We start from the raw sequence: 50836 nt of genomic DNA, 5'->3' as shown, positions 1-50836 counted from the left end.
TTGTCGAGGCGCCCGCTCGGTGAGTTTCTCCAACCTGTGTGGTGTGTTGCGCTGCACCTGACCTGCTCAGATTGAGGTTGGAAAACGCTCAGTGAGGCTTTTCCAACCTCCGTCTGACGTCGTGTGGCCGGAGGCTGGTCGGCGCTCAGCGATGCAGGTTGCTCAGGATGTAGTCAACGACTGTTGCCTTCTCGGTGGAGGTCAGGGTGTCCCACCGCTTGTGGGTGGCCTGGCTTATGGTGCCTGACCAGGGGGCCTCCGTCTCGTGTAGGAGTTCGATCTGGGTTGATGTGCACCGTGGGCATGGAGGAGTTCCGGCGAAGGTGAACGGCGAGTGGTTGCTGTCCGGATCGAAGACGCTGCCGACCATGGTGCGGATGAGTTGGCCTGCGGCTATCTCTGTCATGTCGAGGGTTCGCCCGTTCTCGCTGACCAGGACCTGGATTTCCGCGTATGCCGGGTTGGTGGGTGCATCGAGGAAGACGGCCTCTGGGGTCGGGGAGATGCCGAGGAAGCTGCCGTAGCTGAACGACAGATCAGCCTCCGGGCAGGGTGAACTGATGGTCGCAGGAGCGGCAGCGGTAGTGCCATTCGGTGCAATGCATAACGTCATCATGCCGTTGCGAGGTGTAGGACCAGGACGGCCTTGACGATGGCGGTGATGCCGGTGGTGCTGCAGCGAAGCTTGCGCAGGAGCCGCCATGACTTGAGTGTGGCGTTGGCTTGTTCGCCGACGGCTCGGATCCTGACGCGGGAGGAGTTCACGGCGCGCTTTCCGGCTGAGAGCGTGGTCCATCGTCCGCGGTAGGGCACCCGAATCGTGCCACGTGCGCCCTGGTATCCCTTGTCGGCCCAGGTCTGCACGCCGGCGTCGGTGAGCGCGTCGATGATCCCGTGGGTCCGGGCCGCTTTGATGTCGTGGACGGCTCCGGGCAGCGCGGGCGATGCCCAAAGCAACCGTCCGAACGGGTCGGCGATCACCTGGACGTTCATACCGTGTCGCCGGTGCTTACCGGAGTAGTACGGGCGGTCGGCCGCGATGCGGTCGATGGAAAGCAGCGTGCCGTCCAGGATGACGAACGCCTTCGCCTTTGCGCTCTAGACGACTTCGGTGAGTGTGGGGGCCTGGGCGGCGAGGATGTCCACGGCCTCGCGGACGTAGCGGTAAACGGTGGCGATGCCGACCGTCAACGAGGCAGCGAGCTGGGCATAGGTGTCCCCGCAACGCAGATGTGGCAACGCGAGCAGAGCTTGGCGGCCCGCGGTCAGGCGTCGCCATCGGCTGCCGATCTGGCTCCGATGCGTGGACAACTTGCGGGCGAGGCACCGCAGGGTCGAGCTGGACAGATCGATGCCTGATGGGTAGACAGGCATTGGAGCTCCTGGCCGACATGGTTGATCTTGGTCGACAACCCGTCTATCAGGAGCTTCACCACTTCGTACAGCCCAGCTCAACAGTTATCCTGTCGCGCCATCAGGTTGGAAAAGGCTCAGTTGTGGACCTGCCGACTGATCGGCGATCTGATGTTCAAGGTGTCCCGCCCAGGCAACCTGGTCCCTCGTATGGTTCGCGGCTGTCAGGAGATGCTCGCGAGGACCTCTTCGGCGACCTTGACCGCCTGCTCACTGCCCCTCACACCTCCTGCGAGCGATGAAAGACCCTTGATGCGGACAGCTACTGCGATTCGTCGTCCGCCACTCCGCTCCGCGTACCCGGTGAACCACGAGGTGGCAGAGTCGCTCTGAGCGTACGTGAGCCATCCCGTCTCTCCGCTGATCTTGGATTCCGTCTCCCCTGGGCCGTGGGACACCACGTCGCTCGCCGCGGTCTGGAGTGCCGACTGCAGCGCATCGGCAGTGCGGCGGGAGATCGCCTGTTCAACACGACCGTCAGAGGCCTTGGGCTGTTGGGTGCTGCCATCGGCATTCGTCACTCGCTCCACCAACTGCGGGGTCACAAGTCTGCCCCCACTGGCAATCGCCGCCGCGACCCTCGCCATCTCCAGCGGAGTTGCCGCGACATCTCCACCCCCGATCCCTGTCAGAGCCGCCAGGGAAGGCGACAGGCTGCCTTTGGGGTAACTGCTCTCGGAGACCTGTAGCGGCATCCTTAATGTGCCGCCATTGAAGCCGAACTTCTCTGCCGCTGATCCGAGTTGGGCCGGACCGAGGTCGCGGGCCATCTTGGTGAACACATTGGCGCAGGAGTAGCTCAGCGCCACCCTGATTGAAGCGTTCTCGCACTGGGGGGACGCACCGGTCACGCGTGTCGTCGAGCCGGCAAGCAGGTAGCTGAGAGGGCTGACGCTGGCAACATCCACTGTCGTGTAGAGCCCCAACTCCAGGGCAGCGGCTGCGACAACGATACTGAATGTCATGCCCGGGGCGTCGGCCTGCAGTAGAGCTCGATTGAGCATAGGCGAACGCGCGTCCGCGTGGGCTGCCTTCCACGCCTTCGCGTCCTCGGGCCGTGTGCCGCTGAAAGCCGCAGGGTCGTATGAGGGCGTACTGACCACGGCCAGGAGCTTCCCGGACTCCGCGTCGAGTGCCGCAGCCGCGCCCTGCCGGTCACCCAGCGCAGCGAAAGCGGCTTTCTGGGCTGCGGGGTCGATCGTCGTCACGACGTCACCCGCTGTGGCGCCGGGCGCTCCGCCAGCCAGGACATCGTCGTACACAGCTTCCAGCCCTGAGCTGCCGTACATCATCGCCCGGTAGCCCGTGACGGGCGCGTAGAGGGTGCCGTCGGCATAGGTGCGCTCGTATGGAACCTTCGAATTGCCCGTGGGCTTCGAACCTGTGACGGCCTTCCCTCCGACGAAGATGTCGCCCAGTCCGCGGCGTGACGACGGGGAAGTGGGCTTGGCCGAGGACCTGTCGGCAGAGTCGATGTGTGAGCCCTGGCTGCACCCGGTCGCCAAAGCGGCCAGCGCGGCGAGAATCCCCGAGACGCGGAGCGCTCCTCTGATGGTTGGGTGCATGACGGACAGCCTACGGAAGGCTGCGGAGCCAGCGGCTTGATATGCGCTTATTTCCCGGCCCATTACTGCCCATGTCGTGCCAGGATCTACGTAATGCGCCCCGAGCGGGGGCCGGGGCGGGGCGGCACTGATGGAAGAGTTTCTGCAAGGCATTCCGCAGCCTGATGGCCTGTGGAACTTCGTCCTCAACGCCACCTTCGGTCCAGGCATCGCACTCACGGCGTACCTCCTCTACGGCCTCGTGACCGCATGGTTGGGCACCATCAGGTCGACCATGACGCTCGCTCGCTGGCTGGGCGGGGCAGCGCGTGACGTCCGCGTCCGGCTGGTGGAGATGTCCTCGACGCAAATCACCGCGGCAGTGGTCCTGTCGGCCCTGCTGGTGCTGGTGCTGTGCGGCTGGCTGGTCGGCGTCCTCGTCATCGGGAACCTGATCTCCTTCGCCTACAAGCAGAACGGCCACGACTTCCTGGAACTCCAGGCACAGGACGCGGCGTCGCTCGTGGACTGGTTACAGTGGACCACGTTCACCAAGGCATACCTCATCGCGGCGCTGGCCGTGCTGCTCATCGCCGTCGCCCGTCGGGGGGATCCGAACCTGCGCTTCCTAGCGTTCCTGATCGGCATACCAACGATGCCATGGGGGTTTTCGATCGCCCTGCTCTCGGGGTTCGAAATCATCCTGGGCTTCTTCGCCTGGATGGGGACCGGCACTTACTCGGTCGGGGCGGGGTTTGCCTGGCACCTGGTCTTCGCCGGGATCATCGCCGCCTACCTCGGATCCTGCGTTCTTGCCCTTCGTGCTGCCAAAGTCCTGGGCCGCTTATGGCTCGCACGGCAGTGAGCGTTTGCAGCATTGCCTCTCCAGGGTGAGGACGGCCTTGGTCATGAGGTCATGCAGTTGGGGCTGATGCGGAATCTGCGGAAGATCTGCCAGGACTTCAGTCGTGCCATGCCTCGTTCGACGGGCGCTCGTACCTGGGCGAGGGCGCGGTTGAGGGTGCGCTGGTGGGGGTGAGTTCACCGCCGGGTGGGCGTCTGAGGCCGGTGGTGACCCAGGGGCCGGCGCCCGTGTAGGCACGGTCAGCGAGGATCGGGACGCCTTATCGCTCGCAGATCCGGACGATACGATGGCTGCGGGCTGCGGTCAGATCGTGGGTGCGGCCCGGCAGTGCGGGCGAGATCCACAGCACCTCACCGGCGGCATCGGTGACGACCTGCACGTTCACGCCGTGCCGACGGTGCTTGGCCGAGTAGTCACCCCGGCTGCCGCCGACACAGTCGCTCTCGGCGAGGGTCCCGTCCAGCAGGACGAAGTCCGGGTCTTTGTAGCTCAGGGTGGGTCCTGTTCGTCCAGATCGTAGTCCGGGAGGTCGGCCGGGCGCACCACGACCGGACGCTGCTCCCCCAGCGGCCGCCCGCCCGGCCGGCTGGGCCAGGTCTCCACCGGCAGATCGAGGAGCGCTCTGACCACTGCCACCTGGAGGACCGCCGGGCGGTCCGGTTCGTCGCAGCGGCGGAACGCCTCGGCGAGCGGGGCGCTCAGCCGCACCGGTAGTTCGCCGAGGCGGGTGCCTTCGGCGCCCTCGGCCACCGGTCGGACGTCGCCCGCCGCGTCCACGATGGCGATCCGCCAGTCGTAGCTGTCCCGCTCCCGGCCGCGGCGGTCGATCTCCAGCAGCACCGAGGGGTACGAGACCGCCTCGTGGGCGGGCGGACCGCCGACGCCCGGGGTCCGCACTCCGGACGGGCCGGGGTCCGTCCTGCGGTCGTTGAGCCGGGCGAGCCATTCGCGGCCCAGCTCGTTGCGGAAGCCACGCGACAGGTCCCGTTCGCTCGCGGCGACGGCCGCCGCCCAGTTCCACAGCCGGCGCTCGGCGCCGTGCGCCGCCTCGTACGGGCGCTCCGCCGTCGCCGCGCGCACGCAATAGCGCAGGATGGTCTCCAACTCGCTCTGACCGCGCCGCAGGTCGTACAGGAACCCGAGGCCGTCGCGCCAGGAGCGCGGGGCGACCGGGAGGAAATCGCGGGACTGGCCGCGCAGTTCGTTGACGGTCGCCAGCAGGCTCCAGGTGCTGACCGGCGGCGGGAGCTCGGCGAGCAGCCCGAGCAGCTCGGTGCGCATCCCGGCTGAGAGGGCGCGCCCGGCAGTGGCGCCCAACAGGTTGTGGGCGTCGGTCCAGGTCGTGACGTTGGTGTTGGCGAGCCGGTGGCGGTCGGCGTGGTGCCGGTCGTGGGCGTGGACCACTCGCTGGAAGAGGTCGTCGGCTTCGGCCCCTACCGGGCCCTGCGGCAGTGGCAGGCCGCGCAACTGCACGACGGATATGGCCAGTCCGCCGTCCTGGCCGCCGCGCCGGGCCTTGAGCACGCCGATCACCTCGCCGCGCGCGAGGTCGACGACCGGGCCGCCGGAGGCGCCCGACGGGATCTCGTCCTCGTTGCCGAGGCGGAGCTTGCCGTCCTTGCCCAGTTCGCCGCGGATGGTGCACCGGCCGCTGACGTCCTCGACCTCGCCGTCGACCTCCATGCAGCCGAAGAAAGCGACTTCCTTTCGGGTGAAGACCTTGGAGGTGCGTTCGGTGAGCCAGACGCAGGCGTGCGGCACGGGTTCCAGCAGCCGGATCAGCGCCAGGTCGGGGGCCGGCCACAGCCCCGGGCCGGGATTCGCCGTCGGTTCGGCCCATTCGACGCGGCCGCGGACCGTGCGGCCGTCGAAGGTGATGCCGACCTCGCGCCCACCGTCAGCCACAGCGCCTCCCTCGCCCCGGAGCGCCACATGGGCGCAGGTGAGCACCCAGTTGGGGGCGACGAAGAAGCCGCTGCCCCATGGGCGGACGGCGACGTCCCCGGCGGACGGACCCCCGGACCCGTCCGGGGCATACCCGGACGGAGGGGCATGAACACGTACGGTGGCGGCTCTCACCAGGGGCGCCAGGGTCTCGAACGGATCCGAGTCCTCGTCCTGTTGCACGTCTGCCCACAGTCCGGCGCGGCGGTCGCTGAGTGTGCCCAAAGGCGGATGCTCAGGTTGCTCAGCGGCCAGTCGGTGGTCAGTCGGAACTTCCCGTGTTGAGTTCACCAACGATGTCGTCGTACCGTCGATTAGGGCAGTGGCAACAGCTTGGTACTCCACGTCGAGCCCTGCGAGCACTGTGGCCGCGACCCGGGCGAAGGGCAAGCTGGCTTCCGGTAGGCTCCAGTTGCCGACTGCGGCGGCGGAGGGGATGAGCGCCCGGAAATTGAGAGTGCCGCCAAACCTCTGAGCAACCTTTCCGGAAATCCTGCTAATTACATTCAGTACGTGCAGCGACTCACGCCGCGTCAGGGTACTTAGCAGCTTTTCGCGGACGCCGGGACGGAAGTCGTACAGCGTTAAGTCCGGGTCGTCGTCGGGGCCGGTGTCCTCCTGACTCGGTGCGAGTAGGCCGGAGAGGAAAAATTCCGCGAGATGGGCAGCTGTAGAGCGAGGCATCATCGCGTTTTGAACCAGGCGCATCACAGGCAGCACTAGCGGAGCAGCCGCCAGGTAGCTGGCCAGCTCAAACGCTCCGATTGATGCCTCACCTCGAAATCGTTCGACGAACGTCCCTGCATCGATCTCCTGCGGCCGCACGCTCTCAGATTCCTCAGCGACATGTTGCTCGCTCTCCGCCAGAGGGGAGACATGGAGGGCCATTAGAGGTGTCCAGCCCGGGGCACTTCCCGCTATGAGCTTGGCCCAGGGGCCGATCCAATCCGGTCCCAATTCAAGCACGGGGATCCAACCACCCCGCTGGTTTCCTTTGACGGTCCCGTGGGTGGGCGTCTGAGAGCGGTACCGTGGGAGCGCTCGGCCCGAAGGATCCGACCGAGCTAGTACCGGTGCTGGCACCAGACTTGTGCGGTGCCAGAGGCTGCGCGGCAACACCTGGAGCACCGCCACGGGGCGGGTACGGGACCACTGGTCAAGCACCGCACGGAATTCGGGGCTGTGCCACGTATCTCCGACACCGTCCGTGAGCAACAGGAGCAACGTTCTACCGCTAGGATCATTCAAGTGTTCCGCGGATACGGTCCTCTGGGCCCCGGTGCGGAAGACGTGGTGGAAGGGCGACAAGTGCGGTACGGAGCCGCTGGTCTCCAGCGACCAGGTGCGCTTCATACGGAAGGCACCGTGGCTTTCGAGCAACTCCTTCAGTTCACAGGCAAGCCGACGCCAGATCACCATCGAGGGCCCGGCGTCCACCACAAGGTCAACGGAGAATCGACGCTCGGTGCGTGGGTGCCATGCCGGCATCAGTAGTGATGTCTCGCCTGTCGCCGCCGCCGTTGCGACCTCATCCAACACCGGTGGACCAGGTGCCCGAACGCGCCCTTTCAGCGGACGCAGAGCCCGTGAGATTGCCAGCAAGTCGGTCAGTGCGCCCTCGCGGTGGACCCTTACGACAGCGGCGGGGATGCCGGTGACGTTATGGCTTGAATGACCCAGCACCCCAGCCTGGCGAGTAGACGCCGCCGCGTGCAGTGGAATGTCGGACCGAACGGGGGTGGGTTTGGAAGGGACCTCGCCGGGTCGGCCGGACTCTGTGAAAACCTGCGGCAGGCTATCGCCATCCGCATTGTCCTGGGGGAGGCTCCGGCCGATGAAACGGGCGACCCACAACGCGTCTGCCAGATCCTGAGCGGTCGGTGGGCTGTCCCCAGCCAGAAGTCGGTTCATGCTCCGTGCTAGCTCGTCGCCCACGAGTCAGCCTTCGTTGAGGGGACGCAATAGGTGATTAATAATCAGATCTCGCTCCTCGGGGTCGTCCCAGATACCCTGTGCCGCTCGCACCGCGTTGAGCAGCTGGTCATTGGCGAGTTCCGCGCCGTCCTCGTCCTGCTTGCGTAGAAACTCCGTAATGAGAGCGTCTCGGATCGCCGATGAGGGCCCCTCGACCGCTGGCAGATGCGCTGCCAACAGACGGCCCAACTTGGCGCGGTCTGGCTGCCGGATCTCTAGACGAACACATCGACGTAGGAATGCGGGCGGGAACTCGCGCTCCCCGTTGCTGGTCAGTACCACAACGGGGAAGTCGTGGCAGCGGACCCGGCCTCGTCGCAGCTCCGCCCAGCCTTCGTCGTCAGCGGTCATCACCTCGGCTGTGGCTTCGTGCAGGCGGGCGAGCTCGGGGACTATGAACTCGCCCTCCTCGAAAACGTGAAGCAGGTCGTTCGGAAAATCGACATCACTCTTGTCGATCTCGTCGATCAGCAGGACACGCGGAGTGCGCCACGGGAGAAGAGCAGTACCGAGGGGGCCAAGACGGAGATAGCGCCCAATGTCAGGCGGCTGCAATCCGGTATCCGTATGACCGCCATGGTTTCCATGACGGTGTGCCAGCCGCTCACGTAGTCCGACGTCTTGTAGCCGTCCGATCGCATCGTACTGGTATTGGCCGTCTTGGAGGGTGGTACGGCTAGTGACGGACCAGCGAAGCACGGTGCCTAGTTTGAGTTCCTGGGCGATGCTGTAGGCCAGGGTCGACTTTCCGACTCCTGGACGACCGGTTATCAGCAGAGGCCGGCGCAGGAGCAGTGCCATGTTGACCAGGTGGATTTCCTCACGGTCCGCCTGGTAAAGGGAGGCCTGGAGGTGACGACCTAATCGGCGGCGCTCGGCGGCAGCCGACGCCGGCCTGGGCAAATCCAGGAGTTCGGCGTCTTCCACTCCGTCGGAGAATGATCGCCATGGCGGGGCGCTGGGCAACCGATCAATGCCGTCATGTGGTTCGGCGGCACAGCGGTACACCCACCAGTCCGGCACTGATCCCATCGCCGTTGTCGCGGAGAGGGAGTCGCGGCCGTTCTCGACAAAACCGTCCGCGGTCATCTCTGTCGCCTTCCATCGCTTGGTGGCCTCACGGTCGATCCACATCCGGCGTCGGAGCGGCGAGTGCGGTCTCCCGGTAGATGCAATCGGGATCGTCCCAGAGCAAAGTCAGGTGGTTGTGCATGTCCGCAAGATCGTCGCGGGGAGCGGTACGCCGCCACAACCGCAGGCGAGTGGGCAGATCAACGAGTCGTTCCGGAGCGAGCTCAGTCACTCGCTGGGCCAGTTCGCAGGGATCACCGTCGTCCCGTCGCCACATCATGCAGGGCACTCCTTCGCAAATAGCTTCCTGAAGGCTGAGAGAGTGTCTGGGATTCTTGTGGTCATAGGCGAACGCCAGCCCGAGTCCGTTGCTGTCGGGATGGTTGTCGAGCCACGTTCTGACCTCCCCGTCCCTGCCTTGGAGGTACAGCACGTCTCCGTGCGGTTCGAGCGACGCGTCGGGGCCCAGTGCGAGCCACCCAATGATGTGGTCGGGCCCGCGTTGCTGGCTGCTCTTCTGGAAAGTCTTCCAGCGGCGGACCCAGTCCCGATGCCAGGACGGTCGCTCAAGTCGGTCCAGCGAGCGTACAACCACGGGGTATTTGTGACCGAGTAGATATTCCTGGCCGTCGGACAGCCAACGCTCCACCGGATGTCCGAGTAGAGACCAAGGCAGGAGAAACTCCACCTGAACGCAGTCGGCGTCGTCCAGACGGGCAGCAAGGTCAGACCATTCTACGAGACAAGATCGGCCGAGCTGCTGCAGGTTCCGCAGTGTGAAGGGCTGCGGCGCTTCCCTCCTGCGTGGTCGACACAGACCGGAATCCGTCCGGTCAAAGAGCGCCCCGTCGAGGTGGTACTCCTGCTTGCCCGGCGCTGTCTCGCGCAGCCGTATCTGGAGTACCCGGCGGTTCACTGACGGTGTCACACGCCGACCACGGTCGGCCAATCGTGTGCGCAGGCGAGGTGCTAGCCCCATTTCATGTGCAGCCACCTCAATGTGACCACGCAACAGTGCCGCGTCGTCGCTGTGAAGGGTGCCAGCCAATTCCGCCAAGAACCGCAAGACCAAGGGGGGTCCCGGCTCGGAGGGAATCCCCTTGGCGATGTTGTCGTTGCTCCCCCGCGTGCTGCGTGCGTCGCTCAGACGTCGCACCATCTCCGGTACGGTCTCGGTGCCACGCAGCCCGGTGGGCTCACCATGTAGGAGCGCGCAGTGCAGCGCTTCACCCGCCTGCGACACCGACACCCTGGACCTCATCGTTTCCATCACCGCGACGATCGCCCGCAATCGGGGTCCCGGCAGTCGTCCTGCTGGTGCCAGTTCGTCGACAAGATCATCCAGTTGGGCCATGGCGGCCTCCTCGCCGCGCAAGAACCGCAAGGTATCCGCCAGTGCACGAAGTGCCGCATCGGGCGTTCTGTGCTGGTCTACCTTATGCACCAGTGCCAGGATTTGATTCCGCGGGTGCGGGTGGTGAGGTACCGCGAAGGGAGTGCCTTGGCTACCGAGTCGCTTTCCCATAGCACCGACGACCTGCTGGAAAAAGTATGGATCGTGCAGGTCGAAGAAGGCACCGCATGCCTTGCATAGCCGGTCGATGTCCCATGCGCTCCAACTGTGTGGCTCCGGCGCGGGGTGGCCCCGCATCCCTGTTTCCCCCGGCGTCACCGCGGACGGCCAACTATCGCTTGCAGGTCAGCGGTGGCCGCGTCATCGGGACGCAGTGCGGCGACCGCATCACAGAATGCGGCCACTGCCGCCCGTGAGTCGCGATGCGACCTGCATCGCTCGACTATCTCCATCAGATGATCACGCGGATGCGCCTTGTACCCAGCTGTAAAGCCGGCCTCCGGAGCCAAGGTGCTTCTCATCATGCTCACCACCATGAGCCGGAATCCTGCATCGTCCATGTCGGAGACGCGCTCGGCTGCGGCAACCACGGCCAACGTGTCGGGGAAGACATAGGGACTCGCTTTTTCGTCACCTCCGACCGGAGGGGGCGCAAAGAGGGAACTACGGGCGGCGCTGTTGGCCGTTGGTTCAGCGGGAACGCCGAATACGGTGCTGTCCTCGATTGGCCGACGGACGCCGTCAGATAAGCCGGTATCTAAGGAAGTCAGCAGGAGCAGACGCCGGAGGGTCGTGTAGGTACGGTGTTCATAGGTATCCGGCCGGGCGATGCTGGAATGATCTCCGGGAAGGACTCCGGCGTCAGGGAAGACACTACGTGCCGACGCGGTTGGAACAATGTTGTCACTCTCGCCGGCGTATACCGAAAAGGGAATTGGGCAGGTACGGGCAGTCACGTGGTCAGCATTGACAATATCGCGCAGCACAGTGCGCTGGGTGTCAGTAATTTTCTCGTCGAGCGGCCGCAGTTGGCGTTCTTGCGCATTGCGTCGCATCATGCGCCGACGCATCGTCAGGGCAATCTGAGCGCCGTTGTTGGGACTCGCCAACATCACAACCCGGCGGATGCGCGTCAGATCCGCTCCCCGGCCTTCGGCGAGCATCCGTGTCAGGTAGCGCTGGATGATGAGGCCACCTTGACTGTGGGAGACGAGCAGCAGGCGCCCGAAGACCTGCGCTTCGGTGTCCAGGAACTCCTTCAAACTGTCGGCGAGCACGTCGAACGTTGGGAGACTTCGACGGGGATCGAACGACCATAGGCCCGTGGCGTAGTTGAAGGGCAGCGTCTCGACGAAGTCGAGGCCAGCGTCCCCGGAGATCAGTGATTGAAGTGAATCCCACATTGCCGCCGACGAGTTAAATCCGTGGACGCACACCAGACCCAGCTGTCGCTCCCCCGTCGCTTCACTCACTGGTGCCCGCCCCTTTCGTGAGCATGCTCCGCTGCTGCCAAGCTACAGAGGCGGGCCGCTGGCCGGGGCGGAATGGCAAATACATCGGACGGACATCCGGCTCGTAGCTGCGACAGAGCGATGGCTGCGTACAGACAGTTGCGATGTCGTCTTGAGCCGTCGCCTCCCCCAGGGACTACGGACGGTTCATCTGAGACACCGTTCCGACCTGCACTTTTGGTGTTCGGACCGGTTGTGACCTGGGCGGATGGCCAGCTCCCGGCGTAGAGCGTCGCGTTGTCGAGAAGCCACCGGATGGCGTCGTCGAGCTGCTGCAGCCGACGGTTCCGCTCACCGGTCAGCCGCTCACGCATGACGCCCGTGCTCTCGGGATCGTCAGTCGGCGGAAGCACGAACTGCTACAGCAGGCGGCAGGCGTTGATCCGCAGCATGGTCGCGCCGGGGGCGCCCTAGTACTCCAGCCGTAGTTCGTGATCTCGATCGTGAGGGGCGCCGAGGAGGCAGCTGGCAGCGTCGATCATCCGGGCGAGACCGACCACGCCGTCGCGGGCGTCCGTTCCTTCTCCGCCTACCCGAGTCCACCGAGACGGAGGGCGTTTCTTATCTCGCTGAGCTTCGCGGTCGTCGCCCGGGTCCACTCCTTCGCCTGCTCACCGAGACGGATGGCGTTCTCAATCTCGCTGAGTTTCGCGGAGGACAGAACGCCCGCTCGCTCGATCAGGTCGTCCCGGGACACGGTGGTCAGCCACGTGCAAGGGGTGAAGCCCGGACGCGGCAACGCGAACCGCAGCACGCCATCAAAGGCCAGTCCTTCCATGGCGCCTACTGCCACTTCGACGCCCAGACCGGTGATGTCAACACCCGCCCGAGGGACGACCTGCATCACCCAGATCCCGGACGCGTCGTCTCCCGCCAGCAGCACGACCGGCCGCCGCTCGTCGAACTCCACCCACCAGACTTCGCCACGTTGCACATGTCCTCCTGGCACAGGAACGGCGGGCGGACGCTGCGCGACCCCGACGCGCTGTGGAGACGGGTGCGGCCACCCGTTGATCATCGGTGTGTGAAGACAAACGATCACGCGGTGGCCGCAGGTCACAGCGTAGACCCTGCCCGCTGGCAGGAGGCGTTCGAGGGCCTGATGAGCCGGATAGCGGGACGGTTCACACGGGTCGAACCCCGGTTCCGGGTCAGGAAGTTGGTGCTCGGACTGCTGTCGGACCTGCCGCGCAAGAACTGCTGGACCATCGCCGAATGGGCCGGGGAGAGGACCCCGGACGGCATGCAGCACCTGCTCGGCCGGGCCAAGTGGGACGCCGACCGGGTCCGCGACGATGTGTGTGACTACGTGGTGGACCACCTGCACGACGACGAGGCGGTACTGGTGGTCGACGAGACCGGGGACGTGAAGAAGGGCACCGACACGGTCGGCGTCCAGCGCCAGTACACCGGTACCGCGGGCAGGATCGAAAATGCCCAGGTCGCCGTCTACCTGGTCTACGCCGGCCGGCGCGGGCACGCGGCAGTGGACCGGGAACTGTACGTCCCGCGTTCATGGACCTCTGACCCTGACCGCTGCCGGGATGCCGGACTCGACCAGGACACCGCCTTCGCCACCAAGCCGGAACTGGCCACTCGTATGGTTGCCCGGTTCCTGGACGCCGGCCACCAGGCCGCATGGGTCGCCGGCGACGAGGTCTACGGCGGCAACCCCAGGCTGCGAACCGCACTGGAGGAACGCGGCACCGGCTACGTCCTCGCGGTGGCCTGCTCGCACGAAGTCACCACCGCGGCGGGGAGGTTCCGTGCGGACACCCTGACCAAGAGGTGCCCAAACGGGCTTGGCAGAAGCTCTCCGCAGGGGCCGGGGCCAAGGGCCACCGTCTCTACGACTGGGCAGTCATCGACCTCGCCGACCCCCGACCCGGGAGTCGTCAGCTGCTGATCCGCCGTAACCACAGCACCGGCGAACTCGCCTACTACCGCTGCTACTCGCCCGCACCCGTGCCGCTGACCGTGCTGGTCAGAGTCGCTGGATCAAGATGGCGGGTGGAGGAGTTCTTCCAGTCGGGCAAGGGCCTGGCCGCACTCGACGAGCACCAGGTCCGCCGCTATGCCTCCTGGTCCCGCTGGGTCACCCTCGCCATGCTCGCGCACGCCTTCCTCGCCGTCGTACGCGCAGACGAGCACACCCGCCCCGCACCCGATGCCCTCATTCCGCTCACCTGCAACGAGATCCAGCGCCTGTTCATCACACTCGTTGTCCGACCCGTCCACGATGCCGCCCACCGGCTCGGTTGGTCCGACTGGCGGCGCCGCCACCAGGCCCGATGCCAGGCCAGCCACTACCGTCGACAAGCCACTCAGGCATGAAGATCACGATCTACGGCTGGAGTACTAGCCGGCGCGCAGTTCCCGCCCGACCTTGTGCAATGGTTCGCAGGAGTCGACTCCGCAGTTCACCACGCTGAGAACTGCTGGCTGAGCATCCATCTCAACTCCTGACTCCAGGTGTAGCGGTCAAACTCTAGGCGACCGTCCTGGCCAGGAACGTGATTGTGAAGCTGGATAACCTCTTAAACCTGCCCACTCCGCTTGCTCCGGGTCCTCGGACGTCCGTGGACCCTTGGAAGTGCCGGTATGACTGCGCGCTTCGGTTGGCGAGTTGAGCGTCTGCTGGGCCGGTCCGCGTAGGCATGCTGGAGCCGGCTCACCGCGCGTTTACGCCTCAGAGCAACCGCTCGGCCGTCGCTGCCCGTACTCGCAACGTGTCAGCCTCCTTGTGCTGCCCCTGAGCGGCCAGGATCCGGGCCCGATACTCCATCGCATACCCGTCGCCCAGCTCCTCGGCGCGTAGGAACGCCTGCATGGCCTGCGCCAGGTCACCACCGTCCCGGAAGGCCACGCCCAGCGCAGTGATCGGGAACGCCTCGTCCTGCGCGAGGATCACCGGCGCCCAGCGCTCGACGCCGACCGCGTCGCCACGGTCGAGCGCCTGCCGGACGAGGCCCAGCATGGCGTCCGGATCACCGAACGCCGCAGCCTTCTCCCAGGCCACCTGCGCGCGGTTCGCGTCACCGGCCGCCGCGTGCAGCATGCCCAGGTTGTAGCCGGCAACCACGTTCCCGGCTGCCCATGCCCGGTTCCACCAGTGCAGCGCGCCGACCGGGTCGCCCTGCAGATGCAGGGCCGCCGCCAGGCTCCCCATGGCCACGTCGTCGCCCAGCTCCGCCGCAACCCTCAGGTCGGCCAGCTCCTCGTCCGATGGCATCTCAGCGCTGCCGACCGGCAGCCGGCTCGACACCAACTCCTCGACGGGCTCCGACCGCCGACGCAACCACCAGGCCATCAGAAGCCACCCTGGTTGAACAGCCGTACCGATCCCCGGCACGCGGGCAAGCGAACATCTATCATCCGTCGATCATGCCAGCCGCGACTCCGCAGCCTCAGCTACCTGGTCGCGCTCGTACTGGTAGTCGGTATACAGCGCGACCAGGTCAGCGGTGACCGGCACAGAGTGGTGACGGCGGGACTTGGCCAGGGCGCGGTTGGGGTTGTCCATGCGGCGATGGACATGCACGTGCGGACCTTCCACACCACAGCCCACAGCGCGCGAGGAGGCCAGCAGATGCATGTCGCTGCGGTGCAGGCCCAGCGCCTCACCGATCCGCAGCCCCGTACACGCCAGCAGCGCGATCAGGAAACGGTCCCGGGCACTCGGAGCCGCAGCGATCATGCGGCGGATCTGCTCATCGCTGAGGTCCTTTTAGCCTGGCTCGGTGACCTTGAAGCGGAACGCGGCAGCCTCGACGTGGCGCCGCTGTGCCAACTCGCCGGTATCAAAGCCGGGCGGAGTGAAGCGCAGCAGTTTCGGCTGGGACAGCAGCCCAGCCGTGTCGGCCGGCATCCAGCCGTGCACAGCACCGCCACAGCCGCTCCCCCGTGAACCCCGCCCGCCGCAACGCCTCATCGGTGACCGTACGGTTCCGGACCGGCAACGCCTCCATTCCCAGGGACAGCGCGGAGGCGATCTGGAACGCCTGGACGGGGCGCGGCGCCAGCGCGGCAACCGCGCGATGGATCAGCACGTCGGCGGTCCGGGCGGCCTCCCCGCAGTGCAACCACAGGATCAACCCCGTGTCGTCCTTGGGCCGGACGGCGTAAGACACCACGCCGAAGACAGCTCCGGTGTCCTCCACGGCCACCTCGGTGTTGAGCCGGTCCAGTGCTGCCCACCACTGCGCATCGACCGGCGAGCGGCCCTCCAGCGCCTGGTGGAGCATCGCGGGAGTGGTCGCAGGCTGGCCGGGCAGGCGGTCGGCGTTGATCAGGCGGAGAACGGCCGTCTGGTCGGCCGGGGTGTACGGGCGCAGCGTCACGCCAAAAGGGATGCTCACGGACACGACCCTGGCCGGAAAGACCCCTTCTGTCCAGGGTGCGGGGCGCGCGCCGTGCGGTGCAACCGCCCCCACTGGTTGGGGTGGTGTCAGTCGATCCGGGCTCCGTGCTCGATGGCTCCGAGCAGCCATCGCTCGATCGCGGACACGACCAGAAGCACAGCCGTGTCGTTCTCCCGCGCGAGGTGCGCGCGGTCGACCAACCCGGTCTCTGTCACCAGCAGCGGGCCACTGGCGTCCAGTCCTGCGGCCTCATGGGCCATCGCCGCGCTGTAATACTGCTTGTCCCGGGGCAGCGCCCCGATGGCACGGTCCGGGAGCAGCGACAGCACCAGGGACTTGCAGCGCCAGTACCCGGACGGCAGATCCGGCCGGTAGCGGTCCGCGAGCGGTACCGCGAAGGCCGCCGATAGGAACTGCTCCCCGTCCTCGACTACGTGGCCGCCAGGCAGGGCGCCGGACGGCTACGGATGATGACGAGCTGGAGTAATTGGGGCTGACTGGGAGGCCGCGCGGAAAGCCCTGTGGGCGCACCCGGAGCATGCGGCGATCCTGACCGGCGGGAGGTGGCCGGCGCTCAAGCAGCCCGCAGAGGCGCCGGGGTGGGAGAACGCGAAGGGGTGAGGCCCACCGCTACCACGGGCCGGCGAGTAGAACTGCCAGCTCCTCTGGGTTGAGCGCCGCATCGCGTAGCAACCCGCGCCAGACGCCGTACTCGAGCGCGACCTCCGCGGCGAGAGCGGGGTCTGCCCAGGCCTCCTCGGTCATGCGCGGCCTGGGCGGGATGCCCGGCGGCAGGTTCGGGCCGACAGGCCAGCCCATGTCCTCCCCGTACCCGCCGACGTTGAACCGGGGCAGTTCCGTATGGATGGCCAGCCGTTCGGCGCCTGAGGCGCTGTCCTCGCAGTCGAACCATTCGACGGCTTTCTCGACGACCTGCGGCCACCACCACGCCCACGTCCCGTGTTCCTTCCAGCGGCGCTTGGGATCCAGGCTGATCCCGACGTAGAGGAGTACGCCGAAGTAGTCGTACAGCCGGTACAGGCAGGTGGGGGCGGCGGCTCGGCGGGCTCGACGCTCATCGAGAAGGCCTTCGTAGCAGGCGGGGCACAAGCCGTTCGGTGGGAAGCCGGGCTGCTTCTCGTCGCGGGGCCCGGAGCACAGGGCGCACATCTCCATGCTGGGCATCGTCCCGCGCTGCACTGACAATGCTGTGGCCCCGCGCCTCTCAACTGACGGGGGCCGCCCGAAGCGCAGCCAGCGCTGATGGGATGCTCCAGGGTACGAAGAGCCGCTGACAGCGGCGGGCTGCGAGGGGTGCTACTTCTTCCAGTGATCCAGGTAGCCGTGCTCTGCACCGCACCGGTTCCACGGTGGCATCAGCACCGCTCCGTCCTTGCATACGGCTGTGCGACCCTGACTGCTCTGGCGATCATCCGAACCGACAAAGATCGTGTACCGCGAGGCACGCAGCGACGAACACCGCCTTGGCCCCTAGCAGGACTCGCATCGCCCCCCTGTCGGGACTCCGATACCACGGGGGGACGTAGCGGGGTCTGGGTTCATGGTCCCGCATCTGGACGGTTCGCGGCCCCGAAGTGTGGGCTTCAACCCCGCACGTAATATCGAACACATGACCGAACCGGAGCCGAGCCGCCTAGCCAACCTGCGCGCCGTCGAGACCTGGCTTCAGTGACACCTCGACCGCACCTGGCAAAACATCCGCGACGAGGAAGCCCGGCTCGCCCGCGAGCAGGCCGCCACCAGCTGGTACCTCCAACACCTCCCCGGTGGAGACGGACGGCACGGGCGCGGGGTGCTGCACCGGCGCGGGTGCGCGTTCGCCGAGGGCACCAAGGTCGGGCGGGGTGAGGCTGTGGCTGCGCTCGGCGAGGAGAGCGTGACCACGTGCGAGGTATGCAAAGCCCGAGGTGGGGCTGCGGGGGTAGGGCCTTCAAGCGATCAAATCACGCACAGAAGCGGACAGATACTGTCTGCGGGCCGTCGGTTGCTTCGGCTCGGGCTACCGTCCGGCCATGAGCAACTACACAGGTCAAGCCATCGCCATCATGAACGACGGGTCTGAATTCGAGGTCACTGTCGACTTGCGGAGGGACACCACCAGCGCGCTCATGAGCTGGGACGGGACGCTCAGCGCGAAGGAGGGAGAAGCCTGGCGGATCTGCAACGCTATTGAAGGCGTCCTCCGGCTCCCGGGTGGACGTGAAGGCCCCTTCTTCGGCAGCACCTACCTCGTTGGGGCAACCGCCGCATCGTCCATCTCGGACATGACCATCACGGGCAGCGGAGAGCCACCCTTCTAGCGGAGGGCGCGGACTCTCGCAGCTCACCGGCCTCTGTCGAATTTCGTCGAACAATCCCGTGCGCCGTCGAACGGCGGGATCAACAGAACGCCCCGGCCTACGCGAGGCAGACCGGGGCGGGTGCGGGACGTCTCCGGGGGCCGCTCCAACCCCGCAGCAACGGGAGGACCCAGTTGCCTGAGCCCGGCCTGACCCGGCAGACAGTTCAGCGTGGCAGGCGGGTACGACAAAGGGGCACGCAAACTGGCCCGTCCGCGATACCGTCCCCGGCCATGAGCGCATCATGGACAAACTGGATCAGCCTCTGCGCCGCGGCCTTCGGTGCCATCGCCGCGGGCGGATCCTGGTGGGCGGCCCACAGTGCGAACTAGACCTCCCGAGCCGTCGCCAGAATTGAGCGCGACCGGTGTCACGCCGAGCTCACCCCCATCTTCCACATCGAGATCAAAGGCAGCAATCACGAGCACCCGACGCTCGACGTTCAACTCCGGGGCCCCGTCCAACTGCTCCACCTGGACTTGGTGCACATCAGCATCGCCAACGACGACCACGACCGCAGCAACGCTCTCCCCGGGCCCCGCACCCAGGCTGAAGTCGACGCCCAGGTCTGGGGCCCGTACCGGTTCAGCGCCGACGGAACGGACGCCAACGGGCGGGCCGTCGCACCCGTATCCATGGTCGTCGGGCCCGGTCGGCCCTTCACCCTCGAATTGACGAGGCCGCCGCACTCGCACGAGGGAGACGACGTCAGCGCCCGATGGTTCCATCAGTACGACGGCAAGCCGCTACGCCTCGTCCTCACCTGCACGCGAGAGGGGAACCGGCCCTGGACTGTGCCCTATTAGATCGAGATCCGAGCAAGGCCACGCATCCGATAGCGCGACCGGCCCCGGACACAGCGAAGCGACCCCACCAGCCCGGAGGCGGTGGGGGCGCGTTCTTCCCTCGCGAGCGGGGGTGGTCCGCCGGTTGTCCGTGTACGGCGTGCCCGTGGTGTGTTCTTCCCACGCGACCGGGGGTGGTGGTCCAGTACAGCATCCCGATCGGATCCGACGGCCAGGCTGGGGATGGAGTGGGCGTAACACCGGCCGCAGACGGTCGTTGAAACTCTTGTTCAGCGAAGTGCACAGCGGGACCCCGGGTGTCATCGACGGCGAGACAAAACCGGTCGCCGTGAAGCCCGGCGTATGGATTACCACCTTCTACTCGGTTATTTCCTCCTCGCAAACCTTGTGACTTGGCGCTCCGCGGTCGTTGACCAGGTTCGTCGGCCTACCGCAGTGCCGACAGGGATGAGGCTGGGAGGACCAGTGCGAGCTGTGGCTCCAGTCAAGAAGACCCGCGGCGCGGTCAGGCGCCGCTGTCCTCTGTGCGGCACCCGGCGCAGGAGAGGTCACGGCGGAAGCATCGAACCGTTGGCCATAGTCGAAGACCTCCCGCCGCAACGATCTGTGTCCGGCTTCTTGCCCATACCGGCAGATCCGTTCCAGCTCGCGCTCGCTGAGACGGGAAGGAACGGCGCGCGCCTTGCCCTGCTCTACGTCCGGCTCGGTGGGCAGCCCACCTACGCTCGCCGCATACAGGTCGCGGTCTGTCGGTCTCGTCCAGAAGCGGTTCATCCAGCGGCTCTGCGGGACGATGACTGGGACCCACTGTTCTGCTGCTGAACCACGGACCAGGTCGTCCAGCGTGGGGTTGTACACCTCCCAGACACCGTGGAAGTCGTTGCACTTGCCGGTCCTCTTCACCGGGCAGGGACCGGGGATCCGGGAGCAGCGGATCATGTCAAGCGTCCGCACTCCGCCGGCGACGCGCATCTCTTGGCCGTCGCGGATCTCCTGCCACGGCCGTGGCACGATCAGCGACCACGGGGCTCCGCGAAGCACCTCGGACAGCTTCTTCGCCGACGTCGTCCACGACGGCACGAGCCCGTCCCGGCGGGCGAGCCGGGCCCGGCGCCTCACCAGGCTTTCAGTGATAGCCGACACCTGGATCTCCCAGCCAACCGCAACGGATCCGACCACGGTCACGTCGGTACGTCGGTCGCCGCGCTCGGAGCGATCCTCCACCATGACGCGGAAGCCTTCGCGGCCACCTGTTGTGGCGATGCGCTCCTTCAGGGCCTTGTGCTCATCGCTCTCCGTCTTGGCCGGGTGCGTGCCGATGGAGGGATTGAAGTGGACGGCTTCACGCAGTCCGTAGCGGACCCGCAGGAACATCCACTCAGGACAGTGCGGCCGTTCCTCACGGCAGTCCAGGCACTGCAATCCCCGCTCGGGAACCGGGCGCTTGTCCTCGTATATGAGTTCCCACAGGTTCGGGATCTCAGGATGGTCCAGGTCCTCGAGGGTGAGGTCGATTTCAATGCCGAGTTGTACGTGCCAAACGCCGTTCGCCACAGATGTCCCCCACCTGATAGCTACACGAAGAACCTCCTGACAAGGTACGGCGAGCACTGACAACGGGACACCCCCCTCGCAGCGGTGACCGTGAGCACCGGGATGGGGGTGCGGCACGGTCACCGGTCAACTGGTCGATGCTGTTGTCCGGGACACATAGACGTTGAACGTGACGCTGACGGAGCGGTGGACGAAGGCATCGGCCTTGCCCATGGCATCGCCCCTGGGCGCGGGCATGCTCGACCAGCTCCCGCAGATGCGGGTACCGGGTGAGCTCCCCACCGATGAACTGGACCTGCGCGACACCCAAGCGGGCAGCCTGCGTGATCGTGTGCCGCCAGTCGTCGGCGGTCATGCTGCCGTGACCGCCGGACGGCGAGGACTGAGCATAGCAATGTGTACAGGCCAACTGACAGCGGCCCGTGACCTCCAATTCCAGGAACCAGCCCGCTAACGGGCCGGCCGCGGTCATGCGGGGCGGAGTGTGCGGGGTCATGGGAGAACCTTTCCCGATCGGGAGGGGTCGCGCAGGGACGGCTTCGCAGGAGCGCTGGTGCAGCCGGGGTGCGGCAGCTGGTGTTCGTAGTCGGGCGGCTCCGGGTGCCGCTCGCGTGTAGCGGTGGCGCTGACTTCGCTCAGGGCTGCTGCCACCAGGTCCCGGGCCCACTCCAGGCGAATCAGCAGGTCCTCGGACGACGGGCCGCCGCGCGGTTCGCCGTCCGGTGGCGGCGCCACAGTCCGGGCGGCACGCTCCAGCACCCGGGCAAAGTCCTGCGTAACCCGCCCGAGGTCGGTCGCCGCGCGGGCTTCCAATTGAAGGATACGGGCGGGTGACGGCTGATCAGACATGACGGGATAGTCCGTTCTCGTGGCGGGGTGTGGTCGGCGGGCGGGCACCTGTTGGTGCGGTGGTTGCTGCGGCGTGCAGGGCCTTGGCGACGCTGTCGCACAGCTGGAACACGCTGGTCAGGCCAAGGGTCCGCAGGATCCGGTCGACGGGGCCGGAAGCCTGGTCGGCCACCACGTACAAGGTCCGCCCACCGGGCCGGCCCTGCAGGCGCTGCAACGCCCAGACCAGAACACCGAGACTCGTCGAATCCAGGAAGTCCACGGCACGCAAATCCACCAGCAGATCCCCGCCCCCGTGATCGATCAAATCGCCCAGCTGGCCCCGCAGGGTAGGGGCCTCGTAGACCCCCAACTCCCCGGCGAGCGTCGCTACGGTGTGCCGGCCGTGCTGGTAGTGGGAGATGCAGGCCTGTTCGAAACCCAGGACCGCTCTGCCGTCATCCCCCGTCCAGGTCTGGGTCCGGGCCTCGATGGAGCGAAGGTTGGCCCTGACGGTCCGGGCGAGCATCCTTGGGTCGATGTCCTTGCCTGAAGTGTCCGTCATGGCGCTCGCTCGCCCAGGTGGAGAGACGGGTACGAGCGGGGAAGTAGACGCTGGGCGGGCAGGGGCATATCTCTCCCGGAGAGTGGGACGGATGGAAGTGGAGCTCCTCCCCCAGGTCAGACGGGAGTTCCACGCAGGCGGCGATGAACGCATGGCGCGCGGCGATCAGCAGCCCACAGTTTTTTCCTCTCAGCGCCGGCACCATTTGTACGGGAGTCGGAGGTACCGCGCCGGTCACACGGCTCGCCCCTCGACAGCGACGGTGCACCGCAAGTGCGTGCCGTCCGGGCTGACTGTCCAGGACGAGGCCAGGGCGTCGACCAGCGCCATGCCTCGGCCGGACTCGCGCTCCTGGTCCGGTGGCAGCACCACCGGCCGGCACGGGCTCCCGTCACAGACGTCGATACGTACTTCGCCCGCACTCTCGAAATACCAGAGAGCGAACTGGATATCCCCACCATTGCCGTGCTGGATCGCGTTGGTGACGATCTCCGAGATCAGCAGCTGCACCGTGGAGTCCAGACAAGGCAGATCCCACAGGGCCAGGTATGCGGCCCCCAGACGCCGTATTTGAGCGACCCGGTGGTCCGCGGGCGCGAAGGAGACCCGGGCACCTTGCGGGGAGGTTCGTTCGACGGGCACAGGTCCCTGACCGGTCTGCTCATGATCCGTCGCAGTCGTGGTCATGGAACAAGCCCTTCGTGTAGGTGAAGCGAGAATGCCGGAGAGCACGGGCGGCAGACGGTCCGGTGGACGTCCTGAGTAGCCCGGCTGGTCCCTTGCCACCGCCGGGGAACCCGTCCTCGGAGCGGCTCAACTACACTTCTTCATACGAGACTTGACGTGCAATCTTCCATGAAGTTTTCATGCGACATGGCATATGCAATGAGTCGAGCTATGCGCTACGCAAGGGGGTACCGAGGGTGACAGACTCGGGACTCAGGCATGGGTGAGCTGGACTCGGCCAGGTGTCAGCAAGACTCAGGGGTCGGAAGACCGGGCCCTGAGACGGCAGAGCACAACTCAGAGTCCAGGAGGGAAAGCCCATGGCGGCACCGAAAGGCCCTACGAGCCGGCGGGTCCATCTAGGCAAGGTTCTTGCACAGATGCGCGAGGAACGCGGCGAGCGCATCCCCGATGTGGCCCTGGCCCTCGGGTTCTCCGAGCTCAAGATGTGGCGCTTCGAAACAGGGCGCACGAGCCTTCCCAACCCCAGCGACCTCAAGAAGCTGCTGGAGCACTACGGTGTCGACGACTTAGAGACCGTCGAGAAGCTCCTCGAGATCCATCGGGAATCCCTCAGGGACGGATGGTGGGTTCCGTACAACCCGCACTTCCAGAAGGGCATGCGCGACTACGTCGGCCTCGAGACCGACGCGACCGAGATCTCCGCATGGCACCCGAACCTGATCTTCGGGCTCTGCCAGACGGAGTCGTACGCCCGCGCGCTGATCGAGAGTGCGAAATCGGTGGATGAGACAACTACCGAGTTCATCGAAACGAACATCGACCTCCGGATGAAGCGCAAGCAGATCATCACGGTCGAAGATCCGCGCAAGCTGTGGGTCATCATGGGCGAGGCAGCCCTGCGAGACACCATCGGCGGTCCAGAGATCATGCGTGAGCAGCTGGAGGAAATCCTGCGCCTCTCCGCTCTGGACCACATCACCATCCAAATCCTGCCCTCGACATCCAAGGGCTACCGCGTCAGCCAGAACTTCATCATCCTCACGATGGAAGAGCCACTGCCGAAGATGGTGCAGGCCGACCACGTGAACGGGCAGGCGTGGGTGACAGACAAACGGCCCGACGTCTGGAAATTCTCCCGCAGGCTCGAGGCCCTGCGGGCCGCGGCGCTCCCGCCGGCGGAGACACCGCACCTGATCAATCAACTAGCGCGAGAGATAGAGCCATCAACACATACGTGACGGCACCTCAAGTGGCCGAAGAAGCAGCCTGGTACAAGTCCTCCTACAGCGGCGCCGAAGGAAACGCCTGTGTAGAGATCGCACACCTGACCACCGACATCGGCATCCGGGACTCGAAGGACCCCACAGGCCCCGCACTCCTCATCCCCACAACGGCATGGGCGGACTTCGTAACCCTCGTCCAAACCGGACAGGTCGACTTCATCGACATCTAAATCCCACGAGAACAGCCCGCCTCAATCACAGTGAGGCGGGCTACTCTGCTCCGTCACCCTGCCACAGACGCAGGACACCCGGACAACTCGTCGACGAATAATCCACAAGCCTCTGGAACAGATCAGAAGCCCTCGCGGAGGCGGGTCCATCCCCGCGCGTGCGGGGAGCAGTCGGCCAAGACTGGCAGCGCGGGCGTGATCACGGGTCCATCCCCGCGCGGGCGGGGAGCAGCTGGCGTCGACTGACTCAGGTCAAGAGCGCATGGGTCCATCCCCGCGCGGGCGGGGAGCAGTTCATCGAGCAGCGCCGGCAGCGGGACTTTTCAGCCATGCCCCTATAACGTCGCGGCACGGAAAGGTACTTCCGTACAGGAGGACCCGTCTGACATCTTGCATTCACCACTCGTTTCGTACGGCCCGGCCGGTGCCCTCAGCACGACCGGGCCGTCTCCGGAGGACGCATTGATACCCCACATATCCAGCCGCCCCAGACGCACGCTGGTGCTGGCGGCCACGCTCGGCGCCGCCCTCGCGTTCGGCGCCTCGGGCGCCCTCGCAGGCACCCTCCCCGTCGCCCCCTCCACCGCGCCGGCCGCCAAGGCCCACGCTCCGGCCGCCGTGCCGGCTTCCCAGAGTGCGACCTGGGTGGCCGGCACGCGTGCCTACCTCGTGATCACCGCCCCCGGTGACAGTTCGGCGGTCCGCTCCGCGATCGCGGCCAACGGCGGCACCGCCTTCTCGAACTTCGACGCCATCGGCGTGATCGTCGCCCACTCGGCGTCCAGCGGATTTGCCGTCACCATGCGCGGCGTCGCCGGTGTGCAGCAGGTCGGCGCCACGCGCACCTCGGACGTCCCAGCCGACGCCTACAACCCGGCGCTCCCGGCCAATCCGGCTCAGGCCTCGACCCCGGCCGGAGAACCAGTCCGGGCCGACATGAGCCAGATCAAGGCCGACCAGGCCTGGGCCGTGAACCCGGGCTCCGCCTCGGTCAAGGTCGGCATCCTGGACACCGGTGTGGACGACCAGCACCAGGACCTGGCGCCCAACTTCGACGCGGCCGACTCGGTCTCCTGCGCCTACGGCAAGCCCGACACCCGTGCCGGCGCCTGGCGGGACGTCGACACGCACGGCACCCACGTAGCGGGCACCATCGCCGCGGCCAAGAACGGCAAGGGCGTCGTCGGCGTGGCCCCCGGGGTGATGATCTCCGCGGTCCGGGTCGCCGAGCCCGGCAACTCCTTCTTCTTCGCCGAGAACACCATCTGCGGCTTCGTCTGGGCCGGTGACCACGGCTTCAACGTCACCAATAACAGCTATTACACGGACCCGTGGCAGTTCAACTGCCCGGACAACATCGACCAGGCCGCCATCATCGAGGGCGTCAAGCGCGCCCAGGAGTACGCCGAGGGCAAGGGCTCTCTCCAGATCGCCGCCGCGGGCAACGAGAACTACGATCTCGCCCACAAGACGACCGACTCCGCGAGCCCGAACGACTCGACGCCGGTCACCCGCACCATCACCAACGCCTGCCTCGACATCCCGACCGAGCTGCCGGGCGTGGTCACGGTCGCGGCCAACGGCACGGGCGTCACCAAGGCCTCGTTCTCCAACTACGGGCAGGGCGTCATCGACGTCGCGGCGCCGGGCAGCAGCGTGTACTCCACCGTCCCCGGCGGCGGCTACGGCAGCAAGAGCGGCACCTCGATGGCCACCCCGCACGTGGTCGGCGTGGCGGCACTCATCGCCAGCGCCAACCCGGGAATCACCCCGGCGCAGATCCGCGCCAAGCTGGCCGCCCAGGCCAACGACATCGCCTGCCCCTCGGACAGCCGCTGCACGGGCACGACGGCCAACAACTCGTTCTTCGGCGAGGGACAGGTCGACGCCCTCAAGGCCGTCGGGACCACCCCGCCGCCCGGCAAGTACTTCGAGAACCTCGCGGACTTCGCCATCAACGACAACGCGACCGTGGAGAGCCCGATCGCCGTCACCGGCGTGACCGGCAACGCCCCGGCCACCCTCAAGGTGGGTGTGGACATCAAGCACACCTACATCGGTGACCTGAAGGTCGACCTGGTGGCGCCGGACGGCACCGTCTACACGCTGCACAACCACGCCGGCGGCAGCGCCGACAACATCGCCCAGACCTACACCGTGAACGCCTCCTCGGAGGTCGCGAACGGCACCTGGAAGCTGCGCGTCAACGACAACGCCGCCTCCGACACAGGCAAGATCGACGCCTGGAACCTGACCTTCTAGCGCAAGGCCCGGCAACGCCCGCGTACAGCACGCCCTGCGCCGGCGACAGCTCCGCGGCCGCGGACAAGGCGGGCTGCGGTCTGTTCGGCCTTGGCTGCGAACTGCTGGGCGGCAGAGGGCACATGGGCCCCGGCGGCGGTGTACGCCGCGGTCGGGGCCACCATGCCGGAGGGCATCCAGAAAGGCCGCGGACGGCCTGGGGCCGGTGTCCAGCTCACCGTGCGCCTCCCTGAGGAGCTGCAGGGCCGTGTCCGCGCTGACCGTACGGGCAGCGCGCGCCGCGGCCCCGAGGAGTGCCGGCCGGCTCGAGCGGCGGGCCGCCGTCCCGGCCCGGGGGGCATGCGCAGCGACTCCCAGCGGGCGCATGTCACCCACCCCGACCTGATGCTGCTGCCCGCGGTGTTCCGGATCGTCGAGAAGGACGGAGCCGCCTGGAAGGTCGGCAGCAGCCCGCATGCCAGCGCCGCATGACCCCCTCTCACGCACAGCCTCGTCCGACCCGGCCAGGGCGACCTGGGCGGCGGTCTGGCTCCAGGGGCCACGGACCTTCATCACCAGCAACGCCAGTTTGCGCCTGTGTCCACCAACTTCTTGGGATCAATGCTCGGATCGGCGGCCTCGGTGGCCAGCCGTGTCGCTCCGCGTCCACGGCAGCGGTTTCGTTGATTGTCCGGGTCTGCTCAGCGTTGCGGTCGTCGTCCGCGGACTTGGCGTCCTGGGCCTTCTCGATCGCGGCCGCAGTGCGGATCTTGAGGTCCGCGGTCTCGATTGTGCGTGCCAGGTTGAAGATGCCTCCCGCCTTGACGACATACGCGGTGGCAGCATCGGCTGCCTTCTTCGCCGCGAGAGCATGTTCCTTGGACGCGGAGGCGGGCTTCGCTGCCTCTCCGGCGTGCAGGGCGGCTGCCTCCGCCGCGTCAGCAGCGTTGTTGGCGTGTTCGGCAGCGGATTCGGCTGCGTCGCGTGCCTCGAATTTCTGCCGCAGCGGACTGGCCCCGCACGCGGCGGCTCAGGTACGTGGCCGGGCCGCCGTAGCGACGCTGGACGACGGCCGGGCCATGTCGGCAACGAGCAGACCCAGAAAGTTGCCAAGTCCGGGCAGTGATCACGGCCGACGGTTCTTTCGAGGATTGCCCTATCGCCGGATGCCGCATAACGGTTGGGGTATGACGTGTCGTCACCTCCTGACCTTGCGTGCGGCTGTCCGGCTGACTTCCTGTTGACAGTTCCGACCCATGTTAGGTTCCCACGTGAAGCTCTCCCGCGCGGCGCTTGCCGTAGCCACCGGCGCTCTGGCTCCGGTCCTGTTGCTCTCCTCGACGTCCTTCGCCGCCGGTGCGGCCCCCGCAGCCGTCGTCGCGCAGACCGCATCCGATACCGGCTCCGACTCGCCCTACGACTCGATGTCACCGGATGACCTGCGCATCGCGATCCTCCGTATCGTGGCCGACCCCAGCACCGGGAAGGGCGTCAACCGGGAAGCGCAGAAGGCCCTCGACGGCACCGTTGAGGACGCGCGGTATTTCCTCAAGACCGGTCGCTGGATCGCCCAGGCCGAGGACGAGCGCGTCGCGGTCGTCCGCATTCTGGCCGACCCCAGCACCGGGAAGGGTGTCTACCGGGAGGCGCAGAAGGCCCTCGACGGCACTGACGCGGACATCCACAATTTCCTGACGACCGGCCTTCGGCTCGCCCAGGCCGAGGACGACCGCGTCGCGGTTTTCCGCATCCTCGCCAACCCCAAGATCAGCAAGGTCCTGCGCGCGGCAGCCGAAAGAGTCGTCGACGGCACCCCGGAGGAACTGCGTTACTTCGTGACCGTCGGCCAGTATCAGGTAGCCCGCTGAACAAACGGCCCCAGCCGGGTTGCGTGTCGGCTCCGCGTCCGCGTGGCGGGCGCGGGGCCTGCGCACCGCGCACGGCGCGCAGGGATGACGGAGCAATGCTGGCCCGCACGGAGAAGGCACCGCAGATCCCGAGGCGGCCCCTGGCCGTTCGGGTCCACACCCATGGGATCCGCCGTGACCCTGTGGCGTGGTGATCCGCAGGAAGCACAGGGCCAGCACCTCATCGAATGAGCCGTCGACGACGACATCCGCTGGGGGCAGAACGCGCACCTGGCCTCCCGCGCCGAGCCAGGCATGCGGCAGGACCGGGACCGGCTGGTCCTGCGCGGTCGCCTTCAGCTCACACAAGACAGCGCGGCGTGTCTACAGATGGGCTGCTGGCCGGTCCTGTTCGATGTCGCGTCACCGATCCCCGCCAGCGCGGATGGTCCAAGCAGACAGCGTTGTCCTCCACCACCAGACCTGACATCACCCCAGCCTCGACAGAGCCGGGCCAGTGCTCCTGAGCCTCGCGGAGCGCCGCAGTCTGGCCGTCGCAGCCTGGCCGCCGACGACGTCGCCCCTCCAGGTGAGAAGCGGGCCAGGGCTCCGGCGTCCCGAGGTATGACTCCTTTAGAAGCCATCTCATTTGGCAGATTGGGGAGGCTGTCGGTTATGGCGGGGATCGTTGAGCGGCTGGTGCCGGATGAGTTGTGGGAGCTGTTCCAGCGAGTGGTGCCGGAGGCACCTGCGCGGCCACAGGGCGGCGGTCGACGCCGGCATGGTGATCGTGAAGTGCTGGCAGCTATCGTGTTCGTGACCACGTCAGGCTGTACGTGACAGCAGTTGCCCACCGCTTCCTTCGGCCCGTCAGGGGCGACAGCTCACCGTCGCTTCTCCGAGTGGAGCAAGGCCAGAGTATGGGCCAAGCTCCACCGCCTGGTCCTTGACGAGCTGGGCTCGCGTGGCGAGTTGGACTGGCTCCGCTGTGCGATCGACTCAGTGAACATGAGGGCTCTGAAAAGGGGGACCTGACAGGTCCGAATCCTGTCGATCGGGGCGAGTACGGGTCGAAAATCCACTTGCTCACGGAGCGGACGGGTCTGCCACTTTCCGTCGGAATCTCGGGGGCCAACCTCCACGGCAGCCAAGCCCTGATCCCCCTCGTCCAAGGCATCCCCCCGATCCGCTCCTGCCGTGGCCGCCGGAGGCGCAAGCCCGCAAAACTGCACGCGGACAAGGGATACGACTACGCCCACCTGCGACGATGGTTACGCCAACGTGGCATTCAGCACCGTATTGCTCGCAAGGGCATCGAGTCCTCACAGCGACTGGGCCGCCACCGCTGGAATGTCGAACGCACCATGGCCTGGCTCGCCGGCTGCCGTCGCCTGCACCGCCGCTACGAACGCAAAGCCGAACACTTCCTCGCCTTCACGAGCATCGCCTGCACCCTCATCTGTTACCGCAGACTCGCCAAATGAGATGGCTTCTTAATCACTGCAGCTACTGGGCCACTGCAATCCCCCCGACGACAGACGCACCCCAAACTGATCAGCGTAGGCCAGACCACCACCTACGATCAGAAAAACCGCTCCCGGACACGAAGGGCGCTCGCCAAGTTGGGGCTGGAGTGGGCGTAAGCGCCGCAGGGCGGGCCTTGTTACGAGGTGAGGTTCTCCTCGCGGATCATGCGGCGCAGGCCGGTGCGGGTGGCGGCGAGGTCATCTTCCAGTTGGGTGACGCGGGTGTGGAGAGCGGTGTTCTCGGTGGTGGTGTGGTGGAGCTGGCCGGTCAGTTGGTGGTTGTGTTGGGAGAGTTCGTCAATGCGGGTGGTCATGTCTTGGCTGATGACAGCGTCGAGTTGTTGTCCGAGGCGGTGGCTCATGGCGGTGCGAAGCCGGTCTCGTTCTTCTCGGAGCGTTGTGATTTCTTGGCGGGCGAGTTCGAGTTCAGTGCGCAGGCTGGCGGTGCTCGGAGGAGCAGGAGAATTGCCGGGTGTTGATCTTGAGTTCTGGCGAGTCTGTGCGGCGTGGATGTGTTCGCGGAGGCCTTCGGCGTAGGTGACAGTGTGAGTCGCATGTCCAGGTGTCGCGTATTCGCCAACGACATCAGTTGATCGTGACTGTGTGTCGGGGCTCTGCCGCATGATGACCGCCGTGAATACCGAGATACTCGTCGACGTCTGGCAGCACCTTCACACCGACCCTCGCAAGTCGAGGGTATTGTTCGAACACGGCACCTGTGTGGTGCTGACTGCCCCCGATGGAGACCTTGCCGAATAGGCAGGGGTACCGTGGGCGTCAACCGACGGGGAAGTTGTCCGTGCCCAGGACGTTCAGCAGTGCCAGCTTGTCGTGGCTCTCGGTGCCAGCGGTCGCGGTGAAGATCAGCAGGGACTGCGACTGGTCGTAGTCCTGCAGGTTCTGGCAGAACAGGTCGATGCGCCCGACCTGCGGGTGGACGAACCGTTTGGCGTCGCTCCAGCGCAGGCCGACCTCCTGCCGGTCCCACAGGGACGCGAACTCGGTACTTTGGCGCAGCAGGCTCGCCACAAGACGGGCGGCCTGCGACTGGGGTCCTTCCCTGGTGGAGGCTGCGCGCAGGAATGCGACGTTCACGCGGCTGTTGTGAGGGTGGTCCTCAGAGAGGTAGCGCTGGCGGGCGGTCGGGTCGGTGAACCAACGGTAGGGGGCGCTGCGGGCCTCGGCGGTGTAGTGGATCTGTTCGCCGAGCAGCGCGACGGCAGGCGGGGTCTGCAGCAGCGTCTCGCCGAGGGGGCCCATGACCTGGGCCGGGGTGTCCTGCAGTCGGTCCAGGATGCGCATCAGTCCCGGGTTGACGTGCTCGTCGCTCAGCTGCCGCAGTGGTGTGCGGTGCCCGCACAGTAGGAACAGGTGGTCGCGCTCGTCCGGGGTCAGCCGCAGCCCGCGGGCGATGGCCGCGGCCATCTGCTGCGAGGGCTGCAGCCCGCTGCCGCGTTCCAGGCGGGCGAAGTAGTCGGACGACATGTCGCACAGCTCTGCGACTTCCTCGCGTCGCAGCCCACGGGCACGCCGACGGGTTCCGCGGCGCAGGCCCACGTCCTCCGGTTGCAGCGCCTCTCGCCGGGCGCGCAGGAAGGCGCCCAGTGACGCGCTGTCCACCGCCTGCTCCATGGGCACCTCCCGGAGGTCGTGTGTCGTTGGGACCTCGGTCGAGGTCAGCGTGTTCCATCGTCGCAGCTGTGGGCGACCGCAGCCACTGACTGTCATTCAGTGGTTGAGCAGGCCCTTCATCCGCATCGCCGCATGTCGTCCACTGGTAGGGAGCGGCTGCGCGGCGACCGGCGCGGCGGCAACCGAGACGAGAGAGGGATCAGATGGCCAAGTGGACAGCTGCCGACCTGCCGGGCATGGCCGGCAGGACGGTACTCATCACCGGAGGCGGCACCGGCCTGGGCCTGATCACCGCCCGCGAGCTCGGGCGCGTCGGCGCTCGGGTCATGCTGGGGGTGCGCAGCCCGGACAAAGCCCGCCAGGCGATCGCGGGGGTGCCCGGCGACTTCGAAGTCCGACAACTGGACGTGTCCGACCTGGGGTCCGTACGCCGCTTCGCGCAGGCGTGGACCGGCGACCTGGACATCCTGATCAACAACGCGGGTGTCATGGACATCCCGGCGGCGCGCACTGCGGACGGCCTGGACGTGCAGACCGCGACGAACTACACCGGTCCCTTCGTGCTGACCGACCTGCTCCTGCCGCACCTGACCGACCGCGTCGTGGGTGTCACCAGCCAGCTGCACCGGCAGTCCAAACTGGACGTGGACGACTTGGACTGGCGCTCGCGCCCCTACAACCAGATGCACGCCTACCGAGACTCCAAGTGCGCGGTCGTTTTGTTCTCCCTGGAGCTGCAGCGGCGGCTGACGGCGGCGGGCAGCCCCGTTCGGTCGGTACTCGCCCACCCCGGCATCGCCACGACGTCCCTGGCCGCCCACTCCTCGGCGAACGTCATCAACCGCTTCTCGTTCCTCCTCAACGACCCCGAGCACGGAGCCCTGCCCATCCTGTACGCCGCCACGCAGGACGTGCCCGGCAACGCCTACGTGGGCCCGGACGGCCCGGGCAGCATTAAGGGCTACCCCACCGTGCGCAAGCCCAGCAAAGCCGGCCTGGACCAGGCGAAAGCCGCCGACCTGTGGCGGGCCACTACCGAACTGACGCAAGCCGTAGCAGCCGACCGATGACGCACCTGGCAGCGGTCGACGGCGCCAACGTGTTCGTCCAGCACGCCTTCGCCGAGCAGAGCGTCGACCTGGGCGAGATCCGCATGAACTACGCCACCGCCGGCAACGCCTCCAACCCTGCCCTGCTCCTTGATCCCCGCCCAGACCGAGTCGTGGTGGGGGTACCAGAAGGCGATGCGGCTGCTCGCCGACTGGTTCCAGGTCTATGCGGTGGACCTGCAAGACCAGGGCAGGTCGACCTGGACACCCGGCCGCTACAGCCTCGACATCGCTGGCGGTGACCTGGTCTGAGGGCACCCGAGCCAAGCTGAAACGCCTGGTCAAACTCGGTGTGCTCAGCGAAGCCGGCACAGGCAACTTCGCCAGGAAACAGCAGCCGGCGACGTCTGACCCGCTGTCCAGCTCACCCGGAAAGAGACACCGGCCCGCGAACGTTTGCTCAAATCTCCAGCCTCTGCGGCGGAACCTCGCGGACCAGGCTGGTCGGCGGGCAGTGGGTGCGCCACCCCAGGAACTCGTAAAGCGCCCGCCCCTCGACCGTCGCGGCCAGCACAGCAGACGACGAGCCCGAGACAACAGCGACGTTCTCAAGCGTCCGCATGACGAGGCTGCCAAGTCCCTTGCGACGGTGGGCCGACGAAGTCTCGACCTGGTCAAAGACGAAGGCGTCGTGGAGGACTTCCCGGCGACCTGACGGCGGCCGCAGTAAGCGGTTCGCTGAGACCGATGACGCCGACCTCAGTCTCCCGCGTTCTCCCCCTCAACCGTCTGCTTGATCCGGTCGATCTGAAGCCTCGCGAAGGCGTCGTAGGGCTCGCTTTCGGGAAGGTCCTTGCTCGCTACGCGGACCAGGGTTCCGCCGAGGCGCATGAAGATCTCAGTGTTCCGCCCGGTAAACGCGTCGGTCTGGTCCGCGTCCGCAGAGACTTTCAGCGGCTTCGCCCCGGCGCCAACTCTGCGGCGCTCCTTTGTCGCCAGGCCCTTCATGGCACTCTTCGCGTCGGTCGGCGTCTTGAAGGCGTAGATGGTGAAGACGACCTGCTCGTCGCTTCCCTGTTGGATGTGCGACGAGCCCAGGGCCACGAAGCCGCCGCACTGCGTCGCCGTGTCGGCCCTACAGGTCTCGAGGGACGCGGCCGGCACGTCCATGTCGACGCCGAATCCCTCCCAGCCCTGCGGGGCACTTCCCGTGTTCACCAGGGCCCTGCGCACCTGATCCGCTGTGAGCACGATGGGCGCCTTCGACTGGTCATCGTCGGCCCCAACCCTGCTATCTGTGCTGCTGCTGGTGCTGGTCCTGTCGGTGCTGCCGCTTCCGGCGCCGCCGTTGCCTCCGCAGGCCGTGAGCGCCGCCGCCACAGCGGCTCCCGCCACCATCCCCCGTACCACCCTGAACACCGTCAACTCCCTCACTGACCGGACCATTTGGCATGAACTCAACCGCATGGACGTGTCGACTGCCAAATCCCGATTGAGAATGCGAGCGTGACCGGGTCTCGGGGGTCGCTCTCTTACAGATTGTCGGTCACCACGGGACGCACCCGCGTGTGTTCGGTGCCCCAAACCGGGCAATCAGATACGACAACTCTCAGAACGCCCAATGAGACGACATACTGGAAGGGCGGCGATCCAGGCGGTGGCGGCTTCCCTGGCAGGCTGACGGCCGCCCAGCGGATCCGTACGGGCCTCAGGACATGCTGCCCCGGCACACCGTTCCCGGGGCCGGGGTGCGGCCCGTGCGGAGGTATTGGTCGACCGTCTGCGTGACGCAGCGGTTCTGCGGGTAGGTGCCGTGGCCCTCCTCCTCGGCCGTCAGGAGCACGCCGACACCATCGCCCAGGGCGCGGGCCATGTTGCGGGCGCCGGAGTAGGGGGTAGTCGGGTCGCCGGTGCCGCCGACCACCAGGACGGGGGCCGCGCCGTCGGCATTCACCTGGGGCGTGGCGCGCTCGCCGTCGAACGGCCAGTTGTAACAGAGGTAGACGCCGGTGGAGAAGGCCGCGCCGAAGACGGGTGAGGCGGCTTTGATGCGGGCCGCGTCCCTGTCGAGGCGTTCGAAGTCGGGGCGCAGGCTGGAGTCCGCGCAGGTGATCGCGGTCCGGGCGGCGCGGCTGTTGTCGGGCGGGGTCGCCGCGTGGTCGGCGGAGCCGATGTCGTTGGCGCCTTTGCTCAGCGGACGGCCGTCGTTGTGGTCGATCAGCGCGGTGAGGGCCTTGGCGAGCGGCGACCAGCCGTCGGTGCCGAGGTCGAGATAGTCGCTGACGGCGTACGCGAGATCGTTGGCGTCGAGGTTGATTCCGCCGCCGGCCGGGGCGGGCTTGTTCTTCAGGCGCTCAGCCAGGCGCGCCATGCGTCGCGCGGCCTCCTGGGGCCCGTCGCCGGTCGGGCAGGGGCGGATACGGGCCGCGCAGTGCGCAGCGAACCGGTCGAACGCCGCCTGGACCGCCTTGACCTGCGAGACCTGCTCGTCGTCGTGGTCCTGGGTCGGATCGACGGACGCTTCGAGGACGAGCCGTCCGACGTGCGAGGGGTACAGGTGGGCGTAGACCGCGCCGAGCGCCGTTCCGTACGAGACGCCGAAGTAGTGCAGCTGCTCGTCGCCCAGGAGGTAGCGCATCAGGTCGAGGTCGCGCGCGGTGTGCGAGGTGCCGATGTATGGCAGGAGCGCCCCGGAGTGCTCGGCGCAGGCGTCGGCCCCCTCGTAGCCGGTGTCGTCCGCGCTCTTCCCGCAGCGCACGGGGATGGTCGCGCCAACGCCGCGCGGGTCGAAGGAGACCAGGTCGTAGCGGTCCAGGAGCGGCTTGTACTGGTTGAGGAATGCGGGCAGGCCGCTCACCCCGGACACGCCGGGTCCGCCGAAGTTCAAGACGAGCGAGCCGATGCGCCCGGCGTTCGGGCCGGTGGCCTTACGGCGGATCAGGGCGACATCGATCGTCCTGCCGTCCGGTTTGCGGAAGTCCAGGGGCGCCTTCATGACGGCGCAGTCGTAACCCGCGCGCGCGGTGGGCGGCGAGGTACAGCTCGACCAGTTCAGGTGCTGGCCGGTAGTGAGCGCGGAGGGCAGACCAACGGGCGGGTTGCTGGCGGTGAACTCCGTACGCGGCTCGGCACTCCGGCCCGGAGCGCCGTGCTGGAACCAAACGCCGACCGCCCCGATCACGGCCAGGACGACCACAGCGATGATGCGCACACCGACCGAAAGGCCCGGCCTACGGCTTCGTATCGGATCTGCGTCACTCAAATCCCCACGCTCCCACCCCTGAACGCCCACCCCGTGCCCACATGCCCTCACCCGTGATCATCCGACCGTCCAATGAGTGCAGAGTACAAGCCGCCTGAGACAGCCCGGCTCGCGACAGTACCCACAAGGTCGGCGACCGAATCGGCCGTGACTTCACCGCCGAGTACGCCCGCAGGCCTGGCCGATCGGCCAGGCCTGCGGGCGTTCAGGGCATCCGTACACGAGGCACACAGCGCGGGACCGGGCCCTGTGCGTAAAGGCCAGTGCCAGAGCACCACGAACCCTGTCATCTGCACCATGACCGCCCTGTAACACCAGCAGTCAGGCGCAAAAGTGGTGGGCGTACCCCCGGCACTCGGGGGTACGCCCACCTCTTGTTTCAGGCTTGCGGTACGGGCAGGAGAACCAGCGCAAGCGTCCCTGCCTCGACCGCCGCAGGGTCGACCGTCAGCCCGCAGTACCGGCCGACACCCTCAAAGACCCGCTCTGGGATCTCGTGCCCGTGCTCCTCGTAGTACGCCTCTACCTCCTCCGCCGTGAAGGTGCCGGCGTAGCGGGACGGAAACACAGCGCCCACCTCCTGCAGCGCGGCATCCAAGGCCGAGCCCTGGCCGGTGCTCTCCCCGAACTCCGCCTGCCACGTACGCCCGTCATTGCCCGGGGCGTGCAGAATCCGGGACGGGCCGATGCCCCCGTTCAGCGTGAGACAGACGACCTCCTCGCCCACCAGCGGGCACATCTGCGGAACTGCCCGGAACCCCAAAGACCAGGTCGCAGCCCACGCATCCTCCAGGACGTACACCCAATCCCCGCACGTCCCGAACATCGCCCGCCCGACCTCCCCCATGTCCGGGGGAACAGCCAACTCAGCGCGCTCCCGGTACAGGTCCCCGCAGTCAAGTTGCTCCGAGTCAGCCCCCAGCCGTATCAGGAACTCATCCGCATCCACGCCACGGGCCGCAGTGAGCGAGATACCGCCCACCATCCCCGGCACGCCGCTCTTCGGATCCTCATGAGCGCGCTCGCCCAACCACCGCAGACCGTAGCCGTGTTGATCGCTCACTTCTCTTCTCCAAATCGGCAGACAGTAGTAGCCGGACTCCGGGGACAACGTGACGACACAGATTTGGCCTCCGTCGCGGTAGGACGAACTCCCCGGCTTCAACCCACGGCGGGTGCCCGGATGGAGTCCGCCATCGTAGCGACCCTGCGAAATGGGGTCCGTCAGCGTCTCGCAGTCCTTCACCCAGCTCTCCCACTGGCGCCCCACGCCCGGCACCCAGGTCCTCGGGGGCCGACCTCCCAGGTCTCCGCACCTCCACAGAAGTTGGACCAGAGCCTGAGTTCGGGCGTCACTTGCAACTCAGCGGGCGTTGTCCGTGCCAGCGCCCAGCTCCCTCGCACGAGCCCGCTACTGGTTTTGGTCTGAACCCGATCTTGATGGGTCAGCGGGCGAGGGAGACAGCGAAGGGCTTGAAGCCGTGTCTGCGCAAGATGTAGGGAACCACGAGGATCATGGCCTCGGTGGCGCGGGCTGTGGTGATGCCGCCGAGGTCCTCGATCCATGCGGGCTGCCAGCCCAGGTCGCCGAGCAGGCCGGTGACGGTCTTCTTCGCGTTCTGGTCATCGCCCGAGAGATAGGCGGTCGGTGGGGTGGCCAGGGTTTCGGGAGCGGTCATGACCATGAACAGCATGGTGTTGAGGGTCTTGACCACATGGGTGTCGGGGAGCGCGGCCTGGAGTTGCTCGGCGAGGCTGCTGCCGGGATAGCACAGGTCGCCGGGCAGGCCGTCATCGGCGTCGCGGGTGGCGTTGGAGACATCGACGAGGAGTTTTCCAGAGAGCTCGGTGCGCAGGCCGGCCAGGCGGTCCAGGGAGGTGTAGCCGGGCGTCGCGTTGATCACGATGTCCGCGGTGCGGGCGGCCGTGCGCTGGTCGGCGAAGGCAATCTGCGGGGCGATGCTGGCGGCAAGGGCTGCGGTCTCTTCCGGGTTCCGGACACCGAGGGTGACACGGTGTCCGGCTGCGGAGAGCTTGCTGGCGAGGTTGGCGCCGACGCGGCCGGCGCCCAGGATGCCGATGCTGGTCATGAGGTGATGATCCTTGCGGTGTGAGGTGGGTAGAGCAGAAGGGGTCCGGTCAGGCGATCGGCGACAGGACCTTGAGAGCGGCGGTGTGGATGCCGGGGGCGGCGGCCATGAAGTCGCGGCTGCCCGTGTGCCAGGGCTCGCCCGCAAGGTCGGTGACGGTGCCTCCGGCCTCGGAGACCAGCAGCGCACCGGCGACCAGACCGGAGCGAACGTCGGAGAACTGCCAGAAGGCGTCCATGCGTCCGGCCGCGATGTGGATGAGCTGCATCGTGGCGGGAACGGACACGCGCACGACCAAGCCGTTGATGAGCATGGCGGTGACGGAGTCACCGATCCGCCGGAAGGTGCGCTCGTCCTCGCCGGGCCTGGCCTGGCCGGTGCCGACGAGCGCGGCGCCCAGATCGGTCTTGGCGGACACCTTCAGGGGCCGGTCGTTGAGGCGGGCACCGCCGCCGGCGACAGCGGTGTAGGTGTCGCCGGTCAGTGGCAGGTGGACGACGGTGAGCACCGGCTGGTTGTCGCGGACCAGGGTGGCGGTCACAGCCCAGTCCTCCATGCCGTGAACGTGGTTGATGTTGCCCTCGGCGGGGTCGACGACCCACCACTCCCCCGACGGGAGCGCACCGCCGGCCAACTCGTCCTCGGCCCACTGCGATCCCCGCCGGGCCCGCAGCAGCGGCTCCCGTAGCACGTCCAGCACCGCGTCGTCGTTGGCGTGGATCTCAGCGACGACCTCGTCCAGACTCACGCCCCGGGCGTGCGGGGTGTAGCGGTCGCGCAGCGTGAGGCCGGCGGTCTTCACCGCGGCGGCCACCTCGGACAGGAGCGTCGTGTCGGCGGCGAAAGGCATGGCTGTGCTCATGGTGGGCTCCCTGGGTTCGATGTGTGCGGGCGGCTTGTCTCTCGCCTGCACTTCGAAGGTAGGGCCCCCGGTCATTAACAACAAGTGCATGCTATTCACTTATAGAGTTACTGGCATGCAACTGGATCTGAACCTGCTCATGGCCCTGGACGCACTGCTGGAAGAGGGCAGCGTCGCCGGCGCCGCAGCACGCCTCCACGTCACCGCACCGGCGATGAGCCGCTCCCTGGGCCGCATCCGCAAGGCCACCGGTGACCAGATCCTGGTCCGCACCGGCCGCAGCATGGTTCCCACCACCCGCGCGCTGGCCATGCGCGCCCAGGTCCACGCCCTCGTACAGCAGGCCCACCACCTTCTGTCCGCGCAGCAAGAACTCGACCTGGCAGCTCTGGACCGGGTGTTCACCGTGCGCTGGCACGACGCCCTGACCGCCGCCTGCGGCACCGCCCTGATCACCGCCGTCCACCGCCAGGCCCCCGGCGTCCGGCTGCGCCTGTCGGCCGAACCCGGGACGGACGACGCCGAGCTGCGCCGGGGTGAGGTCGACCTCGAATCGAGCTCCAGCGCTCCGACGCTCCCCGACATCCGCCACCGCCTCGTCGGCAGCGACCGCCTGGTCGTCGCCGTCCGACCAGGCCACCCCCTCACCGAAGGCCCGCTGAGCATCGAGCGCTACGCGGCCGCCGAACACCTCACCGTCTCGCGACGCGGAAACCTGCGCGACCCGATCGACGACGCCCTGACCACCCGCGGCCTCGAACGACGCGTCGTCGCCGCCGGGCCCACCGCCGCCTTCGCACTGCAACTCGCCCTCGACACCGACCTGGTCGTCACCCTCCCCAACGCGGTCACCCGCGCAGCCCGGGAACAACTCGGCCTGGCCACACTGCCGCCGCCACTCCCGCTGCCCGAGGTCCCCCTGTACCTACTGTGGCACCAGCGCTACGACAACGACCGCGCCCACACCTGGCTGCGAGACCTGGCCACCGAATCCGTCCAGGCCCTATTTGCACCGCCCACCGCCTCTCAACAGCCCCCCACCAACCGGACCGGGCAGTGACGGATACGCCGGAGGGAAGGCCTGCGGCAGCTGACTCCCGTTCTCGGGTTCTGGCTCAGGTTGTGTGATCCGTGTGGGTGACGACTGAACTCCCTGCGACGCCTCGGGAAGTTGCCTCAAAACGAGCAGTGGCATGAGTGGCTGGGCAAACAGTTCGGGGCTGTGAATGAGATCTTGCTCCGGCTGGATGAGTTGTTGTTCTCGTCGATCGCGGACGTCACGGTGCTGTCGGTCGACGTGAACATCGCGATAGTGCGTGTTGATGTGCGGTGCACCGCCACGGGCGCCTCGTGTCCGGGTTGCGGAGGGTGGTCCGCCAAGGTTCATGGCTCCTACCTGCGGTTTCCCGCTGATCTTCCGAGTGCGGGGCGAAGGGTCGTACTCCAGCTGTGGGTGCGCCGGTTCGCCTGCCGGAACGCCGGGTGCGGGCGCCGTACGTTCGTCGAGCAGATACCCGGCCTGACCCGAAGGCACGGCCAGCGGACCGAGCGGCTCCGCTCGACCCTGGCCGCGATCGGTCTCGCCCTCGCGGGCCGGGCCGGATCCCGGCTGGCCGACATCGTCGGTGCGCCGGTCAGCCGCAGCACTGTCCTGCGGCTCGTCGACGCACTTCCCGAGCCGGAAGTGCCCGCTACCCGGGTGGTCGGCGTCGACGAGTACGCCCGCAAGGGCCGCCACTACGGGACCGTCCTCGTGGACGTCGAAACCCGTCGGCCTGTCGACATGCTGCCCGACCGGGAGTCATCGAGCCTGGCCGCGTGGCTGGCCCAGCGGCCCGGAATCGAGGTGGTCTGCCGGGACCGTGCAACGTTCTTCGCCGATGGCGCCACCGTCGGCGCCCCGCAGGCCGTGCAGGTCGCGGACCGGTGGCACCTCTGGCACAACCTCAGCGAGGCTGCCGAGCGGAGCATCGCCCAGCACCGCCAATGTCTGCACGTCCTCGTCCCTCAGACGACTGAACCGCCCGAGACGGAGCCCGGCCCCACAGAGGAGTCGTCCGGCTCGCCATGGCCGAGGCGATCCCCGTCGGCTACTCCCCCAGTTCGTTCCGACCGAGGTTACTCAGCTGCGTGTGGCCCGTCGTGCCCCGGAGACGTACAAAGGACTATGAACACGGCTTGACGTGAGTCATCAAGCCGCGTTCACAGCCTCTTCCGTGCGGGCAGCCACCGGCCGAGACTGCTCTACTCCACGTCGATGCCGTCTCGTGGCAGACGTACGCAGGGCCGTGTGTCCGGGCCGCGGCCGCCGTTCGGATCACCCAACGCGGCCCTTCATGTGATTGCCGGACGCCTCATGAACCGGGCAGCCGTCGCAGGGGTACGACGTCTCAACAGAGGACGACTCCAGAACAGCGTGAGGAGCTTGGCGATGTACGCAGCAGTCCGGCGGTACAAAGGCGTGACCGATTCGGCCGAGGCAGCACGTCTCGTGAACGAGGGGTTCGTGCCGCTCATGCGCCAGGTCTCCGGCTTCGTGGCCTACTACTGGATCGATACCGGGGACGGAGCGATGGTCTCGACCAGCGTCTTCCAGAACCAGGCCGGTGCCGACGAATCAATCTCGAGGGCTGCGGACTTCGTGCGGGACAACCTTGCGTCGCTGCTCCCCAACCCTCCCCAAGTCATGGCCGGCGAGGTGGTGGCTTCCGCATGACAGCGTTCGGACCATCCCCATCAGATGGCCTCCAAGGCTCTACCGGCCTGCAGTGCCCGCATGGTCGCCCTTCACAGCCTTGATCCCGCGAGGTGCGTCGGCAGCGAAGCGGACTGTGAACACGGCTTGACGTGATCACCAAGCCGCTTTCCCAGACTCCACGCAGGTCACTGGCACTGTGACCGTGGACCTCAGCGTGGGTGGGGTTCGTGGAGACGGACGGTCATCTTCACCGTCACGTCGTCCCCTGCCGAGAGGCCGCCCGGCTTGCGCACAGCGACCTTGAGCGGCAGCAGGTATCCGTTGTCCTTGGGGAAGAGCGACGTCTGGAAGGCGACCTCGCCGATCCGAGCCTCGACCGGAATCACACCCCAGCCGTAGGTGGCCATCGCAGCCACCTCGCGGATGTCGGCGGACTCCTCGTCTGGCACAGGAACGAAGTAGTACGGCGACGGTCCGCGCCATTCGACCACTCGGCCGGAAAAGAAGAACTCCATGAGGCCAGTCTCCTTCCTCGATGACGGCCAAGTCACGCGATCGGCCCGGCGAAGGATTCCGGTCTTATGACCCCTCGACGAAGTAGGTGTACGGCGCCACGGAGACTGCTTCCGAGACCGAGCGTTCGTCGTCATCGCCAGCTTCGGGGTCGAGGTCCCGGGCCCGCGACGACGTCATCGAGGAAGCGCTGGAGGACGTCATGCCGTGATTTTCTCAGCTGCCCCGATCCGCACGATGATCGCCGGATGGTGGATCATGGAGCGATGAAGCAGATCATGAAGGTGGTTCCGGTCGAGCAGCCAGGGCATGAACCAGCGCTCTCCGCATACCAACAGGCTCTGCGCGACCGGCTCCTCTCCGCCCCCGTGGCGCCTGCGCCCGAGCCCTGGCAACCGGTCTCCAACGCCCCCGTCCCTGTCGGCGGGCTCCTGGGGATCGGCTTCGCATCGCATCCCGGGGACGGCCGCGATCTGGTGATGGTCGTCTCACACGAGGGTCACGGCCTTTTCGACGCCGTCACCGGGGAGAAGATCGCCAGGGACCGCGACCCCGACCCGGAGGACAGCACCCCCGACGCGGTTGCCGACCTGTCCTGCCCAGGACTGGGCCCGATCAGCGGCATCCGCGTGCGCATCGCGGGGCTTTTCGGCGGAGGACTACACGCCACCACCGGGGATGGTTGGACTCTGGAGGTCGTCACCCCGGCATGGCCGAACGACCGTGTCCTGCTCTCTGCCGACGGCGGCCTGCCCCACTCCGGTCCCCCCGGAGAGCGGTGGTGGCACATCTTCCACTCCAACTACTCCGAACTCCGAGCAGCTGGCTTCTCCCCCTCCGGGCAGACCATCGCCATCGCGACGAGCAGCGATATTTCACTATGGACACGCAGAACGGACCGGAGCCACTCCAGCAGTGCCGAGCACTGAATCAACCCGCACAGGAGAGGGGGATCACTCTCTCCGCGTGCTCTGGTGTTCACCTTCCCCCACGCACCGGCTGAGCCCCGAGCTTCGACCTGTCCCAGCGAGGCCATGCAGACAGCCCCGATGACCTTCGAGCCAAGCACCGAGTCACAGGGTTGATGGTCGTCGGCTGGAAAGGGGTTGTGAACGCGGCTTGACGTGGGTCACCAAGCCGCTTTCATAACCTGTTGCACCACCAGCTTCTGTTGACTCCTGCTTGCATCAGGACGGTCTGCGCTACGCGGCGTTTGGAGTGGCGGGCTGGCTCCGAGGGATGTTCTGCGTGACGAGACCGAGGTTGGACGTGCGGTTGCGGAACAGGCTCGTCGACAGCAGGGGCTCCTGGCCGGCGCGCTCCTTGGCGCGTGCCGATCGGAAGAACCACAGCAGCACAAGTGCACCGAGGACGATCAGACCGATCATCAGCCAGATGCTGTTGTCGGCTGCCAGGATCCCCATGACGAGGAGGATGAGGCCGACGGCCGAGAGGATCGCTCCGCGGGTGTCAAAGGGGCGCGTGGGGTCCGGTGGCAGGGGGTCTTTGATTCGGCGACTCAGGATGACGATCAGTGCGATCACCAGGGTCTGGAACACGAAGGGCCGCGCGCCAGCTGATGGCGGAGGTGATGAGTCCCCCGATCAGCGGCCCCGCGGCGGCGCCGATGCATCCCAGCGCCATGACGGCCCCGAAGGCGCGGGCACGTGAGGTCACTTCCGTGAAGAGAAGCGTCGTGAGAATGTAGACGGGCGGGATGAGCAGCGCCGTGCCGATGCCTTCGAGGATCGAGTTGCCGAGAATGAGGACGCCCAGGCCCGGGGCGGCCGCGCTCAGCAGGGCGCCGATGCCGTAGACGGCGAGACCGGCCAGGAAGCACCGTTTGCGGCCGTAGCGGTCGGTCAGCTTGCCGCCGGGGATCATCAGCGCCGCCATGGCCAGGAGAAAGATCGTGATCGCGACCTGCACCCCCTGCACGGTCGTGTCAAGGTCCTCGCTGATGTCATTGATCATCACGTTCATGTTCGAACCGGCGAAACTACAGATGAACTGGGCCAAGGCGAGCGGGGCCAGCACGCCGCGCATCGCACCAGTCCCGCGTCCCGAGGTATTCGCTTCAGCCACCACCCCTGCCCCCTTCCCTGTCGAGCTGCTCGTTGCTGGTGCGCAGCCACTTGTGCGAGAAGGTGCGGCAGGACTCCGGTTCGTCGGCGATCTCGTCCAACGACGGCAGGGGCGAGGGCGGACCGTCGTTCACGCTGGTCAACATCCCAGGACCTGCGAAAGGCGGGTAGTCGTTCATAGAAGGCTTCCTCACCCGATGGGTACGGCGCGTTCAGCGCTTCCCGACCGCCTGATCAACAAGCTGAAGGCCCGGCGAGGCATCGCCACCTGGTACGAGACCCCGGCCCAGCCACCTCGCCGGTCTCCACCTGCACGCTTCAATGATCTGGATCAAAGACCTCACCCGCACCGCCCAGTGAGCACGGCTCGATACGCGCCAGTGTCCTGGCAGTCGCGAGCGGCCGGCGTCAGAGACTTGTCCGGTCAGAGCGGGCCGGCCATCCTGTAGACCGAGACATGGGAGCGCGACTCCGCAGTGAATTCCTCTCCCGTCCAGTCGGCATGCCTGGACTCCAGTGTCATTCCGGCCAGTTCGGCCATCAGGTCGAGTTCAGCCGGCCAGATGTATCGGTGCGGGCTGCGGAACAACCGGGCCTCGCGGCTGGCCTCGGTGTCGAACCGGAAGTGGTGTGAGACGACCTGCTGGCGCAGGACATCGTAGGTGTCGAGCCCGATGTAGCCCGTCGCCGACTCCCAGACCACGGCCTGCTGACCTGGCGGCAGCTTGCGAAGTTCGGGGACCCACAGCTCGACGACGAACCGTCCGCCCGGCACGAGGTGGCGTGCGGCGTTTCGGAAACAGGCAACCTGCTGGGCCTGCGTGAGCAGGTTGGAAATGGTGTTGTAGACGAGATATACGAGCTGGAACTCGCCCGGAGCTCGTGCAGTGGCCATGTCGCCGACGACGACCGGGATAGCCGAGTCATCTGCCTTGGTGCGGAGCTGATCGATCATCGGCTTCGACAGCTCGATGCCACTGACCGGGACTCCGCGCTCCGCGAGCGGCACTGCCACCCGCCCGGTCCCAATCGCGAACTCCAGCGCCCGCCCGCCGTCGGTGAGCTCCACGAGTCGGTCCACTGTCGGCCTCAGCACCGCCGGCGCGAACATGCCGGTCCCGGGGGCGTCATAGTTCTGAGCGGCCTGGTCATCCCAAATCTCACTTTGAAGCATGAGCAGCGATGATTTCCCACCACCCGAGGAACGTCAACGCACTTTTTCCAGAGCCAAGATGAGGGTGCACCACCGGCTTGGTGTAGTTCGGTCGCATAGGGCCGACCGGACGCGTATCCATGGCACCTCGCGCCGGCCGCCACAGAGTCAGTTGCCAGTCGACGCCACACGCGGTGCCGTGGGCAGCGACCCGATGCACCCATTTCAAAAGGGGCCATGAATACGACTTTACTCAGTGGTCCGCGCCCTTGATCCGGCGATGAGAGACCTGCTTCCGTGCCGTGCGCCAACGTGACCGTGTCTGCTCGACCATGCTGTCCCACTGCTGGCGGACCTCGTTGTCTGAAGGTCGCAGGCCCTGACGGATCCGGCTGAGCTCGTCTCGTACTTCTCGTCCTAGTGCAGCCGATGCGACGAGGACGAGCATGGCTGCGAAGAGAGCCGAGATCATCGCGAAGACGGCACCGACCACCCCGTAGCGTGAGGCGGAGGAGTTGAAGAGACGCGGCAGGTAGAGCGTTGCGCCCACGGAATAGACCGCTGTCAGAACGGCTGCCGTGACGCCGAAGGGGATTAGGTCGGGCCAGGTGATCCGCTTCGCTGACAGGATCCAGCCGCTCCAGACAAGGAACACTGCGGTTACCGATGCCTCGCCGACCACGGTCACCAGACCTAGCCCGCTCCCGCCCAGGACTGCGGTGAGCCATCCGGTGACCGCTGCGTAGCCCCCGAGAGTGAGGATCCACCACAGGCCGTTTCGTGTGTTGCGCACGCTGAGGGGCTTGAGTTCCCATGTCTGTTCGAAGAGCCGCTGCGAGGCCCGCGCGAAGCTCAGCACCGAGATCGTCAGGAACACCACCCCGAAGACGCCGACGCTCGTGCTTGTGCTCTCGGCCGGGGAGAAGAGGGAGTTGACCGCCTCGGCGCCCGCGCCGGAGAGGCTGTAGCGCTCGATGATCCGGTCCGCTGACTCGTACTGGACGAAGTCGCTCAGGACGGCGCTGCCGAGGATTGCGAGCGGAACCAGTGCGGTGAGAGCGCTGGACGCCAGCGCCATCGAGCGGTCGAAACCAACGATCCTTTGAAACCGGTTGATGACTCGCAACGCGAAGGCGGGACGCAGCCAGAATGTCAGGGTTCTGACGAGCCGCTCGCGATTGATCCTCGCCGTCCTGCCCTCCGTGAAGATCGGAACCTGTCTGGCGGCCGAGCCTAACGGAGGGTCATGAGGTCCATGACGGGCGACACGGAAGTTTCGCCCAAAGGACTGTGAGCGAGGCTTGACGTGGATCAAGCAGGACGTCCTTGTCCTGGACACCGCAACGCACCAGGTCGGCGAAGTCCAACAGATTGGGTCGGCCTACCCCTCCAACACGAATCCCGCAGAGTTCGCGTGGTTGCGGCCTCCGGGTGGCGGTGTCGAATGGAGTGCTCCCCTGTCCGTTCTCGCACCCGTGGATGACACCCCGTGACCCGGTCCGTGGTTGACCGGCCACGCCACCGCCGCCCGCCGTGCCCCTCGGGCGACGGGCGCACCGCAGGCGCACTGCTGATGCTCCTCAACGTGCTCGGCGCGCCCGCTGTCGCCGTGCTGCTCGTCTGCGGTCATCCCGACGCTCCGCCTGCTCCGAGTTTCGCTGTGGCCGCTGCGGACACTCCGCCCCCCAGCCTCTGATCCCCGGTCTCCGTCGATGATCCGTTCCGGCGGAGACCGGTACCAGCGCGCCCGGCTCCGGCCATCAAGGGATCACGGCTCCCCTGACCGTGACAGCGGGAGCCGGGCGCCCCCTCTAACGCCCGCACGGCAGCATGCCCAGAGAGGACGACTCATGGCCAAGCCACCACCACCGGGGCCTCGCCGACCGCAGACGCCGACACCCCGGCCCCCGGACCCGAAGCCGATCCCGGCTCACGACCGCACCGCCGCGTAGGACCACGCACCCTCAAGATCAGCAATGAGACGAAGGAGACCAGCCATGGGATGGGGAACCGGCAAGGGCGGTAGCGGAGGCGACGGCAAGCACTCCGGAGGGAAGGACCCGGGCACCAGCAAGCCGTCTCCGGACGGGTCACGACCCGCTCCGGAGCCCAGCACAAGGGCGGCGACAAGAAGTGACGCACTCGCACCAGCCGGAGCAGGCCGCAGCCCAACGCGACCTGCTCCGCGCGATCTCGACGGACCTGGGACATGTGCCGGCCCCGGAGTGGGTGAAGGCCATGGAAGCCGTGCCGCGACACCACTTCCTGCCCGACCGGATGTGGCTGGACGACGGGGGGGTGGATACGCACCCTGCGACCGACAGGGCGACGCTGAGCGGGGCTACGCCGCCGCCTACGCCGATGCGCCCGTGGTAACCCAGGTCAACGACGGCGCAGAGCCGAAGGAGGGCGATGTCTGGGCTTCTTCCTCGGCTTCCGCTCCTTCCATCGTGCTGCGCATGCTGGAAGACCTCGACGTGCACCAGGGCGCGCACGTCCTGGAAATCGGCACCGGCACCGGGTGGAACGCGGGCTTGCTTGGGTGAAGCAGTCCCAGCCGGGAGGGGTGATCGTCACGGCGTGGGACAACCCGTGGATCACCTACGGATTGCTGCGACTGGAGGTCAATGCTGGGGTCGGCGAAGGCCGGTTCAGCCCCCACGGCGCCTTCATGCTCATGCGCAACCAACGAGCCGACCTACGGATCTACCGGGACGTCGTCCGCGACGAACACCAGCCAGACGACTCCAAGACCAATCTGGCGCCACGGGACGCGACCGGCCAGAACCTCGACGCACAGTTCGCGATCGGAGCACGACTGCGCGACGTCTGGTACACCCGCCAGCAGAACCCCGACGTGGACGGCGTGATGACCCGCCTGTGGGTCGCCACCACCGACGCCACCTCATGGGCCGCCGTCGACTACGACGGCGAACACGACGACCAGTTCACCGTCTGGCAGCACGGCCCACGCCGCCTCTGGGACGAAGTAGAAGCAGCCAACAGCTGGTGGAAGGCGAACGACCGCCCAGGCCCAGACCGGTTCGGCCTCACCGTCACCTCAGACGGACAACGGACCTGGCTCGACAATCCCGACAACCACGTGACCCCGTGATCATCTTCGTGCCGCTGAAACCGTGACACACCGTGGCGATGACCCCCACCAGGAAAGTCGGTGAGGGTCATCGCGCGCCGTCTCACTCCCGGATGCCGATACCAAGCGACTCAGCCAGCTCCCGTAGCGCCTTCCGGCACACCAGAGGTCGTCGTCCCTTTCGGGCCGACGTCCGCGTGGCTTCATCGGAACCCTCGGTATCACCCTGCGTAATCTCACCGGTACCCGGAGCGCCGAAGTGGCGTACGCCGGCCAGGGAATGGAGAATTCTTCTTGGTCCTGGACGATCCGGTTCGCCTCGCGTGCAGCGAACGGATCTCAGCCGACCCAGGTTTCCTGGCCCTTCAGTAACTCTCGCCGGGCGCGGTCGCAAAAACGGGAGGTGACGTGACGAATCCCCAAACCGTCCTGATGCAGGCAAGCCAAGGTCCCGTACCGGAGAATTGGCGGGTCTTCACCAAGAAGCGGGGAAAACTGTCCGGCTTCCTGCGCGGGACATCGGATGATCCGGATCCGCTGCTGGTCATCACCTCTGACGAGGTCATCGAGTACAAGGACGAACGCAAGCCTCTGACGATCGTCAATTTCTACGATCTAGCTGGAGTAACGCTGAAAGCGACCGCAAGCACCTCCTCCGGAAGTATGCTGGCGGATCTTCACGTATGGGTGGACCTCACCTACCGCGACGGCCGGAAGGAAAAGTGGCGATCCACATCCTTCGCGGACGACCTACAGACGATTCAGGGGTTCATCGAAGCGTACGGTGTTCACAAGGCACTTCAAGGGCGCAACTGACCTCTGGCCCGAAACTTCTGCCCACGTGCTCGCCGGCCTTCAGGCGCCGGTCGGCGTCGTGCAAGTCCTCCAGCCGGGTCAGCCACCGCTCGAACGCCAGATCGTCGGGGAATCCCGAGGCGTACGTGCCAGCATAGCCCTGGGTGATCTGGACCCGCAGATGCCCGTACTGGATTGCCGCGGCGACCATGCTGCGTGGGCGGCGGCAGATGAACCAGGCCAGCGTTCGTCGCAGGCGGGAGCTTGTCAGTCGCCGGGGATCGCCGGGGATCACATCGCTGCGGCCGTGCTGGTCGCAGAAATGGTTCACCCAGGTGGCGAAGAGGTTCAGGTCGCCGTTGATCGAGGCGAGCGTGCGCGCCTCGCCTCCCTCGTGCTCGGCGCGTTCGTCCGCCCCTGGCCAGACGGGGAACAGGACGTCGGCGTCATGAAGGCGCTCTTGGACGCCGATCGCCGCGGCAACGAGGTCGGGCGCGATCCACGACTCGTCGCGGAACTGCCCTTCGGGGATCTTCTCGCCGTTCTCGTCGCGGACGTTCTTCCACTTCCGGCCGTGGACCTCCCACAGCTTCGTCACCCGGCCCCGTGTATGCAGCCCCGCCGCAGGTGGCGGGCAGGGCCTGGCTGCGCAGCCCGTTGATCAGGAGCGCCGGGCAGTCGGTAGCGAGCCACTGCTTCCAGTGGTCGCCGTGGACGAGGTTCTCGGAGTCGACGTTGTCCTGCGGGTGGAACGGCAGCCGCCAGCCGGCGCCGCCGGGCAGTGGGCGCAGCACGGGGCCAAGGACGGCGGCCAGGGGTCCGCAGGCGGCGGCCAGTCTCGCGGGTGGCTGCGGTGTAAGGGAAGTTGAGGACGAAGGCGAGGGGGCTGGTGCCGTGGTCGTGGAGGTCGACGGCGGTGTCGACGCTGATCAGGGCCTTGAGCCGTTCGGAGCGTTCGGCGGCCAGGTGGAAGGCGTTGAACGCTCCGAGGGAGTGGCCGAGGAAGACCGCACGGTCGATGCCGAGGTGGTCGAGGAGGGCGAGGAGGTCGGCAATGTAGCCGGCGCGGATGTATTCGGGGACGCGGTCTGAGTCGCCGTGGCCGCGCTGGTCGGGGGTGATCACCCGCCACTTGGGCCCGAGGGCGGCAGCGAGGGCGACGAAGGACGCCCCTTCGGAGAGGTGGCCGTGCAGAGCCATCAGGGGGCGGCCGGTTCCGCCGAAGTCGAGGTTGAGGTGCGTCAGCAGCGAGCCAGGTCGTCGGGAGCGGCCGACGGGGTTACTGCCTGGTCGTTCCAAGGGTCTGGTCGGCCGTTGCGAAGCGGTGCTCCGTCGGCTTCAGCACTTCGTAGAGGTACCCGAAGTACTCCGTTTCCGCCGTTCCAGTGAGCACCGCCAGTAGGAAGGCAAGGCACCCCATGTCGTGGTGCTCCCATAGGGGGCCGCGCCCCTCGTTGTAGAGCACGGTCCAGGCGTCGGGGTGCTGACCGGGCCGCGCGAGCCAGTACAGGAATGCTCCCGTGCCCTCCTCGAATGCCCATGGCAGGACCCTCGCCCCCGCCTCCTGCAAGCCAGCGGGCTTGTCCTCGAACTGCCACAGGTCGGCCAGGATCTCGTGCCGTTCCGTCGTCTGCGCGTGCAGGTCGCAGTCGTCGTAGGCGGAGTCGGGGACGAGCAGCCAGATCGTCTCGTCGAAG

The 50836-nt window shown here is 67.0% G+C and carries 47 protein-coding genes and 8 pseudogenes; 20 read left to right on the top strand and 35 right to left on the bottom strand.

Annotation, left to right across the window (positions count from 1 at the left end; all coding sequences use genetic code 11):
* Positions 1 to 145: 145 nt before the first annotated feature.
* The 3 genes and pseudogenes from AC07DC_RS41025 to AC07DC_RS41015 all read right to left on the bottom strand — a co-directional run bounded on the left by AC07DC_RS41025 (position 146) and on the right by AC07DC_RS41015 (position 2978).
* Positions 146 to 616: a hypothetical protein gene (locus tag AC07DC_RS41025; protein WP_478920035.1), complete on the bottom strand. Its 471-nt coding sequence runs from the start codon at positions 614 to 616 to the stop codon at positions 146 to 148.
* Positions 613 to 1374, bottom strand: a pseudogene (locus AC07DC_RS41020) (transposase family protein). Before AC07DC_RS41020 ends, AC07DC_RS41025 begins: the two are co-directional and overlap by 4 nt.
* A gap of 203 nt (positions 1375 to 1577) precedes the next feature.
* Complete coding sequence (locus AC07DC_RS41015) at positions 1578 to 2978, bottom strand: penicillin-binding transpeptidase domain-containing protein (RefSeq protein ID WP_478920034.1); 1401 nt, start codon at positions 2976 to 2978, stop codon at positions 1578 to 1580.
* Positions 2979 to 3108: 130 nt separating this feature from the next.
* On the opposite strand from AC07DC_RS41015, the gene AC07DC_RS41010 reads away from it, so the two are divergent.
* Complete coding sequence (locus tag AC07DC_RS41010; RefSeq protein WP_478920032.1) at positions 3109 to 3822, top strand: hypothetical protein; 714 nt, start codon at positions 3109 to 3111, stop codon at positions 3820 to 3822.
* Here the strand turns inward: AC07DC_RS41010 and AC07DC_RS41005 are convergent.
* From AC07DC_RS41005 to AC07DC_RS40980, 6 genes and pseudogenes are all read right to left on the bottom strand, one after another.
* Positions 3802 to 4354: pseudogene (locus AC07DC_RS41005) on the bottom strand (transposase family protein); the annotation flags it as partial. The gene AC07DC_RS41010 and the pseudogene AC07DC_RS41005 sit on opposite strands and share 21 nt — an antisense overlap.
* Positions 4312 to 7677 carry an SAV_2336 N-terminal domain-related protein gene (locus AC07DC_RS41000; protein ID WP_478920031.1) on the bottom strand — a complete coding sequence of 1122 codons (3366 nt, stop codon included), beginning with the start codon at positions 7675 to 7677 and terminating at the stop codon, positions 4312 to 4314. The pseudogene AC07DC_RS41005 and the gene AC07DC_RS41000, both read right to left, overlap by 43 nt.
* Before the next feature lie 27 nt (positions 7678 to 7704).
* A complete protein-coding gene (locus tag AC07DC_RS40995; RefSeq protein WP_478920030.1) occupies positions 7705 to 8829 on the bottom strand; it encodes an AAA family ATPase in 1125 nt (374 codons plus the stop codon).
* A 28-nt stretch (positions 8830 to 8857) separates the two neighbouring features.
* Positions 8858 to 10462 (bottom strand): VMAP-C domain-containing protein, encoded by a 1605-nt coding sequence (locus AC07DC_RS40990; RefSeq protein ID WP_478920029.1) that lies wholly within the window; start codon positions 10460 to 10462, stop codon positions 8858 to 8860.
* Between the two features lie 17 nt (positions 10463 to 10479).
* Positions 10480 to 11637 (bottom strand): alpha/beta fold hydrolase, encoded by a 1158-nt coding sequence (locus AC07DC_RS40985; RefSeq protein WP_478920028.1) that lies wholly within the window; start codon positions 11635 to 11637, stop codon positions 10480 to 10482.
* A gap of 568 nt (positions 11638 to 12205) precedes the next feature.
* On the bottom strand, positions 12206 to 12610 hold the full coding sequence (locus tag AC07DC_RS40980) for a type II toxin-antitoxin system PemK/MazF family toxin (RefSeq protein ID WP_478920027.1): 405 nt from the start codon (positions 12608 to 12610) through the stop codon (positions 12206 to 12208).
* Between the two features lie 168 nt (positions 12611 to 12778).
* Between AC07DC_RS40980 and AC07DC_RS40975 the strand changes: the two are divergent.
* A pseudogene (locus AC07DC_RS40975) lies at positions 12779 to 14010 on the top strand (IS701 family transposase).
* A 355-nt stretch (positions 14011 to 14365) separates the two neighbouring features.
* On the opposite strand, the gene AC07DC_RS40970 reads toward AC07DC_RS40975, so the two are convergent.
* The 5 genes and pseudogenes from AC07DC_RS40970 to AC07DC_RS40950 all read right to left on the bottom strand — a co-directional run bounded on the left by AC07DC_RS40970 (position 14366) and on the right by AC07DC_RS40950 (position 17213).
* Positions 14366 to 14986, bottom strand: a complete 621-nt coding sequence (locus tag AC07DC_RS40970; protein ID WP_478920026.1) for a hypothetical protein — start codon at positions 14984 to 14986, stop codon at positions 14366 to 14368.
* 72 nt (positions 14987 to 15058) lie between these two features.
* Positions 15059 to 15385, bottom strand: a pseudogene (locus AC07DC_RS40965) (tyrosine-type recombinase/integrase); the annotation flags it as partial.
* A gap of 91 nt (positions 15386 to 15476) precedes the next feature.
* The gene (locus tag AC07DC_RS40960; RefSeq protein WP_478920024.1) at positions 15477 to 16034 is read right to left on the bottom strand and encodes a hypothetical protein; all 558 of its coding nucleotides are present in this window, start codon (positions 16032 to 16034) and stop codon (positions 15477 to 15479) included.
* 89 nt (positions 16035 to 16123) lie between these two features.
* The gene (locus AC07DC_RS40955; protein ID WP_478920023.1) at positions 16124 to 16366 is read right to left on the bottom strand and encodes a hypothetical protein; all 243 of its coding nucleotides are present in this window, start codon (positions 16364 to 16366) and stop codon (positions 16124 to 16126) included.
* Positions 16367 to 16667: 301 nt separating this feature from the next.
* Positions 16668 to 17213, bottom strand: a complete 546-nt coding sequence (locus tag AC07DC_RS40950) for a GIY-YIG nuclease family protein (protein WP_478920021.1) — start codon at positions 17211 to 17213, stop codon at positions 16668 to 16670.
* 541 nt (positions 17214 to 17754) lie between these two features.
* Here AC07DC_RS40950 and AC07DC_RS40945 point away from each other — a divergent pair.
* From AC07DC_RS40945 to AC07DC_RS40935, 3 genes are all read left to right on the top strand, one after another.
* The gene (locus AC07DC_RS40945) at positions 17755 to 18120 is read left to right on the top strand and encodes a DUF6233 domain-containing protein (protein ID WP_478920037.1); all 366 of its coding nucleotides are present in this window, start codon (positions 17755 to 17757) and stop codon (positions 18118 to 18120) included.
* Positions 18071 to 18358 carry a hypothetical protein gene (locus AC07DC_RS40940; protein ID WP_478920020.1) on the top strand — a complete coding sequence of 96 codons (288 nt, stop codon included), beginning with the start codon at positions 18071 to 18073 and terminating at the stop codon, positions 18356 to 18358. Before AC07DC_RS40945 ends, AC07DC_RS40940 begins: the two co-directional genes overlap by 50 nt.
* Before the next feature lie 521 nt (positions 18359 to 18879).
* Complete coding sequence (locus AC07DC_RS40935; RefSeq protein WP_478920018.1) at positions 18880 to 19203, top strand: hypothetical protein; 324 nt, start codon at positions 18880 to 18882, stop codon at positions 19201 to 19203.
* Positions 19204 to 19560: 357 nt separating this feature from the next.
* Here AC07DC_RS40935 and AC07DC_RS40930 read toward each other — a convergent pair whose 3' ends face one another.
* The 5 genes and pseudogenes from AC07DC_RS40930 to AC07DC_RS40910 all read right to left on the bottom strand — a co-directional run bounded on the left by AC07DC_RS40930 (position 19561) and on the right by AC07DC_RS40910 (position 22837).
* Positions 19561 to 20757, bottom strand: coding sequence for a competence protein CoiA family protein (locus AC07DC_RS40930; protein WP_478920017.1), 1197 nt, complete (start codon positions 20755 to 20757; stop codon positions 19561 to 19563).
* A gap of 280 nt (positions 20758 to 21037) precedes the next feature.
* Positions 21038 to 21229, bottom strand: a pseudogene (locus AC07DC_RS40925) (radical SAM protein); the annotation flags it as partial.
* Between the two features lie 20 nt (positions 21230 to 21249).
* Complete coding sequence (locus AC07DC_RS40920) at positions 21250 to 21606, bottom strand: hypothetical protein (RefSeq protein WP_478920016.1); 357 nt, start codon at positions 21604 to 21606, stop codon at positions 21250 to 21252.
* Positions 21599 to 22150: an STAS domain-containing protein gene (locus AC07DC_RS40915; RefSeq protein WP_478920014.1), complete on the bottom strand. Its 552-nt coding sequence runs from the start codon at positions 22148 to 22150 to the stop codon at positions 21599 to 21601. Before AC07DC_RS40915 ends, AC07DC_RS40920 begins: the two co-directional genes overlap by 8 nt.
* Before the next feature lie 234 nt (positions 22151 to 22384).
* A complete protein-coding gene (locus AC07DC_RS40910; protein WP_478920012.1) occupies positions 22385 to 22837 on the bottom strand; it encodes an ATP-binding protein in 453 nt (150 codons plus the stop codon).
* A 359-nt stretch (positions 22838 to 23196) separates the two neighbouring features.
* On the opposite strand from AC07DC_RS40910, the gene AC07DC_RS40905 reads away from it, so the two are divergent.
* The 6 genes and pseudogenes from AC07DC_RS40905 (at position 23197) to AC07DC_RS40880 (ending at position 29865) form a co-directional block, all read left to right on the top strand.
* Positions 23197 to 24078, top strand: a complete 882-nt coding sequence (locus tag AC07DC_RS40905) for a helix-turn-helix domain-containing protein (RefSeq protein ID WP_478920011.1) — start codon at positions 23197 to 23199, stop codon at positions 24076 to 24078.
* Positions 24075 to 24293: a DUF397 domain-containing protein gene (locus tag AC07DC_RS40900; RefSeq protein ID WP_478920010.1), complete on the top strand. Its 219-nt coding sequence runs from the start codon at positions 24075 to 24077 to the stop codon at positions 24291 to 24293. Before AC07DC_RS40905 ends, AC07DC_RS40900 begins: the two co-directional genes overlap by 4 nt.
* A 501-nt stretch (positions 24294 to 24794) precedes the next feature.
* Positions 24795 to 26555, top strand: coding sequence for a S8 family peptidase (locus AC07DC_RS40895; protein WP_478920008.1), 1761 nt, complete (start codon positions 24795 to 24797; stop codon positions 26553 to 26555).
* 339 nt (positions 26556 to 26894) lie between these two features.
* Positions 26895 to 27026, top strand: a complete 132-nt coding sequence (locus AC07DC_RS40890) for a DUF5954 family protein (protein ID WP_478920007.1) — start codon at positions 26895 to 26897, stop codon at positions 27024 to 27026.
* A gap of 764 nt (positions 27027 to 27790) precedes the next feature.
* A complete protein-coding gene (locus AC07DC_RS40885; RefSeq protein ID WP_478920006.1) occupies positions 27791 to 28402 on the top strand; it encodes an ALF repeat-containing protein in 612 nt (203 codons plus the stop codon).
* A gap of 654 nt (positions 28403 to 29056) precedes the next feature.
* Positions 29057 to 29865 (top strand): annotated as a pseudogene (locus AC07DC_RS40880) (IS5 family transposase).
* 179 nt (positions 29866 to 30044) lie between these two features.
* Here AC07DC_RS40880 and AC07DC_RS40875 read toward each other — a convergent pair.
* Both AC07DC_RS40875 and AC07DC_RS40870 read right to left on the bottom strand, forming a co-directional pair.
* Complete coding sequence (locus AC07DC_RS40875; RefSeq protein ID WP_478920005.1) at positions 30045 to 30221, bottom strand: hypothetical protein; 177 nt, start codon at positions 30219 to 30221, stop codon at positions 30045 to 30047.
* A 463-nt stretch (positions 30222 to 30684) separates the two neighbouring features.
* Complete coding sequence (locus AC07DC_RS40870; RefSeq protein ID WP_478920004.1) at positions 30685 to 31539, bottom strand: helix-turn-helix transcriptional regulator; 855 nt, start codon at positions 31537 to 31539, stop codon at positions 30685 to 30687.
* A 203-nt stretch (positions 31540 to 31742) separates the two neighbouring features.
* On the opposite strand from AC07DC_RS40870, the gene AC07DC_RS40865 reads away from it, so the two are divergent.
* Together AC07DC_RS40865 and AC07DC_RS40860 are read left to right on the top strand one after the other, a co-directional pair.
* The gene (locus tag AC07DC_RS40865) at positions 31743 to 32609 is read left to right on the top strand and encodes an SDR family NAD(P)-dependent oxidoreductase (RefSeq protein ID WP_478920003.1); all 867 of its coding nucleotides are present in this window, start codon (positions 31743 to 31745) and stop codon (positions 32607 to 32609) included.
* Positions 32610 to 32738: 129 nt separating this feature from the next.
* On the top strand, positions 32739 to 32900 hold the full coding sequence (locus AC07DC_RS40860) for an alpha/beta fold hydrolase (protein WP_478920002.1): 162 nt from the start codon (positions 32739 to 32741) through the stop codon (positions 32898 to 32900).
* A gap of 447 nt (positions 32901 to 33347) precedes the next feature.
* On the opposite strand, the gene AC07DC_RS40855 is transcribed toward AC07DC_RS40860, so the two are convergent.
* From AC07DC_RS40855 to AC07DC_RS40835, 5 genes are all read right to left on the bottom strand, one after another.
* Entirely contained in the window at positions 33348 to 34022 is a 675-nt protein-coding gene (locus AC07DC_RS40855) for a hypothetical protein (RefSeq protein WP_478920001.1), read from the bottom strand.
* A gap of 274 nt (positions 34023 to 34296) precedes the next feature.
* A complete protein-coding gene (locus AC07DC_RS40850) occupies positions 34297 to 35799 on the bottom strand; it encodes an alpha/beta hydrolase (protein WP_478920000.1) in 1503 nt (500 codons plus the stop codon).
* Between the two features lie 430 nt (positions 35800 to 36229).
* Complete coding sequence (locus tag AC07DC_RS40845; protein ID WP_478919999.1) at positions 36230 to 37096, bottom strand: hypothetical protein; 867 nt, start codon at positions 37094 to 37096, stop codon at positions 36230 to 36232.
* Positions 37097 to 37295: 199 nt separating this feature from the next.
* Positions 37296 to 37940: an NADPH-dependent F420 reductase gene (locus AC07DC_RS40840; RefSeq protein WP_478919998.1), complete on the bottom strand. Its 645-nt coding sequence runs from the start codon at positions 37938 to 37940 to the stop codon at positions 37296 to 37298.
* 49 nt (positions 37941 to 37989) lie between these two features.
* Positions 37990 to 38802 carry an inositol monophosphatase family protein gene (locus tag AC07DC_RS40835; RefSeq protein WP_478919997.1) on the bottom strand — a complete coding sequence of 271 codons (813 nt, stop codon included), beginning with the start codon at positions 38800 to 38802 and terminating at the stop codon, positions 37990 to 37992.
* Positions 38803 to 38917: 115 nt separating this feature from the next.
* Between AC07DC_RS40835 and AC07DC_RS40830 the strand changes: the two genes are divergently transcribed.
* From AC07DC_RS40830 to AC07DC_RS40820, 3 genes and pseudogenes are all read left to right on the top strand, one after another.
* Positions 38918 to 39862 carry a LysR family transcriptional regulator gene (locus AC07DC_RS40830; protein WP_478919996.1) on the top strand — a complete coding sequence of 315 codons (945 nt, stop codon included), beginning with the start codon at positions 38918 to 38920 and terminating at the stop codon, positions 39860 to 39862.
* A 162-nt stretch (positions 39863 to 40024) separates the two neighbouring features.
* Positions 40025 to 40876 (top strand): annotated as a pseudogene (locus AC07DC_RS40825) (ISL3 family transposase); the annotation flags it as partial.
* Positions 40877 to 41233: 357 nt separating this feature from the next.
* On the top strand, positions 41234 to 41518 hold the full coding sequence (locus tag AC07DC_RS40820) for a hypothetical protein (protein WP_478919995.1): 285 nt from the start codon (positions 41234 to 41236) through the stop codon (positions 41516 to 41518).
* A gap of 191 nt (positions 41519 to 41709) precedes the next feature.
* Here AC07DC_RS40820 and AC07DC_RS40815 read toward each other — a convergent pair whose 3' ends face one another.
* On the bottom strand, positions 41710 to 42015 hold the full coding sequence (locus AC07DC_RS40815; RefSeq protein WP_478919994.1) for a DUF1905 domain-containing protein: 306 nt from the start codon (positions 42013 to 42015) through the stop codon (positions 41710 to 41712).
* A gap of 64 nt (positions 42016 to 42079) precedes the next feature.
* Positions 42080 to 42217 (bottom strand): hypothetical protein, encoded by a 138-nt coding sequence (locus AC07DC_RS40810; RefSeq protein ID WP_478919993.1) that lies wholly within the window; start codon positions 42215 to 42217, stop codon positions 42080 to 42082.
* Positions 42218 to 42279: 62 nt separating this feature from the next.
* On the opposite strand from AC07DC_RS40810, the gene AC07DC_RS40805 reads away from it, so the two are divergent.
* Positions 42280 to 42942 (top strand): hypothetical protein, encoded by a 663-nt coding sequence (locus AC07DC_RS40805; protein ID WP_478919992.1) that lies wholly within the window; start codon positions 42280 to 42282, stop codon positions 42940 to 42942.
* Between the two features lie 312 nt (positions 42943 to 43254).
* On the opposite strand, the pseudogene AC07DC_RS40800 reads toward AC07DC_RS40805, so the two are convergent.
* The 4 genes and pseudogenes from AC07DC_RS40800 to AC07DC_RS40785 form a co-directional block, all read right to left on the bottom strand.
* Positions 43255 to 44059 (bottom strand): annotated as a pseudogene (locus tag AC07DC_RS40800) (MFS transporter); the annotation flags it as partial.
* 31 nt (positions 44060 to 44090) lie between these two features.
* Positions 44091 to 44243 (bottom strand): hypothetical protein, encoded by a 153-nt coding sequence (locus AC07DC_RS40795; protein WP_478919991.1) that lies wholly within the window; start codon positions 44241 to 44243, stop codon positions 44091 to 44093.
* A gap of 278 nt (positions 44244 to 44521) precedes the next feature.
* Positions 44522 to 45271 carry a class I SAM-dependent methyltransferase gene (locus AC07DC_RS40790; protein WP_478919990.1) on the bottom strand — a complete coding sequence of 250 codons (750 nt, stop codon included), beginning with the start codon at positions 45269 to 45271 and terminating at the stop codon, positions 44522 to 44524.
* A 232-nt stretch (positions 45272 to 45503) separates the two neighbouring features.
* Positions 45504 to 46565 (bottom strand): hypothetical protein, encoded by a 1062-nt coding sequence (locus AC07DC_RS40785; RefSeq protein WP_478919989.1) that lies wholly within the window; start codon positions 46563 to 46565, stop codon positions 45504 to 45506.
* Between the two features lie 1054 nt (positions 46566 to 47619).
* Here AC07DC_RS40785 and AC07DC_RS40780 point away from each other — a divergent pair.
* The 3 genes from AC07DC_RS40780 to AC07DC_RS40770 all read left to right on the top strand — a co-directional run bounded on the left by AC07DC_RS40780 (position 47620) and on the right by AC07DC_RS40770 (position 49160).
* Positions 47620 to 47796, top strand: coding sequence for a hypothetical protein (locus AC07DC_RS40780; protein ID WP_478919988.1), 177 nt, complete (start codon positions 47620 to 47622; stop codon positions 47794 to 47796).
* A complete protein-coding gene (locus AC07DC_RS40775; RefSeq protein WP_478919987.1) occupies positions 47793 to 48365 on the top strand; it encodes a hypothetical protein in 573 nt (190 codons plus the stop codon). The genes AC07DC_RS40780 and AC07DC_RS40775 overlap by 4 nt, the downstream gene beginning before the upstream one ends.
* 387 nt (positions 48366 to 48752) lie before the next feature.
* Positions 48753 to 49160, top strand: a complete 408-nt coding sequence (locus tag AC07DC_RS40770) for a hypothetical protein (RefSeq protein WP_478919986.1) — start codon at positions 48753 to 48755, stop codon at positions 49158 to 49160.
* Here AC07DC_RS40770 and AC07DC_RS40765 read toward each other — a convergent pair.
* From AC07DC_RS40765 to AC07DC_RS40755, 3 genes are all read right to left on the bottom strand, one after another.
* Positions 49114 to 49737 carry a hypothetical protein gene (locus AC07DC_RS40765; protein WP_478919985.1) on the bottom strand — a complete coding sequence of 208 codons (624 nt, stop codon included), beginning with the start codon at positions 49735 to 49737 and terminating at the stop codon, positions 49114 to 49116. The genes AC07DC_RS40770 and AC07DC_RS40765 overlap by 47 nt on opposite strands.
* Complete coding sequence (locus tag AC07DC_RS40760; RefSeq protein ID WP_478920036.1) at positions 49734 to 50339, bottom strand: alpha/beta fold hydrolase; 606 nt, start codon at positions 50337 to 50339, stop codon at positions 49734 to 49736. The genes AC07DC_RS40765 and AC07DC_RS40760 overlap by 4 nt, the downstream gene beginning before the upstream one ends.
* A gap of 79 nt (positions 50340 to 50418) precedes the next feature.
* Positions 50419 to 50836: hypothetical protein (locus AC07DC_RS40755; RefSeq protein ID WP_478919984.1), on the bottom strand; the 418-nt coding region annotated here is incomplete at its 5' end.

Source organism: Streptomyces sp. NPDC045021 (assembly GCF_056432645.1).
Note: the sequence above shows the minus strand (reverse complement) of the source record. Positions and strands in the feature narration are given on the sequence as shown.

What these genes read in the sequence shown, in the direction of transcription:
- AC07DC_RS41025 (WP_478920035.1), bottom strand. Translation starts at nt 616, where the DNA reads ATGATGACGTTATGCATTGCACCGAATGGCACTACCGCTGCCGCTCCT.
- AC07DC_RS41015 (WP_478920034.1), bottom strand. Translation starts at nt 2,978, where the DNA reads ATGCACCCAACCATCAGAGGAGCGCTCCGCGTCTCGGGGATTCTCGCC.
- AC07DC_RS41010 (WP_478920032.1), top strand. Translation starts at nt 3,109, where the DNA reads ATGGAAGAGTTTCTGCAAGGCATTCCGCAGCCTGATGGCCTGTGGAAC.
- AC07DC_RS41000 (WP_478920031.1), bottom strand. Translation starts at nt 7,677, where the DNA reads ATGAACCGACTTCTGGCTGGGGACAGCCCACCGACCGCTCAGGATCTG.
- AC07DC_RS40995 (WP_478920030.1), bottom strand. Translation starts at nt 8,829, where the DNA reads ATGACCGCGGACGGTTTTGTCGAGAACGGCCGCGACTCCCTCTCCGCG.
- AC07DC_RS40990 (WP_478920029.1), bottom strand. Translation starts at nt 10,462, where the DNA reads ATGCGGGGCCACCCCGCGCCGGAGCCACACAGTTGGAGCGCATGGGAC.
- AC07DC_RS40970 (WP_478920026.1), bottom strand. Translation starts at nt 14,986, where the DNA reads ATGGCCTGGTGGTTGCGTCGGCGGTCGGAGCCCGTCGAGGAGTTGGTG.
- AC07DC_RS40950 (WP_478920021.1), bottom strand. Translation starts at nt 17,213, where the DNA reads ATGGAGATGTGCGCCCTGTGCTCCGGGCCCCGCGACGAGAAGCAGCCC.
- AC07DC_RS40940 (WP_478920020.1), top strand. Translation starts at nt 18,071, where the DNA reads ATGAGCAACTACACAGGTCAAGCCATCGCCATCATGAACGACGGGTCT.
- AC07DC_RS40920 (WP_478920016.1), bottom strand. Translation starts at nt 21,606, where the DNA reads ATGTCTGATCAGCCGTCACCCGCCCGTATCCTTCAATTGGAAGCCCGC.
- AC07DC_RS40915 (WP_478920014.1), bottom strand. Translation starts at nt 22,150, where the DNA reads ATGACGGACACTTCAGGCAAGGACATCGACCCAAGGATGCTCGCCCGG.
- AC07DC_RS40910 (WP_478920012.1), bottom strand. Translation starts at nt 22,837, where the DNA reads ATGACCACGACTGCGACGGATCATGAGCAGACCGGTCAGGGACCTGTG.
- AC07DC_RS40905 (WP_478920011.1), top strand. Translation starts at nt 23,197, where the DNA reads ATGGCGGCACCGAAAGGCCCTACGAGCCGGCGGGTCCATCTAGGCAAG.
- AC07DC_RS40890 (WP_478920007.1), top strand. Translation starts at nt 26,895, where the DNA reads ATGCGCAGCGACTCCCAGCGGGCGCATGTCACCCACCCCGACCTGATG.
- AC07DC_RS40885 (WP_478920006.1), top strand. Translation starts at nt 27,791, where the DNA reads ATGTTAGGTTCCCACGTGAAGCTCTCCCGCGCGGCGCTTGCCGTAGCC.
- AC07DC_RS40875 (WP_478920005.1), bottom strand. Translation starts at nt 30,221, where the DNA reads ATGACCACCCGCATTGACGAACTCTCCCAACACAACCACCAACTGACC.
- AC07DC_RS40870 (WP_478920004.1), bottom strand. Translation starts at nt 31,539, where the DNA reads ATGGAGCAGGCGGTGGACAGCGCGTCACTGGGCGCCTTCCTGCGCGCC.
- AC07DC_RS40865 (WP_478920003.1), top strand. Translation starts at nt 31,743, where the DNA reads ATGGCCAAGTGGACAGCTGCCGACCTGCCGGGCATGGCCGGCAGGACG.
- AC07DC_RS40840 (WP_478919998.1), bottom strand. Translation starts at nt 37,940, where the DNA reads ATGACCAGCATCGGCATCCTGGGCGCCGGCCGCGTCGGCGCCAACCTC.
- AC07DC_RS40835 (WP_478919997.1), bottom strand. Translation starts at nt 38,802, where the DNA reads ATGAGCACAGCCATGCCTTTCGCCGCCGACACGACGCTCCTGTCCGAG.
- AC07DC_RS40830 (WP_478919996.1), top strand. Translation starts at nt 38,918, where the DNA reads ATGCAACTGGATCTGAACCTGCTCATGGCCCTGGACGCACTGCTGGAA.
- AC07DC_RS40820 (WP_478919995.1), top strand. Translation starts at nt 41,234, where the DNA reads ATGTACGCAGCAGTCCGGCGGTACAAAGGCGTGACCGATTCGGCCGAG.
- AC07DC_RS40815 (WP_478919994.1), bottom strand. Translation starts at nt 42,015, where the DNA reads ATGGAGTTCTTCTTTTCCGGCCGAGTGGTCGAATGGCGCGGACCGTCG.
- AC07DC_RS40810 (WP_478919993.1), bottom strand. Translation starts at nt 42,217, where the DNA reads ATGACGTCCTCCAGCGCTTCCTCGATGACGTCGTCGCGGGCCCGGGAC.
- AC07DC_RS40805 (WP_478919992.1), top strand. Translation starts at nt 42,280, where the DNA reads ATGAAGCAGATCATGAAGGTGGTTCCGGTCGAGCAGCCAGGGCATGAA.
- AC07DC_RS40795 (WP_478919991.1), bottom strand. Translation starts at nt 44,243, where the DNA reads ATGTTGACCAGCGTGAACGACGGTCCGCCCTCGCCCCTGCCGTCGTTG.
- AC07DC_RS40790 (WP_478919990.1), bottom strand. Translation starts at nt 45,271, where the DNA reads ATGCTTCAAAGTGAGATTTGGGATGACCAGGCCGCTCAGAACTATGAC.
- AC07DC_RS40760 (WP_478920036.1), bottom strand. Translation starts at nt 50,339, where the DNA reads ATGGCTCTGCACGGCCACCTCTCCGAAGGGGCGTCCTTCGTCGCCCTC.